We start from the raw sequence: 57,671 nt of genomic DNA on the forward strand, positions 1-57,671 counted from the left end.
TGATCATTGCCTTGGTGGGCCGTTACCCCTCCAACTAGCTAATCAGACGCAATCCCCTCCTTCAGCGATAGCTTATACATAGAGGCCACCTTTCATTCACAAGCGATGCCGCCTGTGAATCGTACGCGGTATTAGCAACGGTTTCCCGTTGTTATCCCCCTCTGAAGGGCAGGTTGATTACGCGTTACTCACCCGTTCGCCACTAACTTCAAGAGAGCAAGCTCTCTGTCTGTCCGTTCGACTTGCATGTGTTAAGCACGCCGCCAGCGTTCGTCCTGAGCCAGGATCAAACTCTCCAAGATATCTTGAAGCTATTTGATAGCTCATTTATTTTCGTTGTTGCCAATTACTTGGCTAGAATTTTTTTGGTTGGTTTCAACTATGTGAAACCCGCACTCTGGCTTATGTTTACTTCTTTCGAAGTAATTACCTTTTATTGTTCAGTTTTCAAAGATCAACTTCGCCTTTACAACACTGTGTTGTGGCGACTAGATTATAATAACAGATTCACAATATCGTGTCAACAGTTATTTTTAATCTTTTTTAATTTTCTTAGTTACTAAGCCGTAAGAAAATTAAAAGTGCTTGTGTCTCAAGCACTAAAAGTATTATATGCTATTTACCAATAATTTGCAACCCTACTTTTTACTATTTTTCATATATGTTTTCTATAGAACTCACCCTATATAATCTAGCCCTACTTAAAACAACTAAATTAAGTATATCTAAGCTAAAGCATAATGTACACCTCCTGCTTCTAATTATAATCGGATTTATAACACCATGTGCCAGCAATACTTATGTTTCTTCTGAGTAACGTAGTTATACATAGAATAGTTTGTGGAGTTCCTTACTACTTAAATTCCCCAAACATCATAAGATCTCAGCATCTCCCACCCTAGAATGCAGTTATGTGTAGAACGCCTTGTGGCAGTGTTATTAACTTAATCATACAAATGTAAGAAGAGCACGGTAAGCCTCCAAATAACCACTCACAAACCTTTCCTAGAGGAACGCAGTTATGTGTAGTAGCTTTGTGGCGTTTTTACTATCTAAATTACACATATACAAGAAGAGCACGGTGTGCTCCGAACAAACATTATGTAATACCGTTTGTGAGGAGTATACCGTGCTCTTCAATTTATCTTATTAAGTTTAATTAGCCACAGGCTACATAGCATTACAAATGACGATACATTATGAAATACCGTTTCTGAGAAGGTGTATTGCGGTCTTTTCTTTCATTACATCGCAAAAACGCCATAAGGCAGAATAGCATTACAAGTGAAACCCTTGAGCTTTTGCAATTTCCACCAAGGCACTGCGCTTCTCATCCTTCATTTGTAATCGCCCCACTACTTGGTCTGTAAATTTAGGCAAAGGATAATTAGGACTACGAAGATCATAGTATTGATTCATTTCTTCATCATAATCTTCTAATAGCTCATGATAATTATCAAACGTACTATATTCATCATCAAATACATTTGCTTCTCTTGGCATGCGTGGTTTCAATGCTGGTTTTTGGTCCGCCATACCCAGTCCAAGTCCTACTACAGGGAATGTTAATTCAGGTAGGTTCAAAATTTCAATCATTTTTTCTGCATCGTTTAAGATACTTCCCAAATATACTGTACCATATCCTGCCAGCTCTGCTGCAGTCACCATATTTTGTGCCGCTAAACAGGCATCTGTCCACCCTTGGAAGAATCGATCTGCATCATTTGCTGTATCAAGATCCAGTCCTTTTTCTTTCATAATTTGTGCATTTCGATATGCATCCACCACAAATACAAACAATTCAGGCATACCTTTCACATACTCTTGTTTGCATACCGCTGCAATGGCTTCTTTAATTTCTGGCTTTACAATACGGATGATACTGAATGTTTGCATCCCCATGCTTGTGGCTGTCCGTTTCGCTACATCTAACAAAATACTTAAATGTTGCGGAGATACTCTCATCGGTTTATATTGTCGAATACTTTTATGATCTAACATAATATCAATAGGGTTCATAGTTTTACTCCTAACCTTCATCATACTTTCACATAGTTTATGTAGTATAATAACAAATACTAGATGTACTGTATATATACCATTGTAGGGTACTTATTTTTTCTTTGTCAACAGGTACATCATATAGAAAGGACGATTTTATGAAACATTCATTTTTTTTGAAAGCTTTCACTATCGGTGCATTTATGGCATCTGCTACCTTGGGAGCTATGGCAGCAGATATGGCACCAGGAGAAATTTCTGTCACAGGCCAAGCTATTCGACAAGTAGCACCCTCCTATGCATTACTCAATTTAGGAGTATCCAACAAAAACACCTCTGTACAGGCTGCCAAAGCACAAAATGATGCTGTTATGTCTAAACTCATCTCTTCTTTACAACATGTAGGAGTTTCTAAAAATAACATACAAACTTCTAACATTACCATCAATCCTAATTACGATTACATTGATGGGAACTCAAAATTAAATGGTTATAATGTAAACAACACTGTTGTTGTAAGGGTGTATGACACATCATCTATTGGAAAAGCCATCGACGCAGCTATTGCTAGTGGCGCTTCTGATATTAATTCCCTTACCTTCCAAACCGATGTATCCCAGGAGATAGAAGATCAATTATCTACATCTGCCATTAGTGATGCACGCCACCAAGCGGAAGTGATTGCAAAATCTCTTGGTCGCGAACTAGGTCCTGTTAAATCCGCAAGCTTAGGAACTACACGCACACAGACTATGGAGGTAAACCCTAGATATGCTATGCTTGCAGTAAAATCTATGGATTTATCTAGCTCTACACCTATAGAGAAGGGAGATATGTCCGCCAACAAAACAGCAAATGTAGTATTCTATCTGCAATAGAATCTATATCTCTTGATACAACTATCTGATTGCCAAAATATATGCATTCACATACACATCTAATGATGCATGTTATACATATTACTTACTATATAAATATCACCCCTACGAGAAACGTCATCCTGTGTATGGCGTTTCTTCATTTTTCTAAAAAAAGCCGTAGCGAAAACAATCCTCAGTCGCTACGGCTTTTTCTTATTTTTTCTTAGGCACAACTTTAAAGCTATCATGCATTTGCTTTTTCATATCATCTGATAATGGACACGGCCATTCATTGATATCATTATGCTTCTTTAATTTTTTTAAATCCTCAGGACTTAATTTTTGCTTTTCTGCATCGTCAAATGTAATCATGATTCCATCACCTCTACTCGGAATACTAGAAAAGGAAAGACCAATTTCTTTCTAATTGTATTATATGATGAAAAGCACCTTCTTGTGAAGATGCTTTTCATATGTATACACAATACTTATATCATCAAAAATCCACTAGGATCCATGTATCAGATTCACGCAAAGTGCCTCCATACTATCCTATTTATTTTAGTGATTATGCACGATCTTTAATTTCTTGTTGGATATTTGCCAAGAATTCTTCCCAAGGAATCGCACCTTGTTCGCCTACGCCACGTTTACGAACAGCTACTTTTCCTTCTTCCACTTCTTTGTCACCTACCACAAGCATGTAGGATACTTTTTCCATTTGTGCTTGACGGATTTTGTAACCAATTTTTTCACTACGATCATCTAGTTCCACACGCACATAGGCATCTTTAAATGCTTTACGTAATTTTTCAGCATATTCTACATGTTTTTCACTGATCGGAAGGATTTTCACTTGTACTGGTGCCATCCAAGTTGGGAATGCCCCTGCAAAGTGTTCAATCAAGATACCAATGAAACGTTCCATAGAACCAAAGCATGCACGGTGAATCATGATTGGACGATGTTTTTGACCATCTTCTGCGATATATTCCAAGTTAAAACGTTCTGGCAAGTTCATATCCAATTGGATAGTACCACATTGCCATGTACGGCCGATAGAATCGCGAATATGGAAATCTAGTTTAGGACCATAGAACGCGCCATCACCTTCGTTGATACGATATGGAATACCTTTTGCTTCGATAGCTTCACGCAATGCTTCTGTTGCTAATTCCCAGATTGCATCGTCGCCAATAGCGCCTTCTGGTTTTGTACTTAACTCTACATGATAGGACAAGCCAAATTGAGAGTAGATACGACCGAATAAGTCGATAACGCTCATTAACTCTTCTTTAATTTGAGATGGAGTCATGAATACATGGGCATCATCTTGTGTAAAGCTACGTACACGGAATAAACCATGTAAAGCACCACTCAATTCATGGCGATGTACTAAACCAAGTTCTGCCATACGAATCGGCAAATCACGATAGGAATGCATATCGTTTGCATACACCAAGATACCGCCTGGGCAGTTCATTGGTTTTATGGCATATTCTGCTCCGTCGATTTGTGTTGTGTACATATTTTCACGGTAATGGAACCAGTGACCAGATGTTTCCCACAAATGTTGGCTTAAGATGATTGGAGTACGAACCTCTTCATAATCATAGTCATGATGTACTTCACGCCAGAAATCTTCTAAGGCATTTCGTACTGCCATACCTTTTGGCAAGAAGAATGGGAATCCTGGTCCTTCTTCTTTGATAACGAACAAGCCAAGCTCTTTACCTAATTTACGATGATCACGACGAGCTGCTTCTTCTAATAAGTGTAAGTATTCTTCTAGTTCTTCTTTCTTTTCAAAGGCAGTACCATAGATACGTTGCAACATTTTATTTTTTTCATCGCCACGCCAGTATGCACCTGCAATACTTTGTAATTTAAAAGCTTTTACTTTACCAGTACTTGCCAAGTGTGGACCTGCGCAAAGGTCAGTAAACTCACCTTGTTTATACGCAGAAATCACTGCATCAGCAGGCAAATCATTGATTAACTCTACTTTATAATTTTCCTGTTTAGCTGCGAAGAAATCTAGTGCTTCTTGACGTTCCATCAATACTTTTTCGATAGGCAAGTTTTCTTTTACAATACGGCTCATTTCCGCTTCGATTTTCGGTAAATCTTCTGGCACTAATTTATGTTCCATATCGATGTCATAGTAGAAACCGTTCTCGATAGCTGGTCCAATGGCCAATTGCGCATCAGGCCACAAACGTTTTACTGCTTGCGCCATCACATGAGATGCTGTATGACGGAATGCATGTTTACCACCATCTTCTGCAAATGTTAAAAAGCTTACCTTAGAACCATCCACCAATACTTCACGAAGGTCTGTTAATTCTCCATTTACATCAGCGGCTAATACTTTTTTTGCTAAGCTGTTTGATAGTTGTTTTACTGCTTCACCCAATGTAGTTCCAGCTGCAAAAGCTTTAGAACTTCCATCAGGTAAAATGATATTTACTTCACTCATAGGTTACCTCCCTAGGTCTAATACTACTATGCCATTGGGGATGGCAATACTTTTTTACCAACAAAAAAAGACCTTCTCCCACACAAGGGACGAAGATCTTCGCGGTTCCACCCTAGTTAGTCCCTATTGATAGGACTCACTCTTACGGACGATAACGGGTCCACACGGATTTGATTACAAGCTAAGCCTTCACCAAACCAGTTTGAAGGTGGTAACGTCTAAGTCTACACTAGATACTCACAGCCAAGGTATCTTTCTCTGAAAGTATAGATGGTTAGGGTCATGTCCTTCGCATCACTGTTCTATATGTATAATACAAATATAGTAACTCCAAACTATATATCTGTCAAGCGATTTTTTTCGATGTAATTAATTCCCTATAAAAAAGTACTACTCTCTGCACCCTGTCCGAGAACTGGCCATTGAGTAGTACTATGTATATGCTCTTAAGACTTGAACAATAGAATCAACTTTTATCCCATGTCTCTTTAGCCGTTTCTAACAAACCTTTGAGCCGGGCTAATCCTTTTCTTCGCAATCGATGAATATAACTATGACTGCACTCCATTGTGTCTGCAATAGATGCTACACTGTGATCTTTGTAATACACTTCTTCCACTACATGTTGCTCCGCTAAAGGCAACTGTTTCATGGCAGAGGTTACCATATCCCCATACATGCGTTCCTCGCAAACAATTTCTGTAGAAGGTCCCTCCGCAGGCAGTTGTTCCCACCAAGTTTCTCCATCTTCTGATTCAGTTTGTAACACAATGCCTTCCTTACCTTCTTTGCGAAGATAGTCTAATATGCGTCCACGAATACGATGCACTGCATAGAGGGAAAAAGCTACTCCTTTTTGGGAGTCATAGCGCTCTACTGCCTCAATTAGGCCAATCGTGCCCTCTTGAATACAATCCATCATATCTATCTTAGAGGATTGATATACATTGGCTTCTTTCAATACTAATGGTTGGTAATGCTCTATGATCGTCATGCGAGCCTGCATATCTTCATGTTCTTCATAGGATTTCCAAAGCTGTTGTTCTTCTTCCCATGACAATAATTCAATTTTATCCACACTGGCAATATAATCATTAAGCATACCTTCACCTCCTTTAGAATCGATAGCGCCACTGCGCCCCTAAATAGCGTTTATTTTCATTATTAAACCATCCTGTAGCACTGACATTACGATTGATATCATACTGAAAACCATATGATACATGATCGTTTTTTAGCCCTCTAGTTAAGGTAATCATCAAATCTGGCACTACATATTTACCTATGGTCACATTAAAGTTATTTTTCTCTTGGAAATCACGAGAGTCTTTTCCATCCAAAGAGCCTGTAGTAATATTTACCAAATCTAAGCCCAATGTATCTTGCAATACATCTTCAATATACCCAAAAGCCAAGGACTGTAAACTAGAGGTAAGCAATGCATTCGCATCATCTGATGTAACACCGCTGGCATTACCTACATTACGTCCAAAAGTCAACAAAGAAATAATTTGACGTTCCGATAAATTAGGTTCCGAAGTCAGCTTTAATCTCATCTGTGTAGCAGGGCCTTCTGCTTGCAAGGATACACGATAGTTCTTTACATTCGCCATACTTCGTACATTCAGCTCAGGAATCACACTACCTGTGACAAACTTGGCTTGCCCTTCAGTAATTTTAAAACGATTTTTCAAATATTTTACATGCCCTTTATTCACAGATAGCTTACCACTTGCCTTTGGTTCTCCTAAGGTACCTTCAAATTTTACCTGCCCTTGTAAGTACATATCATAAAGCAATGGATTATATAATCTCACATTGTTTTTAGCATTGATAGTTACATCTAGCCCCAATGGAATCGATGTCTCTGAACTACTAAAGGATAAAGGTATAGATCCTACCACATCATGAAGGTTGATGACGCCTACTAAGGTTGGCAAATCATTTCTATTGATCATATACAATTCGCCTTCCAATGGGCCGGTATAGAATTCATGACCAATTTCTATACCTTTCATTTGTAATGCACCATCATAAGAAGTAATTCGAGAACCTGTCCATCCTATATTTCCAGATACGCCAGCATTACCTTTCCCCATGGTAGTACTTCCTGTAATATCAACATGATTACCACGGAATAATAGCTGCCCCTTTAACTGCGTCAATGGTTTCTTTAAGGATTTAAGCTGCATAGATCCATTCGCTAATTCGATCGTACCATTAGCTAATACATTCGCAGAGTTTCCTGTTACATGAACAATACCACGAATAGCCCCTTCTCCAGACTGTACCTCTTTAAACATCAACGGAAGTACTGACAAGTTCGCTTCATTCATATCCACATAAACATCAAATTGCTTACTCGCATCATCAGACACATATTCATTGGTTACCAATGCACTCAAAGGTAATTTACCACGCACTTTAATAGAAGAATCCGCTTTCTTGATCATCCCTTGTTGGATCGATACCACTTGGTCTTCCATATTACCTAAGATGCTTAACTGATCCAAGCTTATACCATTGATGACGGCTTGTTCTATTTCACTAGAAAACTCTACCTTTGGAGATTTCGTAGGACCCTGTACATTAATAATAAAGTTCCAGTTTCCTTGTCCATTGACATCTGATGTTACTATAGGCAAGATAGTTCCCACAGGCACTTTTGATGCTACTAACTGAATATCTGTAACCCCATCTAAATCAGCTTTACCTTTACCAGCAATAAGCCCTTCTTTAATAGGTAAATTAAACGTACGGATATCAATGGTACGTCCACCATAGCCCACATCCAGTGTAGCAGTTCCCACTACTTCATCACGAATAGTTGTATTTTCGAGAGATCCTTTTACATCTAACCTTGGGCTGTCACTAGTACCACCTAAATCAATGGTCGCCTGCAACTTGCCATTTACATCTGGTACATTTGCATTACTTAATGCTAATAACTGTTGCAATTCTCCATCTCGTACACGAACATAACCAAATAAGCGTTTCGATTCATCCAGTTGAACTCCACCTTTTACTTCATATTGACTAGTGCCGCTGCCCGTGAAAGTCAGTCCTTGTAGATGTACCACTTTCGGCGTAATGTACACAGCACCCGATATATCATGCAATGTAGTATCCTTCACCTGCATAACATCTGACTGTACCACGCCCTCAAAGATAGGTGCATCCACAGTTCCACCTAGATGTCCTTCTGCGCCTACATAGCCAACCATGTTGAGACCCGCATCCCGAATAAAGGGTTCAATCGGCACCGCATCACCTACAAAATTAATATCTAACTGTTTGTTTTGTATATCCCCATCTACCACAATAGAGGAACCATAGGTAGTAATGTCCAACCTTGGTAAATGTAAGTGCCCATCCTTATATGCATAATATCCTTCAATAGATTCAAACAGTTTTCCATATATAGAACCATCCCAGGCTTTCACATATCCATTTACTTTAGGACGCTGTAAGGTACCTTCTATATGTACATCTGTGTGAATCCATCCCGTCATAGGAATATCTGTAAAGTTTGGCAATATGTCTTCAATACGTACATCCTTCGCAGAGCCTTTGATATCCACATCTTGGTCTCCATCTAAATTGATAGTTCCTCGCACATCATAGATGCTTTTTTTATATTCTAAATCACCGTCAAGGATATGCAGTTTTTTATCCTCTATATTTGCTTTCACAAACATACGGTCAAACTGTGTTACCCCATAAGAAAGTGCATCTCCCGCAATAGTAACAGTCCCTGTAGGGTTCTCTAAGGATCCCTGCAAGTTTGCTTCCATGGATACAGTGCCTCCCAAAGGTTTAGGTGACCATCCATTAAATTGTTCTAGTCCGATATGAGTACCGTATAGGCTAAGTCCAAATGTTCCATTTCCTAAGCGACCACTACCGGTGAATGTCCCCCTACTCCAGTTACCATTCATATAAGGTACTACTAGTTGTGTACCATCCCAAGATACACTAGCATCCAAAGTATCCACTAAAATAGATTGATACCCAATTTGACGTCCCCTTACAGAGCCCACTACATTTGAAATAGCACCTCCCTGTCCTTCCACAGTCAAATCACCGCTGACAGATCCCTGCACAGAGGATTGTCCTCCAAGAGGTAGCCCATATAAAGACACATTTTGTAAGTTTAGCTGTGCCAAGAAATCTTTTGTATCTATATGATACGAGCCAGTACCTTTCACGGTTCCACCTTGCATATTCAGTTCCGCATCCCTCACATGGATGACTTGGTCACCATAGGAAAGGTGTCCTTTCCCACGGTTTACTGTCATCCCTTCATAGGTGATATCTCGTACCTCTACATCTGCACTGGCTTTTACATTAGACACGGGACCTGTTACCAGTGCATCTGCTGTAATATATCCTGTCATTGGCAGTTGAGAAGCAAGATTCCATTCTTTCAATCCTACCGACAATTGCAAGGTAGGGTCTTCATCAAAAATATGATGTATGGTGCCATTCACACGAAGATACTCGTCATTCACATTCGTTTCTATTCCGTCTAAGAATAGAACATCTCCATGGATTTGAAGGCTTCCTTTCCCAGATGTCAATCGATGATCTTGGATGGTCGTCCCTACGTTTTGGAAGGAAAGTCCTCCTTCACCATACCAGAAGCCACCACGTTGTGTTACTGTCAACGCAACATCTGTCAGATCACCCGTCATAGAGCTTACTGCACTTGGCAGAGAAATGCGACTTACTATAGGAGCTATATCTAAATGTGGGGTTTCCACATAAAATGATCGATCACCGCTGCCATCCAGCGCCCATTGTATCTTGGAGTGAATTTGATCCTTTCCAATATGAGCATCAACGACTCCCTCCAGCATATGACCACCATCACCCAAGACAGTACCATTCACATCTGATAGCAATAAAGGCGTTGCCTGTGGCAAAAATAGTGAAATCGTTCCATTTTCTACACGTAGCAATCCACTAAATTGACTAGGTTCTTCTGAGTCCCGTTCTTTTACCAACTGCAGTATATTCCATTGTCCAGTTTCATCTTGTACTACATTCACATGAGGTGAGGAGACAGTAATCGTTCCCACCAAAGCATCTGGTGATATCTGTCCAAAAGGATATTGCAATACCTTTAACCATTGTATAGACACGGTCAAAGCGTCCGCAGTAAGTACAGATTGCCCCTTAGCATCTTCTACACTGAGATCTTTCATTTGAACAGAACCATCCCAACCAATGTGAAATGATGAATAGGAAACAGTTCCATTCAGTGCTGTATGTAATTGTTCTTGCACATAAGGTCCTACATAAGTTTCACTCAATGGTTGTAAGCCGAATCCAACGCCTGCTACACATCCACTTAGTACAATACCTAGTAGCCAGTGTTTCCCCTTCATAATTTACCTCATATTAGTAAGATGACTATCCCTGATTTACGATATTTACCCCAGTACCCACAGCAGAGTCAACCGGAATACCCATCGCTTTTTCTAAAGTAGCAATACTTAAATTGTAGTTATATAGTGCATCTACATAATTATTACGTGCCGTTGCTAAGGAAGTTTCTGCGTCTAATACATCCACATTTGTACCCACTCCAGAACGATATCGTAGTGTCTTAATACGGAAATCTTCCTGTCCTGCTTCTACTGCTGCATGAGTGCTTTGAATTTTTTGCTCTGCCGCTTTTAAATTTAAGTATCCTTCTTGGATTTGCAGTTGTACAGTTTCAATAGTTTGAGCATAGGCTTCTTTCGCTTTTTCTAACTTTGCTTTAGCAGCACTTACATTAGCTTTTGATTGGCCCCCATCCCATACATTCCAAGATAAGGTAGCGCCTACGGACCAGTCTTTGCTATCGTTACCAGCCCAATGTGCACCATTCATGCGTCGGCTAGCATTGGCTTTCACCACTGGAATATCAGAAGCATCTGCAAGGCCTACATTTTCTTCGGCTGCTTTCACTGCCATTGCCGCTTGTACAATGGCACCACGATGTGCTACTCCATAAGATTTTGCAGATTCCAATGAAATACCATATGGTGCATAGCTTAATTCTTTGTCTGCTGTTACGATTGGTGTAGATACAGGCAATCCTACATGATTATTGAACTTTGCCTCTGCTAAATTAGCAGCGTTTTTCGCTTCTACTAAAGCAGTTTTTGCATTCGCTAATCGTGTATTCGTAGCCAGTACATCAGATTTAGATACAATACCTACTTGATATTGTAAGTTAGCATTTTTTAAATGTTCTTCGTAATCACGGACTGTTTGTTCTGCTACATTTACCTTATTACGAGACATGATAAGGGACAAATAATTAGTTGCTGCCGTTAATTTAGCTGTTTGTGCGGCTTCCGTTAATGCTGCGCCACTGCCATCACGACTATATTTAGCTGCTTCAATTTGTGCATCCAAAGCACGATTAAATACAGATACTCCCACACCTAATTGATGCGAAAAGGCATTTCCAGTTTTACTAACACCGTTCACTTCATTTCCTGTATGGTTAGCGCTATAATTATACGTCACTACTGGATTCCTACCGCTAGTCGCAACTCCTACTTGTGCTATTGCCGCTTCATAATCCCATTGAGATTGATGTAAGGTTCTATTATTTTGCAATGCTAATGCAATGGATTGTGGCAATGTAATAGACACAGATTGACTGTTTGTCTGTGCTTGGTTTTTATATGCCTTTGTCATCATTGCTGCTTGCGCAGTTGCTTTTTCTTGAAAATGTACTAATTTTACTGTATCTGTTTGCGGTGCCGCTGCTCCTACTGTACATGCATAGGCTGCTAACATCGCTGCTACTGTCATTATTTTTGTATTCATTGGGTCCTCCTAAAATGTCTTTCTTAGCCCAAAATAATTCACACGGTTATGGTCATGTCCATACCAAGTCCATTGACCGACCGCATAGGTATCTTTCCATAATTGAATATCGGAACGAATCCGATAAGAACTATGTCTCAAGTCAAACAAAGCTGCTGATAAAGAAAAGGGTGTACCAAAATCAATATCAGCTCCGACGCCTAATTTTCCATCAAACAAACCTCCTCGTAACTGTACTTTATCTAGGACTTGCTTTCCATACGTCACATCTAAATTCGATCCATTTCCTACATTAGATAGTCCTAAGGTATATACTGAATCTTTCGTCATAAGGCGCACATCGGCATCAGTACGAACTTTTTTATCTTCTGGATTATACAGTACCTCTGCTCCTATTTGCGTCTTAAAATCCGACTTTTTTCCATCCGAACCTGCTTTCACATCTCCTCCTGTGAGACGATTTAGCTTCGTAGATAACTGTGCCGTATTATGTAAGGTTTCCTTAATATCTGCCGCACTTTTAGGGTCTGTTACAACGCCTTCCATAGCGCCTGCCATTTTTGAAATACTATCTGTAGTAGTTTTCAAATTATTCACAATTTGACGCATTTCTGTTCCTGCTTGACCATCTGCATTAAATTGTTTCATATTCGTATCCATTTGATTTGTCAAGGATTCCATATTTCGTGTAATGCCTACCATATTCGCTGTTAAAGCTGAAATATTGTCACTATTATTCGCTAACATAGCATTCATTTGAGCCGTCAAATTTGCTGTATTTTGAGCAATTAACTCTGTCGATTGTAAGGCATTGCGTAAAGCGCTTTGTGTTTTTTCATCACCAATGATGCCATTCATGGATTGCAATGTAGTGGTGGCCGCTTCCATCAATTTCGTAGCTTGCGCCATGGTTTTATCGATTTCACTTTTTCCATCCCCTGTAATGAAAGCACCATCATCTAAATACAAAGTACTACGGCCTGGCGTAATTTGGATGAATTTATCCCCTAAAATACCATCACTTTCCATGGTAAAAGCAGAGTCTGTCGGAATTTTTACATCCTTGTCGATGTCCATAGCCACCGTAATCCCTTTGTCAGTGACTTGCATAGATTTGACTTTCCCTACTTTCACCCCTGAAAAGCGCACAGTATTGCCTTCTTTCAACCCCGTTACAGATTGAAAATTCCCAGCAATATGCATAGTAGGAGCTGCAAATATATCAAATCGTCCTAAAAATACAATACACACAGCAAATAGGACTACCCCCACTACGGTAAATAGACCTACCTTCGCCTCTGTTGTCCACTTCATGGTATATCTCCTTCTTCTTGTATCTCTGTTTTCACAGATTTACGACCCTCTATAAATTGTTGTACCTTCGGATTCTTAGAATGTCTAAACTCTTCTGTTGGTGATACTTCAATAAACTTTCCTTTATCTAGTAAGGCAATGCGGTCTGCCACAAAAAAGGCTGAGTTCATATCGTGAGTGACCACGATAGAACTACATTGCAAATGAGATTGCATGCTCCGTATTAAACGACTAATGGTGCCCGATGTAATCGGATCCAATCCTGATGTCGGTTCATCATATAGAATGATTTTAGGATCTAAAGCAATAGCACGAGCCAAGCTAATCCGTTTTTTCATCCCCCCTGATAGTTCACTAGGCATGTACTGTTCAGTCTTTGGCAATCCTACCATACGTAGCTTTCTAGCTACAGTACGTTGAATCTCCTCTTCGCTCATCGTCGTATGTTGGCGTAGTCCAAAGGCTACATTCTCTCCTACACTCATAGAATCAAATAACGCAGAGTATTGAAAGACCATCCCCATAGTTTGTCGCAACCGATCGAATTCATTCTCATCGATTTTCGTAATATCTACATCATCTACTAAAATAGTACCACTGGTAGGCCGTAAAAGACCGATAATCAATTTAAGCAAAGTACTTTTGCCCGCTCCAGAGCCTCCTAAAATAGCTAGAGTTTCTCCATCATGGATAGTTAAATCTACATGGTCTAAAATAATTCTATTCTCATAGGCTAGGACCACGTTTTGTAATTCAATCATAGGTCCTCCTAGAATAATAAGACTGATAAAAAGTAATTTAATATAAAGACTAAAATGATACTGGTTACTACAGAGCTAGTAGTAGCATAGCCAACAGCAGTTGCCCCCATATCTGTGTACATGCCTTTATAAGATCCAACTAGGGCAATAACCGCTCCGAACACACAAGATTTAATGAGTCCGTACGTCAAATCAGATAGGATCGCAAAAATTTGAATGGAGTCTAAATAGGTAGAACCGGCTAGTCCTTTCACTATGGTAGCTACCAAGTATCCCCCACCTGTACCGATAAGAACACCATAAAATGTCAAGATTGGCACCATAATCATACATGCTACAACACGAGGTACTACAAGATACCCAATGGGGTTAACCGCCATGACCTTTAAGGCATCGATTTGCTCTGTTACTTTCATAGTTCCTAACTCTGCCGTAATAGCTGCACCCACACGACCTGCTAATACAACGCCAACTAAAACTGGGCCTAATTCGCGCCCCATAGCAATGGCCATAATACCACCCACAGTTCCCTGTGCACCATAGTGTATCAATACATCTGCCATTTGCAATGTCATCACAGCGCCTGCAAAAAACATAGTTAATGATAAAATCGGCAAGGAATACACCCCTAAGTGTGCCATTTGTTCGATTGTGAGTTTCCAATTTATTTTTGGTAATTGTCCTATGGTTCTCCATAGTAACAACATGGCCTCACCTATCTGGGATAGGAAAAAGATCATTTGCTTACCAATCCATGTTAACCAAATCATAGTTCCTCCTGAGTATTTGTATCAATCTTCAGTATATCACAAAACTCTTTGAATGTGCAGTAGTACCATCGGAGTTTTCAAAATAAAAGCAGGAAATGATGCTATATCACTTCCTGCTCTCTTCGGATAAGACTATTTATTTTTCTTTTGGTCTGACTCTTCTGCTTTTACTTTCTCTTTTAAATTTGAAAGTTTTTCTTTGATCCGCTGTTTACGCAAATGGTCTCGATCTTTTTTATCTACCACTTGTACCGTAAACTGTCCATCACCTAAGACAACATAATCTACTACCACTCGTGATGCTTCATTGTTTTCTTTTTCGTCATCATCAGAGGCTTTCAAACCTTTTTTATGTTTGCCTCCATTTGGCAACTCATCATCGTCCACATCTTCCTCGTCTGCTTCTAGGCGTTGCTTTTTCGCCTTGTCCCCAGACTCTTCCACCATACTGATATCATCGGCTAAAAACTCTGCTACAATTTGGTTATTCTGATCATCTTCACTGAGATCTTTGAAATATTCATCAAAGTTTTTATGCACTTTCAATCGCTCTACAATTTCATCTGTCAAATTATATTTTTGTTTTTCAAACAAGTATGGCAATGGAATCACGCCACCACCACGCACTTCAAGTGTATAGGTTCCTAGCTTTTGATCTTCTGGCACTTTAAAGATAATTTCTCGTTGAATCTTTCCTTCGCGGTAGGCTTGTAAATTGGCAGTAATCACAATGTTGTCCCCAGGAGATACAATGACTTGGTCTGCACTAGCATCGATGATCGTAGCTGTACGTTTTGCTTCTTCCACTTGTACATCTACTTGAATATCACGGATTTCATAGTCTTTGAAAGCATTATTCATTAAACTTTCTACAATATCGAATAATTCATCGATAGATTTTTCAGATACTGAGCTACTGGAGTACACCATATTCCGTCGTTCTAAGGTAGGTAATTTAGGATCTACAGGTGTAATCTTAATATTGATCTTAGCTGTACCACCACCTACACGGTCTAGCGTTTTGTTCAGCAGGCTATATACGGAGGTCGCCACCAAGGTCGGCGTTAGTTTAGAAGATTCCACAACCGTGACCGCCGCATTTCGCTCTACCCCACGATCTAAATCACGAAGTTGCATACGCACAGGAACACCTTTTCCAAATACCCCAACGGTACCAGCAATACCTGCCCCGCGATCTTCTGTGATAACACCTACTTCTCGCCCTAAGGACCCCAATTTAAAACCAGAATCTATACTTTTTACTACTGTAAAAATACTGGAGTTATTCATGAAATAACCTGTAGAGCCACGTTTATCAAATGGGTGTCCAAAGGCAACTACTTTATCCTTATCTACATAGGTAACAGTCCCCACGGCGCCCATCTTCAAATCACCTTTTACCAGTAACGCCGCAATAGAGCCACCAGGCACCATTGGTTTCACAATATCATCCGTGCTGTCACTAGCCGTAGCATATCCTTTATAACCAAAGTCCTTAAATTTTGTTCCCAAATATGCTAAGGATGTTTCATCATAACCATCTGCCATCAATGGTGTGCCCAACGGAATCAATTGTGTATCTTTCCATGGATTCGGTAAATCTTTTTGGTATTTCTCATCCCACAGTTTCACCATTTGATCGATAGGTGTTACCATGCCCAAAGTACCGTCTGTAAATCCCCAGCCATAGGCAACAGCACCTACCAATTTTCCATCAATGTATACGGGGCTACCACTCATACCATGAACAATCCCCCCCGATGCATCAATGATGGGACCTGATACTTTCACTAAAATCAAATCCCCCGATGGGCCACGTTGTTTCATAACGCCTAGGACTTCCACTTTGAAAGAATCAATTTTATCCCCTTGTACTACTGTATCCGCATGACCTACCATGCCACGGTGTAAATCCTCTACTTTCATAAATTCTATTGCATGAGCACTTGTAAAAGTAGCCCCACACAATAAGAGCGCCAGCACACCCTTAGTGTACCGACGCCAAAAACGATGTAATTGCATCTATATCGCCTCTTCTTATTGATTATTAATAATTAGTTATTGATCACTGTTATAATTTGACCTCGTTCCACTGTAGCACCTGGCTCCACAGAGACTGTTTGTACCACACCGTTCACAGTGGCACGGGATGCTACCATAGGTCCCCCTAATGTTTGTACTGTTAGCAATGGGTCCCCTTCTTTGACAGAAGTTCCTACACTAACCACAGATACGACTTCACCAGATAACACAGTTTCATGATTTACTGGTGCAGCCTCTGCCGTAGATGTCACTAAAAATGCTGCTAACAATGCCCCCAAACTATATAGAAAAACTTTTTTCATATATATACACCTCCTACAATTTTCTTCCATGTACAGTATATCATATTTTCAAGAGTCAGAACAATCAATTCCTAGTAAAATAGTCTATCTTTTCATACACTATCTTACTTCCCTTATCATAAACTTTGTATATGAAAAAATCATGAAGTCAAGTACCACTTATCGTAGTTCTTCCAAGGTATCGCGCAATTGATTCAACTCTGATAGCGCTTTTCCTGTGCCCAAGATAACAGAATACCTAGGATGTTCCACTACATAAGCAGGACGACCCGTTTTTTCTGTAATCATTCGGTCTAAACCACGAAGCTGAGAGCCTCCACCAGTCAAAATAATACCATGGTGATTAATTTGCGCCAATAATTCTGGAGGTGTTTTTTCTAAAATGCTAATGATTCCTTCAATGATATGTTGCACTGGTCTTTCTAGAGCAAACTTCATATCTTTTGAAGTAATTTCCACCGCCCGTGGCAAGCCTGTCACACTGTGTCGACCTCGCACGATAGCTCGTTCCTCATCCGACCTAGGATCTACAGTTCCCACTTCGATTTTTAAATCTTCCGCAGTGAGTGGCCCTATCAGTAATTTTTTCTTCCGCTTCATATATTGTAGTAATGCTTCATCAAAGGTATCACTACCGATGCGCAAACTCTCACTGACTACCACACCAGAATCACAAATCACAGCAATATCCGTAGTCCCACCACCGATATCAACCACCATAGCACCTACTTGCTCCGCTTTATCCAAACCTGTCCCAATAGCTGCTGCTAACGGTTCTTCCATGAGAACTATTTTACGAGCCCCAGCTTGTAATAATACTTCTAAGACAGCCCGTTTTTCTACTGGCGTAATACTAGATGGCACACAGGCTATGATGCGAGAACGAATGATTCCCGATACAGGTACTACACGGCGGATAAAATGACGCAACATATAAGCCGTTGTATCATAATCGGCAATGACACCACCTTTCAAAGGCTGAATCACTTCGATGCCCTCTGGGGTTCTACCTAAAATCGCTCGTGCTTCATGACCTACGGCAATCACTTCTCTAGTCTTTGTATCGCAAGCCACAAATCCTGGCTCATCTAAGACAATACCTCGACCTTTGACATACATGACTACATTGGTAGTTCCCAAATCGATGCCAATATCTGTAGTCCATAAAAGGCTCATTTTTTCAAGGAATGATACAGGACGACTTTCTCGTTTAAAAGATGTTTGTTTTGTAGTCGTTCCTATTGGTTTTCTACGTACACGACGTTGTTTGCGTCTATCCTCTTTTGTTTGAGGTTCTTTTTGCTTACTCGTCCACCCGAACAATGTTAGCACCTATTCCTTTTAATTTTGTAACTAAATTATCATAGCCACGATCAATATGAGTCAATTGCCCCACTTTGGTCACCCCAGAAGCAGCTAAGCCTGCGCACACAAGAGCCGCACCACAACGTAAATCAGTCGCTTCTACTTCAGCACCTACCAATTGTTCAACACCGGTTACGATAGCTTTACGATCATCTACCTCAATGGAAGCACCCATTTTTTTCAACTCATCCACATGCATAAAACGATTTTCAAAGACTGTTTCCATCACAGTACTTGTACCTTTGGCAATCGTCGTCATAGCCATAAATTGAGCCTGCATATCTGTAGGGAATCCAGGGTATGGCAAGGTTTTAATAGATGTTGCTTTCAACTGTCCATTACTGATAACACGAATACCATCAATATCTTCTTCTACCGTAACACCAGCTTCTTTTAACTTAGCTACCACTGGCTTTAAATGCTCCGAAAGGGCATTTTCTACATATACATCGCCACCAGCCATAGCTGCAGCAATTAAATAAGTACCCGCTTCAATGCGGTCTGGAATCACTGTATGCACAGCACCTTTTAATTCTTTGACGCCTTCAATACGAATCACATCTGTACCAGCACCGCGAATATTAGCACCCATACTATTTAAGAAGGTAGCTAAATCAACAATTTCTGGTTCTTCTGCAGCATTTTCAATGATTGTTTTCCCTTCTGCAAAAGTCGCTGCCATAATTACATTTTCAGTGGCCCCTACACTTGGGAAATCTAAATAAATTAAATTACCTTTTAATCCTTCTGGAGCCTTTGCTTCTACAAAACCTTCTCCCATAGTGATAGTCGCACCTAGTGCTTCAAAGGCTTTTAAATGCAAATCAATAGGACGACTGCCAATAGCACAACCACCTGGTAAGGCAATACGAGCTTCCCCTTTGCGCGCCAATAAAGGTCCCATCACCAAAAAGGATGCACGCATACGACGCACTAAATCATAAGGCGCCTCTGTAGCAGAAATAGTAGACGCATCAAAAGTAATATTTTCTCCATCTTTTGTTACTTTCACACCAAGGGATGCAATCACATCACAAATAGTATGAACATCTTCCAAATCTGGAATTTCAAGCAGGGTGCTTGGAGTAGACGCTAATAAAGTCGCCGCAATAATTGGTAGTACCGCATTTTTTGCACTACTTACACGAATACGACCTTGTAGAGGCGTACCTCCTTGAATAATAAGCTTTTCCAACTGAATTCCTCCTAATCTTATCTATTGTTATCGTTCAATGGTGATACCTCATCACCTTTCAAACATGTTTTGACTGACAAACATTCATACTCTAGTATACTAAATCTTTCCTTTATGCGCAAGAAAAAGACCGTCTTATGACGGCCTTTCCTAGAATAGATGTATACTATTTATTTCACTTTCATAGAAAGCTTCTTATCCAATCGATGGATAGTATCTACAAAACGAACAGTTCCTGTTTTATAGCGCATCACTACGGAGTGAGTACGAGCACCACCTGGGAAGTATTTAAGAGAAGATAATACATTTCCTTCTGTGATGGCTGTAGCGGAGAAGATAACATCATCACCACTTACTAAGTCATCAATGGTCAATACTTTGTTCAAATCAGTGATTCCCATTTCATGACAACGACGAATTTCTTCATCTGTAGCTGGTTTTAAACGAGCTTGCATGTCCCCACCTGTACATTTTAAAGCAGCTGCTGCTAATACCCCTTCTGGAGCTCCACCAGTACCCACAACCATATGAATGCCAGAACCTTCTAACCCACATTCCATAGCTGGGTTCACATCACCGTCCGTGATCAAACGAATCCGAGCCCCTGCAGCACGACATTCATCCATCAAACCTTGATGACGTTCACGATCCAACATAACGACTGTTAAATCATCAATAGCACGTTCCATTTTTGCGGCAACACGGCGCAAATTTTCAGTCATGGATTCATTCAAGTCGATCACACCTTTGGCGCGTGGTCCTACACACAATTTTTCCATATACATATCTGGAGCATGCAATAAACCGCCTTTTGGTGCAATGGCCAATACAGCAATGGCACCATTTTGACCTTTTGCAATTAGATTCGTGCCTTCAATAGGGTCTACGGCGATATCTACTTCTTCTCCGCCTGCCCCAACACGTTCACCAATGTACAACATTGGCGCTTCATCAATTTCACCTTCTCCAATCACAACAGTACCAGAAATTGGTACTGTATCGAAGGTTTGGCGCATACCATCAACAGCTAATTGATCCGCTGCATCTTTGGCTCCACGACCACATAAACGACCACTTTTTAATGCCGCTGCTTCTGTAACACGAACAAACTCTAAGGCTAATGTGCGATCCATTTTGATCCTCCCACTTATGTCTACTATTTATTGGCTGCTTCCCAATCCGCTAGAAAACGTGCTAATCCTGCATCTGTTAATGGATGTTTCAAGGATTGTTGTAACACATTAAACGGCACTGTAGCAATATGTGCACCTGCTTTGGCACATTGTGTCATATGCATTGGCGTACGAACGCTAGCTGCAATGATTTCTGTTGAAATATTATGAATCATAAAAATTTCAGCAATGTCTTCGATTAATTGGATTCCGTCCATAGAAATATCATCTACTCGACCAACGAAAGGACTTACATACGTAGCACCTGCACGGGCTGCCAATAATGCTTGGTTGGCAGAGAAAATTAAAGTTACATTCGTTTTAATCCCCTCTTTAGAAAGCACAGCTACTGCTTTTAAGCCCTCTGCTGTCATTGGCACTTTAATCACTACATTATCACCCAACTTAATTAATTCATGGGCTTCTTTCACCATTTCTGGTGCTGTTGTAGCAATGACCTCTGCACTCACTGGTCCCTCTACAAGATCAGCAATTTGTTGAATCACTTCGTGTAAGTCACGTTTTTCTTTCACGATTAAAGACGGGTTTGTTGTTACCCCTGCAATAAAGCCCATTTCATAGGCTGCTTTAATATCATCAAAATTAGCTGTATCAATGAAGAATTTCATAGCGGACTCCTTTCTAAGCCTCTGGATGAATATGAGTTAAACCACCCATATATGGTTGAAGCGCTGTTGGAATGCGTACAGAGCCATCTGCTTCTTGATTATTTTCCAAAATCGCAGCCACTGTACGACCTACAGCTAAACCAGATCCATTTAATGTATGTACAAATTCTGGTTTACCTTTTTGTTCACGACGGAATTTAATATTACCACGACGTGCTTGAAAATCCGTCATGTTTGAGCAAGAAGAAATTTCACGATATACCCCTTGGCTTGGCATCCAAACTTCGATATCGTACGTTTTAGCAGAACCAAATCCCATATCACCTGTGCACAATGTAATAACACGATGTGGTAATTCTAACACTTGCAAAATACTTTCTGCTTGCGCTGTTAACGTTTCTAATTCTGCAAAAGATTCTTCTGGTTTTGCAAATTTCACTAATTCTACTTTATTAAATTGATGCTGGCGGATTAAGCCACGTGTATCACGGCCAGCAGACCCTGCTTCGGCACGGAAACAAGCTGTAAATGCTGTATAATATTTAGGCAATTCATCAGCTGACAAAATTTCATTGGCATGATAGTTTGTCAATGTAACTTCTGCGGTCGGAATGAGGAAGTAATTTTCCCCTTCCACTTTATACATATCTTCAGCAAATTTTGGCAACTGACCTGTATTCGTCAAAGTTTCACGAGTGACAATGTAAGGCGTCATCATCTCTGTGAAGCCAGCACTACCATGCATATCTAACATAAAGTTAATCAATGCACGTTCTAATCGTGCACCAATCCCTTTGTAAATAGTGAAACGAGCACCACTTTCTTTAGCAGCTCTTTCAAAATCTAAAATTCCTAAGGATTCTCCTAGGTCCCAATGCGCTTTTACGTCAAAGTCAAAAGAGCGAGGCGTACCCCAACGGCGTTGTTCGATATTTTCGTTTTCATCAGCCCCTACTGGTACAGAAGCATCACACATATTAGGTAACATCAAAGCCACTTGTTGTAATTCTGTTTCCACGTCACGCAATTTAGTATCCAATGCACCGATTTCATCACCTACACTTTGCATTTCTGCAATTTTATCATCTGCATTTTCTTTATTGCGTTTTAATTGGCTGATTTCTGCCGTTACTGCATTACGCACTGCTTTCAATTGTTCTACTTCTTGGATGATAGCGCGTCTTTCATCGTAGAACTTCACAAAGCTAGCTAGGTCGCCTGTTGTATGACGACGATCTAAGTTTTCTTGTACCGTTTCAATATTCTCACGGACAAATTTTAAATCCAACATAATCATGACCTCATAGAATTCATTTAAGTACTTAATTAATCTACCTTTAATATTAGCACATTTGCTATTACTTTTCTACCTTAATAGGCATTTACTTGGGCAATTTCCTCTTGCCCTCTCCCTATCTCTCATAGGATAACAAAACAGCGACCAAACTCATTTCTGTTTAGTCGCTGTCCATCTACGCATCCCACAATATCTTGTGACCTACGCATACATATATTATTCTTCTACTGTTTCTTCCTCTTCTACTTTCACCCCTTCTGGTTTCATGAGAGGGAATAACAACACATCACGAATGGATGCAGAGTCCGTTAAGAACATGACTAGACGGTCGATACCGATACCCAAACCTGCAGTTGGCGGCAAACCGTATTCCAAAGCTGTGACAAAGTCTTCATCCATACGATGGGCTTCATCATCACCCGCTTCACGTTCTTTTAATTGATTTTCAAAACGTTGTTTTTGATCGATTGGGTCATTTAACTCGGAATAGCCATTGGCTAATTCACGACCATAAATGAAGATTTCAAAACGTTCTGTAGTCAATGGTTTCTCACGATTTTGTTTTGCTAGTGGAGAAATTTCAACTGGATGTCCATATACTACAGTTGGTTGCATCAAGTTTTCTTCTACATATTCTTCAAAACATAAATTCATGATTTTACCAATACCATCGGCTTCACCATATTCTACATTTAAGCGGTCTGCAATCGCACGCGCTTCGCTCAATGTTTCAATAGCATCAAAATCTTCCCCAGTGTATTGTTTAATACCCTCTTGCATAGTGATGCGATTCCATGGTGGAGTCAAATCAATATCCATGCCTTGGTAGTTAATTTTTGTCGTACCTAGTACTTCTTGTGCACAGTAGGATACCACTCCTTCTGTTAAAGCAATAGCATCTTCAAAGTTGCCATAGGCTTGGTAGGATTCCATCATAGTAAATTCCGGATTATGACGGATAGATACGCCTTCATTACGGAAAGAACGGTTAATTTCATATACGCGCTCTAAACCGCCAACAATCAAACGTTTTAAGTATAATTCAGGGGAAATACGCATATAGATATCAATGTCTAAGGCATTATGATGTGTAATGAATGGGCGTGCTGCCGCACCGCCTGGAATAGCATGCATCATAGGAGTTTCTACTTCCATGAATTGCTTGCTGTTTAAATACTCTCTAATTTTCGCTACGATTTTCGTACGTTTTACAAATGTATCACGAACGCTTGGATTTACGATTAAATCCACATAGCGTTGGCGATAGCGAAGTTCTGTATCTTTCAACCCATGCCATTTTTCTGGTAATGGACGAAGGGATTTAGACAATAAAGTCAATTTGTTGACTTTCACTGTAATTTCGCCTTTTTGTGTTTTAAACACATGGCCCTCGATACCTACAATATCTCCCATATCAAGCATTTTTACATATTTGTAATCCTCTTCTCCCATAACATCTTTACGGAAGTATACTTGAATATCGCCAGATAAATCGCGCAAATTAGCGAAGGCTGTTTTACCATGAGAACGAATTGTCATCAATCGACCAGCAATCACTACTGGTTGACCATCAAAATCACGGAATTCATCCTTAATTTGGAGTGCCTTATGTTGAACAACAAATCGTTGTCCAAATGGATAGATATTATCCTCTTCATATTGCGCCAACTTTTCGCGGCGTACCAACATTTGATCGTTTAAATCCAATTGTTCTGGCACATGTTTTTCTTCGCTCATGAGGGGCCTCCTTATACTTCTTTACCCTTATTGAATGCTTAATATTTTGAAACTCACCATACCATCTGGTGTATTCACTTCTACTTTGTCACCTTTCGCTTTTCCTAAAATCGCCACGCCTACAGGGGATTCATTAGAAATACGATTGTTGAAAGGATCTGCTTCAGAAGAACCTACAATAGTGTAGTCTAATTCTTCATTAAACTCTTCGTCTAACAAAGTTACTTTACTACCTACTGTCACTGTATCGCCTTTTACATTTTCATCAATGATTTTAGCTGTATTAATTTTATTTTCCAATTCAATAATGTGACCTTCGATGAAAGCTTGTTCGTTTTTCGCATCATCATATTCAGAGTTCTCTGAAATATCACCGTAGGAAATAGCAATTTTAATACGCTCTGCCACTTCGATTCGACGTACAGATTTATAATAATTTAATTCTTCTTCCAGCTTCTTCAACCCTTCGGCTGTAAGTAAGGTTTCTTTTACCTCTGCCATGTATGTCTCTCCATTTCTATTCCTCATATACAGAAAACAGTGCCACATGACACTGCCTCCCTTATGAAAAAGTTACTTAAATTTCTTATTAACAATAGCTATAATTATACTGACTTCTCTTGTAAATGTCAATGTGAAAGCCTATACTTGTACGACACACATGGAGTTTACCCTATTTTTTATAGACACTTTCATAGATAGCTAACGCATCCTTAGGTGTAAGATTACTATATGCTGTAGGATAACGAACACAACTATCAGCAATATCCGGTAAGGATCCTTTTGGAATCCCTACTTCTTCCAAAGTAGATGGCGCACCTATTTCTTTGAAATATGTTTCTAAGGCTTCGATACCAGCTAATGCATAGTCTGTATCACTCATAGTGCCTTGTTCAATGCCCCACACTTCCTTAGCAAAACGCATCAACCGCGCTGTAGCATTGGGCAAAATCCAACGCAAATACGCTGGATGCATAATCGCCAGACCTGCGCCATGAGGAATATCATAAAAAGCTGACAGGGCGTGCTCTAAGGCATGCGTCATCCAGTCTTGATCTTTGCCTAATCCTAAGGAACGATTCAAGGCTAAGGTAGCACCCCACATAATGTTAGAACGAGCTTCATAATCTTCTAAGTATTCCATGGATTTCCTGCCATTGCGCACGATATTTTTAAAAATTCCCTCGATGGCAGAATCTGTCACATTATCATCATCAGGTGTAGATACATATTGTTCCAATAAATGGGACAACATATCTACGATGCCATAGGCAACTTGCTCTCGCGGTAACGTGTAGGTATAGGTAGGGTCTAACATAGAAAATTGTGGAAACAAAGCCGGTCCATAACCGCTTAATTTTTTCTGTGTTTCCCAATCTGTAATAACACCGCCATTATTCATTTCACTGCCAGTAGCTGCCATAGTTAATACTACACCAAATGGCAATGCCTCCATCACAGGCTGATGGTCTAAAAAGAAAGTTTGCCAAAAGTCAACCGTATCTGGTAAGGTAGCACCACCTGCAATGAATTTAGTGCAATCAATAACAGAACCACCACCGACGGCTAGAATAAAATCAATATTATGTTCTTTGCATAAAGCAATCCCTTCACGCACTTTCGTAGTTCGTGGATTTGACATAATCCCACTTAACTCAAACACTTCCTTACCAGCTTGTTGTAAGGCTTCTTTTACCGTATGATAAATGCCATTCTTTTTAATACTACCTCCACCATAGGTAAGTAGTACTCGTGTTCCATAGTGACTTAATTCAGCTGCTAGTGATTCCTTCACACAGTCTTTGCCAAACACTATTTTGGTTGGGTTATGGTAAATAAATGATTTCATTCGACCCTTGTCTCCTTACTATTAAATACGCCTATCGATGATAGAATGAATAGACAATTGTTCTTTCATAGACTGTATCTGCTTTAGTCTTGCTTTCACCATTCATATTGATATCATTCGGCACAAATTGTGGCTCAATGGCAATGCCTGCATGACTGCCATAATGACGTTCTCGGCCATCTTCGTCCAACCAATTTCCTGTATATACCTGAAAGTGTGGCGCATCTGTATGGAATACCGCTGTCACATCCTTACCTTGTAACACCGCAAAAGGCACAACAGAATCTACTGTTTTACTTCCCTCTACTGGAGCCGTTACAAAATCATGGTCATATCCCTTATATTGACTTAGGGCATCAGCATAATAGTCCAATGCCTTTTGTAGATCCATACCATTTCTAAAATCAAATGGTGTTCCATCCACTGATGCTGGTTCCAATTGCGGGATTTGATGGTCTCCAAATGGCATATACTGATGGGCTCCTAATTCTAATACATGGTTCGATAAGTCACCTTCTCCATGCAGATTAAAGTATACATGATTCGTTAAGTTCACAAAGGAATCTTCAGAGGTTGTGTACACATACGTGACTACTAACGTCTGCTCTACCAATCTGAATACCGCTTCTACATAGAAATCACCTGGAAATCCATCTTCTTCAGAAGTAATAGAATGAGAGAGATGTACCACTGTATCAGAACAATTTTCCTCCACTGCATCCCATAGATGATGCCCAATATTTCCTTTCCCACTATGCAATAAGTTGGGTCCATTGTTAGCTGTTAGTTGATGAACTGTACCATTCCACGTATAGGCTGCATTGGCAATACGATTCGCCACACGGCCTACGGTAGCACCCAGTTGTCCATGCTTTGTTTCATAGTCTTGTGCAGAATCATAACCCAATGCTAAATGGCGCTGCAACACTTTATCATAGACAGCGACAATGGTGGCACCATAATTACTGATTTGTACTCGTAGTACTTCATTTTCTATTGTATATACATGAGCCTCTTGGCCTGTTTGTAAGTGTCCAAAAGATTCTACTTTCATCATAACTCCTAACCTCCGATACGCCACATAGGACGTTCCACTTTTTCAATGGAATTTCCATCATGACTCGCGTATCGACCTTGTAATGCCTCTTCAATGCAATGCAATATAGTTTGTGGTGTACCGCCATTTTGTATAAGTCCACGCAAGTCTAAATCTTCATCACGCAACAAACATAAGCGTAGCGATCCATCTGCAGTGAAACGAATGCGATTGCAAGAAGAACAATATTGATTGGACAAAGGAAAAATAAAGCCAATTCGTTGTCCATCTGGCAATTGGAAGTATTGAGCTGGTCCAAATCCCAATCGGTCTGTGACTGGAGTTAACTCAGATCCCACAATGCGTTCAATCTGCTCCTTCCACTCTCCAAAGGTTGGCACATGACTTTGTTTCCCTTGGAATGGCATATATTCAATAAATCGCCAGACCACATCCCACTCTTTTCCATAATGCAACAAGGTTTCCACTTCTTTGTCAGAAAATGGCGCTTGCACTACAGTATTAATCTTTATGTTTTGAAAGCCTGCAGTTTTTGCAGCTTCTATACCACGAAGCACACCAGCTAATTGTCCATTGCGACCTACAGCTTTGGCAAAACCCTCTTCTTCCACAGAGTCTAAACTAATATTTAATCGCTGTACCCCTGCTGTAAATAAACGTTTCGCCTGAGTTTCTAATAGACTACCATTGGTAGTCATAGAAATATCGGAAAACCATTGGCTCTCTTGTATACGCTCTAACAACTCATATAAATGTGGATACAATAATGGTTCTCCCCCAGTTAAGCGCAAAGCTTTGATGCCTCCTAAGTGCAATGCCTCTAACAAAGGCAACCAAAAGCTTGGCGGCAACACAGGCGCCATAGCTTCTGTAATCTCCTGAGGCCGACAATAGGCACAACAAAAATTACACGCTTCCGTTAAGGAGATACGTGCATACTCAATGACACGCCCTTGGCTATCACGCATTGACTGGCTCCTCAACAATACGCACTGCATCACCTACTTGAATCTTTCCGCCTTCTAGCACACGGCCAAATATCCCTTGCGTAGGCATAATGCAACTTCCTACTTGTTGCATAATTTCACAACCTTGATGACACTCTTTGCCGATTTGTGTAACCTCTACGATAGTCTTACCTAAGGCTAATTTAGTACCCACTGGCAATTGAAATAAAGTCAAGCCTTCTACAGTAATATTTTCTGCAAAATCACCAGGGTTCACATCAGCACCGCTTTTACGCATTAATTCGATACTTTCAATACCAAGCAAGCTCAATTGACGATGCCATGGGCCTGCATGAGCATCTCCTTCAATACCATGATTTACTACTAACTCCGCTTCAGGGATGTTTGTTTTCTTTTGTCCTTTTGCTCTGCTAATTGAAATAGCAATAATTTTTGCGTCCATTATATCTCCTTAGATTATTATATTTAAAATTACCTATATAGTTTCTATTATATCACGTTTGTATAGTAAATCTATAACAAAAAGCACGCCCTTCCAGAAAGCAATCCATATGTTTGCATTTCTAAAGACGTACTCTTTATTTTATATTCTTTAAACTAATTATTTTTTTATATCCCTTTGACCTAAACCATTAAAAACCATATTTAATACGACCGCTAGAATACTGCCAAAGGTAATACCACTTTCAAAAATAATCTTCGCAGCTGGTGGAAAGTTATGATAAAACTGTGGAGCTCCAATAGGAATCATAGCCACACCAATACTCAATGCTACAATCATCAAATTATGATTATTTTCGTAATCTACCTTTCCCAAAGAACGAATGCCGCTAGCAATAATCATGCCAAACATGGCAATCCCTGCACCTCCAAGCACTGGGCTAGGAATGGATGCCACTACGGCTGCTAATTTAGGAAACAGTCCTAAGACCATCAAAATCATACCAGATGTAGCTACTACGAAACGGCTTTTCACATTAGTCACTGCAATTAATCCAATATTTTGAGCAAAAGCTGTATAAGGAAAACTATTTAAAAAACCACCTATGCATGTAGATAATCCATCCGCTTGTAAACAAGAACTTAATGTTTTCTTATCCACTTTTTTATCTACAATTTCACCTATGGCAATGGCATCTCCTGTAGTCTCTACCATACATACAGACATAACTACAAGCATAGCGATAATGGAGCTTACATCGAAGGTAGGCATACCGAATGCAAGTGGTGTCACTAAGCCTAACCAATCCGACTGAGTCACCTCAATAAAATTCACTTCTCCTAAGGCATAAGCAATCATAGTACCACCTAATAAGCCAATAAGAACTGACAAATTACTTAAAAATCCTGTAGTAAAACGATTTACTAAGACTACAATGAGCAATGTTAATCCTGCCAACCATAAATTTGTGGAACTTGCGTAATTAGGATCTGCTGGAGATACGCCGGCAATCCACATAATCGCTACAGGCATCAAACTAATGCCGATAATCGTAACGATGGTCCCCGTTACCACTGGAGGAAATAATCGAATGAGTCTACTAAAATAAGGAGCGATGAAAAAGGTAAATATCCCTGCCACTATAATAGCTCCATACACAGCTGGTAAGCCATGTTCTGTTCCTATAATAATCATTGGTGCTACAGAGGCAAAGGTAACTCCTTGAATCATCGGAATTCGCGCACCCACTGGTCCTATCCCTATGGTTTGAATCAACGTAGCAATACCACAAGCAAATAGGTCAGCATTTATGAGGCGAATCAAATCTGGAGTAGATAAACCTAAGGCATTCGCCAGAATGATAGGAACGGCTACAGCCCCTGCATACATAGCCAATACATGTTGTAAGCCATAGGAAAACAACTTAGATAGGGGTAAGATTTCATCAACAGGATGCACCTGTTTAGCACTTTCACTCATGCCATTTCTCCATTCTTCAATACATTTTATTAAGAAGTTATGCTAATTATAATACTTTTATATTAAATCATAACTTATATAATTTGTCAAAAAGATAGCCTACTCATCAAGAGTAGGCTATATCTTATTTAGCTTTATATCCTTTTACAGTTGGATTATGGTCTTTCATAGCTTGTTCTAAGCCGAAAATAACCATCTCATTCATATATGTACGCAATTCATCATTTTGTACTTTTTCAGCATGACGTGCCAATATGCCTAAAAACTCAGCTTTATAAGTTTCCACTTGATCACCAGCTACAAAGCGATGTCCATTTAAATAGTTTTGATAATCCATATATAAACTATTCAACACTGTTGTGCCATAGCTATCTTGTTTCCAGCGATGGCTATCGATATAAAAGTTTTTACGTACATTCATATAATACAGAGCATTCTTTACATCCAACTGGCCAGCAGAAACAACTTGGTTTGTTTGTAATTCAAACAATTGTTTACTATGTGCTTGTCCATAGTTTGCAAATGTATTGACTACTTGTTTTACTTCCCAATTTGGACTTTGTACAGAAACACCAGATTGCATATCAGCTATCACAGCTACCCCTTCTTGTGCTGGCAACATCAATGGGTCTTGTGCTGCATACGCAGTTTGCCCCAATGCAATAACACCTAATATGGCAGCTCCTGCTATCCACCGTTTACTTTGTTTTTTCATATAAAAGCTCCTTTCAGTATTTCATTCTATATCCCTATTATACAGATTGTACCTCTTTTATTCAATGAGCAATTGTATATTCATTTAGTCTATTATATTCTATCCATCAAAGTATATGTCTTGACTTTTATCAATCCATCAAGTACCATAAGAGTAACTATGATAATATCTATCATTATCGTTTTACTGTGGAGGTGACCATGAAGTATTTTGAATTAGAAGCACTGCCTTACCCTGACCATACCTTAGAACCGATTATCAGCAGAGAAACACTCACATTTTTGTATACCCAGGTGTACAGCCATGCCATATCTTCACTTAATGAACTAGTTGAAGAGTGTCCTGACCTTCGCTTTGGTCATATTGACTGTCTGTTAGGAGGCCTAAGCCATGTACCACAAGAAATTCGACAAGATATTCAGCGTTATGGTGGAGCCTATAAGAATGTAACCTTATTTTTGCACACGTTGACAAGCCCTAATACAAGTACCATAAACGGACCAATCAAAGATGCTATCAACCGCTCTTTTGGGTCCTTCGAAACATTCCAACAGCAGTTTACGAAGGAGGCTCACGCCCATGTTGGTAATGGTTGGACTTGGCTTGTCATCAACCCAGACAATACCCTTTCTATTACGTCCACAAAAGAACAAAACAATCCAATTATGGATATGCAAACTGCCATTTTAGGCATCAATATGTGGGATTACATGTATTCCTCATCTAACCGTCAAAACTATATTGATACCTTCTTCACCATTGTGAATTGGAAGATCGTGAACCACATATACGAAGAAACATTAAAAAGTCCAAATCGTTTTGGTCACGAATAAAACAAATAAAAAGCTGTCATTACCTCGTTGTGTATGACAGCTTTTTTCTATTCTTCTGGTACGGTGCCCACATGGACTGCTACAATGCCACCTGTAAGTTCAAAATACTTAGCATCTTGTAGTCCCACATCTTTAAAAATTTGAAGAACACCTTCTTGCCCCACATAACGGCGCAATGATTCTGGCAGCCATGCATAAGATGATTGATCTCGGCTCAATTTCCCCAACACAGGCAGAATCTTTTCAAAGTATATATAATAGGCTTGTTTAAACCCAAACATAGTAGGCTTTGCCAATTCCAAAGTAACTACTTTGCCACCCGGTTTAACAACACGTTTCATTTCACGAATCGTTTGTTCAATGCTTGGCACATTGCGCAAAGCAAAACCAGATACAGCACCATCAAAGGTATTGCTATCATAAGGTAAATCCATAGCATCCCCTTGGGTCAAGGTCACTCGATCTGTATATCCTTCTTTCTCTAATCGATTTTGCCCCACCGCTAACATTTCAGGACTAAAATCAAGTCCTTCCACATGTAAAGACGGAATTTCTTGTAATGCTGTTTTTGTTAACATACAAGTACCACAAGCAATATCCGCTAGTCGCATACCTTCCGTTAATTCTAATTGTTCTATAGCAAATCTACGCCACCGTGCATCTTGGTTAAAACTCAATAATGTATTCATCACATCATAATGCTTCGCAATATGAGAGAATACATCTTGCACGTAAGCTTTTTTATCTTCATGTGTTTTAAATTCCACAATATACCTCCAGTTATTTATACTGCTATTCATTATACACGAATGGATGAGGATATTCCATAATTTGTGATTTTTTTCTCTTGCCAAAAGTATATATTCCGTTTATAATGTGCTTATGTCTTTTATGAGTAGATATTTGTACTCGATTTTAAGTATTTATAAGTATAAGGAGTTTTCTATGAGGGCATTATTTCAATTCATCAATAGATTTAGCCTCATCCAGCAAATCTGCGTAGGTCTCTTAATCGGCACTGGTATTGCCGTATGGTCTCCAGAAAATGCTGTGAAGTTATCTTTATTAGGTACCATCTTCGTAGGTGCATTAAAAGGTGTAGCACCTGTATTAGTATTTTTCTTAGTCATCGCAGCAGTCAGCCGTCATCGTTCCGGTCAAAAAACTGGCATGCGTTCCATCATCGTATTGTACTTAATCGGCACATTTGCATCTGCAGCTATCGCCGTAGCAGGTAGTTTCTTATTCCCTACGACTTTGCTATTAACAGCGTCTCCAGCTGATACAGCACCTCCTAGTGGCATTACTGCAGTACTTTCTACTTTATTAACTAATATTGTTGAAAATCCTGTGAAAGCCATTTTAAGTGGTAACTATATTGGCATTCTTGGTTGGGCTTTATTATTTGGTTTTGCTCTTCGTCATGCAGCAAATGAAACGAAAGATGTGATGGCTTCCATCTCTGATGCGATTACATTGGCTGTACAATGGATTATTAAATTTGCTCCTCTTGGTATCATGGGCTTGGTAGCTCAATCTATCGGTGAAAATGGATTAGGCGCTTTACTGACTTACGGTAAATTGTTATTAGTCCTATTAGGATGTATGTTTGCGGTAGCGCTCATCATCAATCCATTGATCGTAGCTATCGTTATGAAACGTAATCCATATCCATTGGTATTCCGCTGTCTTCGTGAATCTGGTGTTACAGCCTTCTTCACTCGTAGTTCCGCTGCGAACATTCCAGTTAATATGGATTTAGCAAAACGTTTAGGCATTACACCTGATACCTACTCCATTTCCATTCCACTAGGCGCTACTATCAATATGGGCGGTGCAGCTATTACCATCACTGTTATGGCATTGGCAGCTGTATCTACATTGGGTATTCAAGTAGATCTAGCGACAGCAATCTTACTTAGCATTATCGCTACCATCTCCGCTTGCGGTGCCTCCGGTGTAGCTGGTGGTTCACTCTTATTGATTCCATTAGCTTGTTCCCTATTCGGTATTTCCAATGATGTAGCTATGCAAGTGGTTGGTGTTGGATTCATCATCGGCGTGATCCAAGACTCTACCGAAACAGCATTAAACTCTTCTACAGATATCTTATTTACAGCAGCTGTAGATTATGCGCGTCACGGCTACCCAACGGACAAAGTATAAACGTATACTTCACACATACTGTTTGAAAGGTCTATTTGTTCTTTGGCATGGGATGCCCAATAGAATTTATAATTACATATGGCTTATGAAAGTAAGCCCTAAAAAGGACTGGTACAATCTGTACCAGTCCTTTCTTATTTGTGTCATCACTTATATTGTAAAGCAAACAGGATGATATGCTTTCTCTTATACCCCAGTGTATCCGTGTACTACATTCGGTTTCACTACGAATGTTGGCAGTACCGCTTCTACTAATTGGCTTAATCTTTGTGAAAGTTCCTCTTTCGTATATTTCACATCATGCGGTACTTGTACGTCAAAACTAATCTTTCTATGTTCCATATCAATTCGAATATCGTATAAAGAAAAACTGTCATCATAGGCTTGAATCACTGCCACTAAACGTTGTTGCAAAGCTAGTGTTTGCTCATTGACAACGATTGGATCCATATGGATGGTCAGTTTTAACTGTAATTCTTTCAAAGCTTGTCGTTCCACACGATCAATCATATTATGGATGGTCATCGCATCTTGTTTCGCATCTACTTCTACGTGGATAGAAGCATACTCGTGGCCTGGACCATAATCATGAATCATTAAATCATGAGTTCCTAAAATACCAGCCTTAGATTCTACAAAATTAATAATCTCTTGTACACGTTCTGTAGTAGGTTCAAATCCTAATAAACGATCTGTTGCTTCTTTCAGCACTTCAAAACCAGCTTTTGCAATGATAAGTGCCACAATTAAGCCTAAATACCCATCAACGCTCAATTGGAATATACCGCCCAACAATAAGCCAATAGCAATCGCTGCAGTGGCCCATACATCGGATAAAGCTTCTTTCCCATTGGCACGCAAGATAGGAGAATCAATACGATTACCAATGGAACGCAAAAAGAAGGATAACCAAATCTTTAAAGCCATAGCACCCAACATTACAGCCAAAGCAGACATGGAAAACTCTACTACCTCGGGATTCATAATGTGCTCTATCGCTTCAATACCTAATTGAGCCGCTACAACAAACAGTAAAATAGAAAAACCAATGGATAATAGATATTCCATTCGACCATGTCCGTATGGATGCTCTGCATCTGCTTTACGGCCAGATAATTTAAAACTCAAAAAGGATACTAAAGATCCCCCTGCATCAGCCACATTATGGATAGCATCACTAATCATAGCAATGGAGCCGATAAGAAAACCAATGATCAATTCCCCTAAACAAACTAACACATTCACCACAATACCGGTGATACTCGCCATAATCCCATATTGTTGACGTACATTAGTATCTTTGACTTCATCTTTATTTTTTACAAATAAACGGATTAATACTTCTGTCATACTACACCTCTTTTATCTATTTAACATATACTTACAATTCTACCCCCTTCTAATCTGCTATATCTCAGAGGTAGCTTTTTATTCTCATTTACTTTCTCATTATATACTATTATCCAACTATTATCAACTATAATTTTAATTGAGAATATTTGATTTCAAAATATTTATAACCTATGTCATATACTCATACAATAAGGTAGAATATATTTCTTTATACTATCTTTATACTATCTTACACCTCTAGCATTACTAGCATATCATACTCATATTTGCCTATACAGAATAGACGCATTCTAATTATAGGTACTGCACAATATACCAATTATCATCATATATTAGTATAAAAAAACTGCAGTGATATCATCCCCATCACTACAGTTTTTACTATATATCTTTTTAATGGATTACCATTTATGTTCGTAGAACACTTGCGTCCACATAGACACTTCTGACAATGTTGGATGTGGAGCCATAGCCTCGCCAATGGAGATAACAGATTGTGGATCCAAGTACCTTGTCAAACCTTGTGCACGTAGTTCTTTCGTTGTATTAGAACCGATTTCTTCATGAACAGGCACTAATTTCACTTCACCACTATTCATTAAATGTACATATGGTTGGAACAAGATCGATGCTTGTGGTCCCACGATATGAGCCCCTAATAGACGATTCGTAGCTTTATCTACCACTACCTTGATAAATCCATCATGCACATCACCTTTGTCAATACCAAGAGCCATACCTTTAGCAGAGTTAGAATAATGGTTGATACCAACTCCTACATCATAACCAGCTTCTTTAGCTTCCGCTTCTGTCATACCAATACGACCTACTTCTGGATACGTGAACGTCACCATAGGAATCAAATCATAGCGTGCCCAACGATAGTCTATTGGAGATGTAGCACGATATAAATTATGAGAGATAATATCCCCTTCATAGTTGGCACGATGACGGAAGGCTGCATTACCATTCACATCACCTAATGCATACACACCTTCTACAGATGTTTCTAAAAATTCATTAGTTTTAATCCAGCCACCTGGTAATTGTTCAATATGAGTATTTTCTAGGTGCAAATCTTCTACAGACGGAGCAATCCCAGTAGCCACCAAAATTTCATCTACACGGATTTCAGATACTTCACCTGTAGTACGGTTTTTCACAGTGATTACTTTATCACCATTATCCACACGTACATTATCACATACAGTATCTGTTAATACGTTCACTCCAATGGCTTTCATTTCTTCTAAAATATGAGCAGAAATAGCTTCATCTTCTTTTGGTAACAAACGCACATTGCGCTGGATTAACGTCACTTCCGCACCTGCTGCGGCAAACACGCCAGCAAATTCTGTACCAATAGGACCACCACCAAATACAGCTAGTCGTTTATATGGTACTTTTGGATATTCACTGCCAAAGAATTTTTCACTTGTAATATAACCAGCTTCTTCTAAGCCATCTACATGGTTCACTTTAGAATGACCGCCTGTACCAATGATAATAGTAGGTGCTGTAATTTCTTCTGTTTTTGTACCATCTTGCAATGTTACATATAATACTTTATCACTTACAAATGTAGCTGCTCCATGGTATACATCAGCATTATCAAAGCTTTCATAAAACTCTTTAACCCCTTTGCTTTTATTGATAGCTTTCCAAACCCGTTCACTCACTACATCCCAGTTAAGAGTCGGTGTGGCAGTTTCTACACCAATTTTTTTCCAACCATGGCTTTCATGTACCACATCCGCTGCAGTAACCATTACTTTTGTTGGAATACAGCCACGTGTTAAACAAGTGCCACCAAAGCCTGTTTTTTCAATAACAGCTACACGTTTACCTGCTTTTAATGCTGCATCAGCTACTAAGCTAGCACCACCAGTACCAATTACGATTACATCATATTGTTTCATTTACGTCATCCTTTCTAAACCAATGGATAATCTTTATTCTTTGTATATAGTATATCATACATCGACTATTTTAGATATGAGAATTTTTACTATTTTCCGCTGGCAATGGAATCTAACAATTCAATATACGTTTCTTTTGTTAAAGGAGCTTCAAAGTTTTCTAGAATCTCTTCCGCTACCTGTGCCTCATCATATAATAAATCTACAATAGTCATAGCTAAGGCTTGAGCCGTTTTAATATAGGCTACATCTGGTACGGTAATATTATATTCCGCACTATGGAGCACCCCTTCAATACATCCCACCCAAGGGTGGATAACAGGCATTAAATGGGATACATCACCCATGTCAGTACTTGCTGTCATATGCACCCGTTGACGTACATTGTCTGTACCAAATAGCGGTTCTGAGTTAGATCGTAATAAACTGTTCATATCTGGATTATCACGCATCGGTAAATAGCCCGGTAGATCATGAATCACACAAGTAGCCCCCACTGCATCTCCGCCAGCTTTCAAGGCACGATTGACACGTTGATTCCCATCTACAATAGCTTGTACATTAGAAGCACGCACATAGCTTTCAACTTGCACATAATCCGGTACACAGTTGACCAAGGTTCCCCCTTGATTAATGATAGGATGGAAACGGAAGTAATCGCTCTCTTTGAAAGTCTCACGAATAGCATGTACTCCCATCACCCCCATCAAAGCTGCATTTAATGCGTTAATCCCTTCATGAGGAGATGCCGCTGCATGGGCAATTTTACCATGGTATTCAATCAGTTTTGCCACAAATCCATTGGAGGTACTACCTAAGTTCATTTCTCCCGTAGGTGTGTCCGCTGTTTCCACATGCATTTGCATAGCCATATGGATATCATCAAAAGCTCCTTCATAAATCAGTTGTTGTTTACCACCTAAGTATTTAATCGTTCCTTTTTCACGCAATGTATTGCGATAATCCACTTCAATCATCTCTTCTGCTGGGACTGCAAATAAAACTACATCCCCACCAAGAGCGTCCATAACGCCTTCCGCTTGTAAGCCCATGGCTACTGCAAATAAATTGGCAATTTGCACATTATGTCCACAACAATGGGCTGCCCCTGTCATAGGATCTGCCTTTGGATGACGGTGACATACGATGGCATCCAATTCACCGATCATGGCGACAGTTTTTTTAGATTTACCACCATGCAAACGACCTTTCACACCTGTAATAGCATGACCAGTGGTAAAAGGAATCCCTAGCTCTGTAAACATATCTTGTACTTTTTGAGATGTTTTATGCTCTTTATAGCCCAATTCTGGTTCATCCATAATGGCGCTAGCTAATGCACGCAATCGACCTTGACCTGCCACAATGGCATCACATACACGTTGTTTTACTTCTTCTTTCGTTAACATAATCGGTCTCCTTTTACATTGTATGAAAATACCTTTTACTAAAAGGTATCTATGTATAACTCTTGAACTCTATTGTACCACGAAATCAAAAAGAGAGTTGATAGGAAATCCTCAACTCTCTTTCATTAGGTTCAACTATAACCTATATGGTTATATTCAAATTTAAATCACACCTTGCATATGTAATACAAAATGAGCTACTGCAGCAGCACAAATAAAGGTACCTGCCGTTACCGCTAAGGCTACTGGAATAATTCTCCAAGATAGACGACGGAATGCTCCTAAGTCTTTTCCCAAGGAGAGACCTGCATAGGCTAATACTGGTGTGGTTGTAGCCAAGAATGTTACTTCTTTTGTTTGTGCAATAATCCATGCTTGCCCTGGCATGATTGGCAAGGATGCAATGACCCCTACTAAAGATACCCAGAAGACCATAGGGAATCGATTAGCTAATGGCAAATAGGAAATAATCGCACCAATAATTGCTAACCCAGCAATCACAAAGACCCCTACAAGGCTTGGGCCCAATAGATGCTTGCCATCAATGATATTACCCAGAGCAGTCATAATAGCTGCAATGCATATAACAATGACAAATTGTGTAATTTTTTCACTCATAGTCATTTTATTGTCCCTCCTCTGCCAAATCTTGTTCACGTGTACGACCTGTAAAGAAATTATATGTTTTTTCCATCACAGGCAAAGATACGAAAATACCAAAGTAAACGCCTAGTACAGTAGTCAGCAAATTAGCTGCCCCTGCTAAAGCTGCAATTTGAGCTTCATATTCAGGATATACTGCAATGATAGGGGCAGTAGAAGCAGCCATCATACTAGCACTACCTACACCCGCACCCATAGCCAAGGCCAGTGGATGGAACCAACCCATTTGAGCAAAAAATCCTGCTAATACAGACGCCCACATAGCACCAATCAATACGCCACAAATATACATGCCCATAACGCCACGGCCTTCAGGAGAGCTAAAGCCAAATTTATCAATAATAATCGCTACATTAGGTTCCCGGTCTACAGAGTAACAAGCACCCACCGCTTCACGGCGCATTCCTACTAATAATGCCACTGGCAAGCCGAATAAAATAGTACCAAAGAAATGACCTAACTCTTGTAACATAAGAGCCAACCCAGCAGTAGAAAGAATTTCTAAATTAGGGCCAATCCCTAAGCCTACTTTAACCATTAAGAGCATCACTGCAATCCCAAGATAATCCGCTGATTTTTCCATGGTTTCTACTGTTAAAATTTTGAATGATGGAATGGATACAAACAAACCCATAATCAACGCGTAGAGAAGCGGTAAGAATACCACAGCTCCAAATCGTTGGATTCCGATCATTTCTGCAATGATGGTAATCACAAGAGCCAATGCATGTAATTTCCAGTTTTGTAATACTTGCATACAATACCTCCTATACTAATAACTATAACTATTTCTTTATTATAGTAAAGTTTAACGTGCACGGTCAATGTGTGAGCGATTCCGAATTAGCAATAGGGTTGCAAAAATAAAATAAGAGGTGAATAGATGTACTATCCACCTCTTATGATTAAGAGCTAGTATATTGAGTTATCATATGCCGTATAATTGGCTTATGCGTTTACTAATGCTTTTCCTAATGCTTCACATTGTTCTTTACCAGAATCATCAGGTTCGCCCATAACTGGTAATTTGTCAACTACAACGCCATTCGCGCCTTCTACGCGACCAGCCCAGTCATCTAACCAAGAGCCACCCCAACCATAGGAGCCAAACAATACTACTTTTTTACCTGCCAATTTAGGTTCTAATGCTTCATAGAATGGTGCAAATTCACCGTCTTCCAATTCTTCAGCACCCATGTCAGCGCAACCTAATGCTAATTTTTCATAATTAGCAGCTTCATCAGCAGTGATTTCAGAAACGGATTTTACTACCACTTCTTGACCAGCATCAGCGATGCCTTTACCTACAGCTTCTGCCATTGCAGCTGTGTTACCTGTTCCAGACCAATAAATTACAGCGATCATAATGTTACCTCCTAGCATGCCGTTACGGCAACCAAAGACTCTAAAGATTTTCCTTTATTCAACTGTGCATGACAATAGTCACGACACATTCGAAAACAATGAAATGCGTGCATAGCTGACGCTTGATTTCCATATACCTTCCAGTCTCCACAGACTTTATAGCCTGCTCCTCGGAATTGGATAAACGCTTTTACATCTTCTAATGGATATCCTAAAAACACACCGATTTCATGAGGAAATACGTCGCTCATTTCAATACGATCACGCAAATGTAATAACCAATCTGCCAAAGTTTCATAGGATTCATATCCATAATTTTGTAAAAATGCTAGCACCTCAGGTTGTCGCAAATAGTCCTCAAGCATACGTTCACGAAATACGAGTAATAATTTTCGTTTATCACAATGGCACAATTCATAAAAGAATAGACCTTTTTGATTAAATTTATCATTATACTCATGTGTTTTTTCTACCATCTTAGCCCCTAAATGCTGAGGTAAAGCAACAAGATTTGCCACTTTAATACCTCGAATCGCGGGCGCACAATGGTAACCGATAATCTGCTCGATGGATTCCATTTGTTGTACCTGCCTTTTTACTTATTTTGGGGAGAACACTTGCTCTCACAGCAAATAGATAATCCGGATATATATCATCTCGAAAGATGAATCAAAATAATGAAAATTATTTCTATTATTATAATACAAATAATCCTACCATATGTCAATAAGCATGAGAAGTTTTTTCATTTAAAACAAAAAAGTTGCACTCTTTGAAAGATAGGTATTTCATACTACTCATAGTCAATACTATTCTTCAAAGTTTGCAACTTTTCTTTATAATAAATACTGTAATTGTTTTCTCAGTGCTGTATCTTGCACATTTGTCATGACATATTTTACTCGTGGGGCTCCTGTACTATCTGACAAGAATGTAATTTGCAGATACATAGGATATTCCACTTGCTTAAACCATGTATTTACAATGATTTCACCTGCATATACATGTTTTCTTACTTCTCGAAATGGGACAATCACTTGGAATGATTCAGGGTGCTCTTTTACATATGAATCATAGTCCTGAATCATAGCGACTGTATATTTAAATCCTACAGGGGCTGATGTAGAATTCCAACCACCTTGCTTAGGACCAAATCCATATAGCAAGGTGCCTTCACCATAACGGGCATAGTAATAATTGTTATTTTGCTTATCCATCAGCATGTAGGACTCACTTGTATCAATACCAATTTGTCGTAGTCCCTCTTCCAATGACTGTGGCATACCACTAGAAATAATACTAGCACTACTCCCTGCTTGCACAAGCATAGTAGCCGGCCATCTATCTGATACCCTATTGGATGCTTCCACACCAATCTTGCTGCCAACTAGCATACATACAAGCGTACATAGCCATACAAAATATGTTATTTTTCTATTCATTATATCCGCCTAACCTTGTTTCTTTTGCATTTTCGCCCAGGTATCACGCATACCTACAGTTCGATTCATCACAATATGGTCTGGCGTGCTATCTTTATCCGTTACAAAATAACCGGTACGCAAGAAATGATAATGATCACCTACTTGTGTATTACGGAATGCTGCTTCACCTTTAGCAGATTTTACTTCTAAGGAGTTTGGATTCAACTGTTGTAAGAAATCCTTATCTGCCGATTCGTCATCTTCTGCAGATAATAAATAATCGTATAAGCGCACTTCCATATCTACCGCTGTAGAGGCTTCTACCCAATGTAAGATACCTTTTACTTTCTTTTGACAGCCTGTTCCAGATTTTGTAGTTGGATCATAGGTACAATGGATTTCAGTGATATTGCCATTGTCATCCTTTACTACAGATTGACATTCAATGATGTAGGCACCTTTTAAGCGTACTTCTTTGCCAGGTGCTAAACGGAAGAATTTTTTCACTGGCTCTTCCATAAAATCACCACGCTCAATGTACACTTCTCGACCAAATGTCACTTCACGTGTGCCCATTGCTTCATTTTCTGTATTGTTCTCGATCACTAATGTCTCCGTTTGCCCTTCTGGATAATTTGTGATGACAACTTTTACTGGGTCTAGTACTGCCATATACCGTGGCGCTTTTAATTTCAAATCTTCACGGATACAGAACTCTAATAGACCTACTTCTACCATGCTATCTGCTTTGGCTACACCAATACGTTCACAGAAATCCCGAATGGACTCTGGGGTATAACCACGACGACGTAAACCAGAAATCGTTGGCATACGAGGATCATCCCAACCACTTACAAGATTTAACTCAACTAATTGACGCAATTTACGTTTACTCATGACCATATTCGTCACATTTAAGCGAGCAAATTCAATCTGTTTTGGTTTTTCTGTATCTTCCCAATCTTCCAACACCCAATTATAGAGTGGTCGATGCACTTCAAATTCTAAGGTACATACAGAATGGGTAATACGTTCAATCGCATCAGATACTGGATGGGCATAGTCATACATAGGGTAAATATTCCATTCAGAACCTGTACGATGATGGTCAGCATGTAAAATACGATACAATACAGGATCTCGCATTACGATATTAGGGTCTGCCATATCAATTTTGGCACGTAATACTTTTTCTCCATCCTTATATTTGCCCGCTTTCATTTCTTCAAAAAGACGTAAGTTTTCTTCCACGCTACGGTCACGATAAGGACTATTCGTGCCAGGAGTTGTAAAATCACCACGAGTAGCACGGATTTCTTCTGGTGTTTGATCATCTACATAGGCTTTACCTTTTTTGATCAATACTTGGGCATATTCATATAATTTACCAAAATAGTCAGATGCATAATGTACATCCCCATACCATTCAAAGCCTAACCATTTTACATCTTCTTCAATGGATTCTACATATTCCACATCTTCTTTCACAGGATTTGTATCATCAAAACGCAAGTTTGTTAAGCCATGATACGATTTGCCAAGACCAAAGTTAAGACAAATAGATTTTGCATGTCCAATATGCAAATACCCATTTGGCTCAGGTGGGAATCGCGTATGAACACGTTTTCCATAGGTATTTTCTTCATTGTCTGTATTAATAATCGCTTCAATAAAATTAACAGTTTGAGGCGTTGTTTCTTCTGTACTCATCATCGTCTCTTTCGATTCCATGTGATTCTTCCTCTCTTAGATTGATTATACACAAGTGCACGTTCTGCACATTCTCTTTATTATACCACAGGAACAGCTATGTTTCACCGTTTTCTTATGAATGAAACCAGCAATTTTCATATCAGCTCTCTCTACCATTTATTTCTCGATGGATTGGTAATTAACGCTTTCATTGACACAGGTCAACAATGGTTTACCATGTACACCAGCAATCAGATTATTAGCTGTCAGCATAGCCATCTCTTTACGAGTGCGATCAGTGAAAGACCCAATATGAGGTACCACTAGGCATTTACCAGTTTTAAGTAATGGATGGTCTGCCCCAATTGGTTCTGGATCTACCACATCTAAAGCCGCGTAATCGATTTGACCCGTTTCTAACGCGTGCACTAATGCGTCTGTATCCACAATCTTTCCACGTCCCACATTAACAAATAAAGCCGTCTCCTTCATCATTTCAAAAGCTTCTGCATCAATTAAATGATGTGTTTCCTCTGTCAATGGAGCCATTACTAAAATAATATCACTAGTAGTGAGCAACTTGCCCAGTGATACATATGTTGTCATGAGTAAACTATCGTCATTGCGACGATTACGGTTATGATACTGTACAGTCATCCCAAAAGCACGAGCTCTACGAGATACAGACACACCAATTTTACCCATACCTATAATGCCTAATGTCATACGGCTTAAATCTTTACCTTTAATATTTGAAGGGCGTTCAACCCATTTACCCTCCTTAACGAACTGAGCATTTTCATAAATTCTACGACTGGCAGCTGCCATCAATGTAAATGCTAACTCAGCTGTGGTTTCTGTTAATACATCAGGTGTATTGCCATAAGGTATATGACGTGCTGTTAACGCATCGATATCGATATTATCATAGCCCACAGAAGCCTGTGCAATTACCTTTAAATTTGGCGCATCTTTAACTAGTTCTTCATCCACAGCAAAATGATTAATACTCCATAATCCATCTGCATCACGAAGCCATTCTTTTAGCAGCTCTTTTGGCATTTTTTCTTTTTCTGTCCACTGACGCACTGTCACATGTTCACTTAAATAAGCGACTACATCTTTACGCACTAGACCCGGTACTACTACTATTGGTTTATTCATTTGTTACCTCACTTTCATGTATCCTATGTATCTACCCTATAAGTATTATGTTATATTATCCACTCTTGACTATTGCTAGTCATCGTTATAAATACCTCTTTTGTAAATTATATCATATCTCCTTTGGACAATAAAAAAGACAGTCCTATTTTCATAGAACTGTGCTTTTTATTTGTAGATACGGTAACTTGCACTCTCAAACGTACCCGAGAGCTTCTACGCTTTCTATACGATGATATGCTATTCCACAAACGTTCCTAGAATAACATGTTTATCCTACCAATTGGATTTTCCTTCATTGAACATTTCAAATGCATGTGCAATTTGGCGTCTCAATTTTAATCGTTGTGAATCACTTAATACATATTCTACACCATTATGTGCGATGCGCCCATTTTTTACAATGCTACTCAAATCGTAAAGAATTTCTCTAGCCATGCTTGCATTGCCTGCTAATTCATCAATTGTTACATCATAATAATTAGCCAATCGCTTTAAGGTTTCCAAATCAGGCTCTCGATATCCTGTTTCGTAATTTGACAGGGCAGCATTACTAATACCAATATCCCGAGCCACATCTAATTGACTCCGCCCAATCCGTTTACGGGCATGTCTTAAATTTTCACCTAATGCCATTGTATCACCCCTTATACTACGTGAATCTATAGTATAAATAACCTATCTCTATTATAGCATGAGATACAATAGATATGCTATAGAAAACCACTATCCCACATCTCACGAATTGTGTATCTCTCTATGTTTTTCAGCATTTTTGAATTGTATTACACGAATTGAATTGTTTATCCCAACTGCGCATGCGTATTTTTGATTATATTTTAATCAAAATTGATAGATTTCATTCTATTTTAATCGTTTTCACTCATAAATTATTTATATTATTCATGTGCATGTTCTGGTGGCGGTAATTGTTCAACTCGGAATACCTCACCTATAGTTTGAATTTTTCCAGGAATGTATTCAACAATCTGTGTCATCAATACATATAACAATCGTGGATCAAAATTAGAATTTGCGCTTTGATTAATACAATCTAAATATACACTATCATCATCTTCTTCAATATAATATTTGAAGCTTTTATATGTACTGTTCTCACGATTGATAAAAGTCAGAATATCTTGACGATTTTCCTTAGTAACAACACCTGCCCCCATCAATAATCGAATTGTAGCATAAATTGTATCATCCAACAATAAAAATACTGGAATATCTCCTAATTCTGTTTGTACATAGGATCTAAATACAACCGTATGATCTTCATCGCCAACTTCACGCTTTTCAAAGCATGTCAATTGTTCATCAATGAGAAATTTTTCAAATAATCTCGCCTTTTCATTCATAGGTATCACCTCGTTAAAAAAAAGGGCATTGCTTGTCACAATGCCCATATAATTTTATTCTATCAGTCTTAATCCTTTTTAGATTTTGTAGTTTTCCGCGGTTTACTTTCTTTTTTAGTAGCCGTTTCTTCTACTGCAGTATTTTCTACTTTAACACTTTCTACTGCTGCAATAATACGAGTTAAGTCTTTTTGTGTATGTGGATACAAGACCTCAAAAATAGTATATGCTACTAACTCTGGCTCAAAATTATCTCCACTCATTAAGCTTACATCTAAAAGAATTGCTTCGTAGCCATCTTCTTCCATTAGATAGTGTTTGAAACATTTAAATTCACTATTCAATTGATTTAGCACTTCCACTGTAGCTTTTCGCTGTTCTGGAGTGAAACGACCACCTGCAATTTCTAAACGCACAAAACCAAATGGCGTATCATCCAATACTACAAACAATGGGAACACAATATCATTATACTCAATACTCGCATCGAATATCGCTGTATTATATTGATCATCTTCAATCTCACGAAGAGTAAAAAGATTTGTTAATTCATTTTGTTCAATAAACTGTTGAAATAATTCTGCTTTTTTGTTCACTGTCTTAACTCCATTCCAAATACGTTTAAAATTAAAACTCATTACCATAATGATAACACACAATGAGATATGATTTCAATGGATTAACAAGATTCATCTTCTTTATAAATACAACGATCATTTTCAAAGCGTGCAATTCGCACTAATGAATGTACTTCATACCCTGCTTTTTCTAAACGCTCACGACCTGGTTGGAATGATTTTTCAATGACAATAGCAATTCCTTCTACCGTATCTCCTGCGCTTTCTACAAGCTTAGCTAATCCCATAGCCGCTTCACCGCTAGCTAAAAAATCATCAATAATTAATACTTTCTCTCCTGCAGGTAAGAATTTTTTGGAGATTGTTACATCATAGTTCTCTTCTTTGGTATAAGAATATACCACAGAGTGATATACATCATCTGTCATCAAAATGGATTTTTTCTTGCGCGCAAATACTAAAGGAACATCTAATTCAATGGCAACTTGTAATGCGATTGCAATACCAGAGGCTTCAATCGTAACAATACGTTCAATACCTCGTCCTTCAAATTGTTTCGCAATTTCTTTACCGATTTGAACAAACAATTTAGGATCAATTTGATGATTTAAAAATCCATCTACTTTTAACACTCGATTGTTTAATACAATACCTTCTGCATCAATACGCTGTTTTAATAATTCCACGATGATCCTCCTTATTGTTTTCTGTCTTTCAATATATTAATAAATTGTGAAACACCTTCTGTTAATGCATCCATTCTTGATCGTACTAATACAATACGACGCTCTGGAATATGTAAGTTTGTTTTTAATTCGATTAAAGAACCTTTTTTTATTTTTTCTCTAGCCACTAATTCTGGCACTAAAGAAATCCCTAAGTTAATTTCAACCAAATCCATAAGTACATCCAAGCTACCTAGCTCAAAAGCTGGGCTCGTACATCGATTATAGGTAACCGTATCAAAAAAAGTACGACTGCTCGCCCCCATCGTAAGCAATAATAATGGCTCTGCCATAATTTCATCAATGGACCAAACCTTCGACTCATCTTTGTATATAGTGCCTCCTACAAATATATCTTGCATAGGCTCTAAATCTAGGATTTCTAAAAGATTATTATCATAGAGTCCATCATAGGCATGAACCACAGCGATTTGAGCCTCTCCCGATTCAAGCATTCCTACGCATTCACGGGATGGTCGATTCGTAACACGTAAACTAATATCTAGCTGTTTTTCTTGCCAACTTTTGAAAGTAGGTAACAAAAAATACTTACTCAATGTATCTGTAGCTGCTAAGTGTAAACTCTTATAATCCCTAGATACACGTTCTTGTAGTTTTACAATCCCATTGTCTAAAATGGAAAATGCTTCTACAGCTGTTTCAAAGAGTTCACGACCTGCTTTTGTAAAAGCTACTGATTTTGTTGTCCTTTCAAATAGAGGAATTCCTAAATCTTTTTCTAATTGCTTAATACTCTGGCTAATGGCCGATTGTGAGACACCATTCGCTTTCGCTGCCTTGGAAAAAGATAAGTGCAATCCTACTCCCACAAAGGCACGCAGTAATTCTGCAGACACAGACATAAATAACCTCAAATTTTCTATGAAAGTAATTCACTTCCACTATTACTTTACTATTATATATACTTATAAGTTTACCTATATTCATTACTATTGTCAAACTGCAAAAATACAAATAGAATTTTATCTATCTATTTGTAATAAAACTATATAAAATGGTTGCGTTCTAGCTTATAAACTAGTAATATATATTTGATAAGAAAATCTGGGGCATAACAATCCCCCCGTATGTATGAAAGGAATTTAACTATGCATTGCGCACAAAAATTGACTGATCATATTTATTGGATTGGTAGCAACGATTGGAGTACAGAACGTTTTGAAAACTTGTTTCCAATTCCAAATGGGGTAAGCTACAATTCCTATTTTATTGACGACGAAAAAACTTGTATTGTTGACTCTGTAGATGATAGCATTCGTCAAGAATTCTTTGACAATGTAGAACATTTGTTAAATGGTCGTGAGTTAGATTATTTAATCGTAAATCACATGGAACCTGATCATTGTGCTACATTAGTAGAATTGCTAGACCGTTACCCAAATGTGAAAATGGTCGGCAATAAAACTACCTTCCGATTCTTTGAGCAGTTCTATGGTCGTCCAGCTCCTGACAACTACTACGAAGTAAAAGAAGGCGACACCATCGATCTTGGTCATCATAAGCTTCACAGCTACACCATGCCAATGGTTCACTGGCCAGAAGTAACCTGTACTTACGAATCAACAACAGGCACTTTATTCTCTGCTGATGCGTTTGGTACATTTGGCACCATCAACGGCAATATCTTCGCTGATCAATTAGATTTTGATCGTGTATACGAAGATGAAGCTCGTCGTTATTACACAAATATCGTAGGCAAATATGGTGCACAAGTACAAAATGCATTGAAAAAAGCATCTTCCTTGAATGTAAATATCATTGCACCTCTTCATGGACCAATTTGGAGAACTCCTGATAGCATTTCTTATATCATCAGTAAATACATGCATTGGAGCACTTACAATGCAGAGAAAAAAGGCGTTGTCATTGCTTTCGGTTCCATGTATGGTAACACTGCTGAAATGGCTCAGCAATTAGCGAAGTTGCTATCTTTACGCGGTGTAACAGATATCCGTATTTATGATGTATCTAAAACTAATCCATCTTACATCATTTCTGATGCATGGAAATATAGCCACTTAGTATGTATGGCACCAACTTACAACTTAGGCTTATACTTGACTATGGAAAACTTATTACATGAGTTACATGCATTAAACTTCCATAACCATAAAGTTTCTATCGTAGGTAACCATTCCTGGGCATCCGGCGCGATGAAACGCATGGTTGATTACTTTACAAATGAATTTAAAAACATGGAAATTGTTGGTACTCCACTAGATATTAAAGGCGCATTACACAATGAACAATTACCATTGTTTGAAGAATTAGCAGATTCCATCGTTGCTTCCTTAGCAGAAACAGATATTAAAACTTTATAATCAATACAAGCGACTCTACTGTGTAGAGTCGCTTTTTATGTATACATCTAAACAATTAATAATACTATTGATGAATCTAGTTTTAGTATAACCCAATATTTAGTATAGAGTGTAACTGTAAATTCCTTGTAACATATACAAAATGAGCTATCATGAAGGGACATTCCCAACTTGATAGCTCATTTTTACAGGTAATATATGCATTACTATATCTGATAGCAAATAAATCTACACAGAGGATGTATAAGTACAATCACATCATTATATCTGGGTATTACCTATCGATTCTACTAACATACTATCGACGATAACGACCTAACATACGCGCCCCTTTTGGTGCTTCTAAAATCATTGACCACACCATTCCATGTCTAGCTGCCAATCGTAAGGCTTCCTTCTTAGACGTACCAGAATAAATAGGTCTGTCTTTCCTTACCTCGTTAACAGATATGTTTGCAGATTTCCTTCGTTTATCCTCTATTCGTTCATGGACTGTAGCACGCATTTCCTCTGCGTCATATCTCGGTGAGTCTACTGGCTTCTCATATCTATCTACATTCACTGGATTGCTTGTATTCACAGTCCCTTCGGAGGTGTTTCCCACCATTACATCAGGATCCATATTCACAGATTCCTTCGGGTCCCGTGAAAGTGTAATACCATAATACTCTTCCATTTCCTCCCAAGTCATATCCTTAGTCGGAACTGGTTTTTGTGACGATTCCTCGTTAGATGTTCCTTTTTTAAATATAAAGGACCCTAAAATAATCAGAATGAGTATCCCTATTTCCATAATCGGATACCTCCTCTACCTTATTCATGTGTACCTTTACCATCGATGGTAGACGCATAATCACCTTCAGAAATGCTTTCACGCATTTTAGTGTCCGCCATAATATTGTTCATCGAATAGTAATCCATAACACCCAAATTACCCTCACGTAACGCTTGAGATAATGCTTTTGGTACTTCCGCTTGAGCTTCTACTACCTTTGCTTGCATTTCTTGGGTATGGGCACGCATTTCTTGTTCTTGTGCCACCGCCATAGCTCGACGTTTTTCTGCTTGAGCTTGGGCAATTTTTTTGTCCGCTTCCGCTTGATCTGTCATCAATTGGGCGCCAATATTACGTCCTACATCTACGTCGGCAATATCAATGGATAAGATTTCAAAAGCTGTCCCTGCATCTAAGCCTTTATTCAATACAGTACGAGAAATATGGTCTGGATTTTCCAACACGTCTGTATGCTCTTCAGAAGAACCTACAGTAGTAACAATACCTTCCCCAACACGGGCAATAATCGTTGCTTCTCCAGCGCCACCAACTAAACGATCAATATTAGCACGCACTGTCACACGAGCACGAACTTTTAGTTCAATACCATTTTTAGCTACTGCAGAAATAATCGGCGTTTCAATCACTTTTGGATTGACCGACATTTGTACTGCTTCTAATACGTCACGACCTGCTAAATCAATGGCTGCAGATCGTTCAAATGTTAACTCCATAGTAGCACGTTCTGCTGCAATCAATGCATCAACCACACGGTCTACATCACCACCCGCTAAATAATGGGCCTCTAATTGATCTACCGTCACATCTAAGCCAGCTTTATTGGCTTTCACCAAAGGAAGTACGATTTGAGATGGAGATACACGACGAAGACGCATACCAATCAAAGTCATAATGCTGACGTTCACGCCTGCTGCTAGAGCAGATACCCATAGCCCTAATGGGACGAAATGTAAAAATAAAGAAATGCCGATAATTAGAATAATCGGAAAAATGATAAATCCTACCGTTCCAATAATTGTTTCCATATGTCCTCCTATCTATTTGTAGTTCTCACTACGATACGACCACCAGTAACAGAAATAATTTCCACTTCTGTGCCTGGTTCATAAAATTCACCATCAGTGACTACATCGAGGAATGTTCCTTCCACAACGATGGTCCCTGCTGGTCGCAACACCGTTTTTGTATATCCAATCTTGCCCAACCAACAATTTGGGTCTGGATGTGTAGCATATCCTTTTTCCTTAGTAGATGTTAGGTGCAATGTCAATCGTTCTCCTAAAGCTGTCTTAGGAAATACAGAGATAATCCACCACAACAATAGTACGCCCACTACTGAAAGCGAGGTGACAGTAACTATTGCCATAGGTCCTCCTCCCATCCAATCATAGATACCCCATAGGAATAGCAACAAGCCTGTTAGACCAAATATACCAAATCCTGGTATCATCATTTCGATGAGGAGCAAAATAATACCACTTACTAAAAGTCCTATCATAGCGTCTCCTTTCTCTTTACTATCTCTTTATCTGTATTATATCACAATCTCTTTATATAAAAGATGAAAAAGCTAGATTTTGTTATCTCTATTCTCCTCTTTAATCTATATATAATAAAATAAGAGGCCTTCTAAAGAAAGCCTCTTAATTGTTTAGTGATTAAACGTCTTCGCGGTATGGAGCTTGACCGATTTCGTAGAAATCGTTTCCTTCGCTATCGATAACAACGATTGCAGGGAAATCTTCTACTGTTAATTCTGCCAAAGCTTCTGGACCTAAGTCAGCATAAGCGATAACATCATATTTTTTAATGGATTTAGCAATTAAAGCTGCTGCACCACCAACGGCTGCAAAGTAAGTTACGCCGTTTTTCTTCATAGATTCGATAACTTCTGGTTTACGGGAACCTTTACCGATCATGCCTTTGATACCTTGATCAAGCATTGTTGGTGTGTAAGCATCCATACGACCAGATGTTGTAGGACCAGCGGAACCGATTGGATCTCCTGGTTTAGCTGGGCTTGGTCCTAAATAGTAAACGATTTTGTCATGCCAATCGATTGGTAATTCTTCGCCACGTGCTAATGCTTCAGTCATTACTTTATGAGCAGCGTCACGAGCACTGTAGATTTTACCAGAAATAAGAACCATATCACCAGCTTTTAATTTACGGGATTGTTCTTCTGTTAAAGGTGTTTGAATACGAATTTGTTCTGCCATGGTTATTCCCCCTCTTAAACTTCACCGTGAGCATGACGGCTAGCGTGGCAGCAGATAGTTACTGCTACAGGAAGACCAGCGATATGTGTTGCTGCCCACTCGATATTAACGGAAACTGCTGTTGTAGAACCACCTAATTGAGGTCCGATACCAGTTTTGTTAACCATTGCATTGATTTCTTCTTCCAATTTTGCATATTCAGGATGTGCATTACGTTCTTCTACAGAGCGAAGAAGAGCTTTTTTGGAAAGGAATGCTGCGTAGTCCATAGTACCACCGATACCAATACCTAGTACCATTGGAGGGCATGGATTAGGGCCAGCTTTTTTAACGATTTCAAGAACTGCTTTTTTTACGCCTTCAACGCCATCAGCAGGAACCAACATTTTTACGCCAGATTTGTTTTCAGAGCCAAAGCCTTTTAACTCTACATTAATGTCAACTTTGTCGCCTGGAACAATTTTAGTGTAAATAACTGCTGGAGTGTTATTTTTAGTGTTTACGCGGTTGAACAAAGGTTCAGCTACTACGGATTTACGAAGATATCCGTCCACATAACCTTTTGCTACACCAGCTTGAACAGCTTCTTCAAGATCTCCACCTTCGAAGTGTACATCTTGACCAACTTCTAAGAATACGATTGTAAGACCAGTATCTTGGCAGATTGGACGATCTTCAGCATCAGCAATTTCCGCATTTTTGATGATTTGATCCAATACACCTTTACCTACTGGAGATTTCTCACACTCATAGCCTTTTTTCAATGCATTATACATATCTTTTGGAAGATGATATGCTGCATTCATACATAATTCTGCTACCTTTTCTGTTACTTTCTCAACGTGAATGTTACGCAAAGTAATCCCTCCTCAACTTAAAACAGAGACCTTTCTCTTGTGTATTATTGTATCACCATTACCTTATCTTTTTCAATTCTTTAAGAATAGGTACTATAACTGTTTATTATGATAGAATTTATTATCATTTAATGGTAAATGCATATAGTTCTCTATTTCTAAGGTATTCTTAAATCCCATGGTTCATTCCTTATATGGACAAATATCCACCCTTTATAAACCATTTAAAATACACATATATTTAATCTTCTCAATACATTATTTCCTACTAAAAACTACTATGTTTACACACAAAATATACCTCTATAAACTGAAAAACTCTCTCATTAAATCATAATAAGAGAGTTTTATTTATGCTATTTTATATATTTTCTTATGGAAATAGTGCTACCTATGATTTATTGATATAGCAAATATAAGTTATTTCCAGCCATATATGTAACATTTATTATAGACAATCATACCCACTATAGGTCAGCTGCTTCTATCCACTCTTGTAAATCGGCTTCTCCTCCGATGATATCTTCATCATAAGCGCCTGCTAACTCTGGGTAGCGACATACTTCAATCGTATAGAGTATCGCTTCATCTCGACCATTACGGAAGGTACCAATCCATACACCACGAATCGTAGACTCATACCATTCTACTGGTTGATCTGTATCTTTTAGGTGTATCGTTACATCGCCACGCCCCAATGTTTCCAATACTTCCACTTGCTCTTCCATAGTGAGACCTGTATTTTCCACATAAATCGTATAGGTTTCTCCTGTTTGACGCAAGTGCTGCATGGCATTTTTCAATTCTTGAAACACCGCTTTTACACGGCCAAATTCATTTTGCATAGAATCTCCTTATCAAATTATTACAGTTTATAGTATGTAGCAGTCTATTCTTCTTTTCCACTCACAGGACTAGCTGTTACATACCAATTAGATAAAACCCTCAGCACTCGTTCTTTCACTTCTGCTACCGCAGCTTGTGTGGAATTACTTAAGGTAAGGCCTAATTCTAAACTTTCAGGTTCTACACCGATGACAACGGCATCTTCTAAAGGATCTTCTTGTAATGCACGAATGCGTAAAATATCTTGCATCCCCACTTCATGCACAGAAATAGCTTCTGTAAAATAACTATTCATTTCCTCATGAGGAAACTCATATACTGTGCCTGGTGCATCACCACCATTGATGGCATCCACTAACAATAGTTTTGTCATACCCCGCATATACGTAAGCAATTCCATGCCCATGGTGCCTCCATCTAGAATGGTAATAGGAGGATTAAATACATAATCCTCCCGTAATTGGTTCACCACATGGACACCGAATCCCTCATCAGTAAGCAAAATATTGCCTACCCCTAATAGCACAATGGGATTACTTTTTATTTCGTCCATATAAGTCCTCTATATCTTCTGGATCTGTAGGGTAAAATTTCATACCTGAAACCATACTAGATACTTCTCCAGATTCTTCCATAACATCTTCGCGGAATGCCATATACACATGTATAATTGTAAATAACAAAAATCCCCAAGCAATATAATGATGGATCATATGCACTTGATATTCCGTAAACAATAAGTTCACTGGATTAAAAATTTGTGCAATCCACGTATTAGGATACACTTGTGCAAACATAGCAAGACCTGTACAAATTTCTAGGAACAACATCACATATACCCCAAAATAACTAGTACGAGCCATAGAATTACGCAAGAAACGATGCTCTCGTTGCTGTGGTAACATTAGATAGTGCTTAATTGTGTCCCACAGACCAATCCAATACGACTTTTTATGAAATCTAGGAAACAATCTATCGCCACGATATCGAATTCCACCATAAATACGGAATATAAGGGCAGCAATTAAGATAAAGGCTGCGATAAAGTGAATTTTACGAATCATCTCCATAGAGAACCAACCGCCCACTGCGATTGTCGGTTCCACACTACCTGGTGTAGCTTGGAAACCTGGATTCCCAATGTATAGGCCCGTCCAGAATAGAGCCGTTACACAGAGAACCATAGTCCAATGGAAAATGCGGAGCCATAAACTAAATACACGATAAGGCTTTTTATTTAATGGTAACATAGACAGCCTCCTCCCTATTTACATAGGGCATCTGTATTGACAGACACTATTTTTTCACCCTTTTTATTGTACAAGTGCGTCGCACATGCTAAGCAAGGATCAAAGGAATGAATCCCTTTTAAAATTTCCAATGGTTTATCTGCAATTTTAACTTTTGTATCCATCATATTTGCTTCATATGCACCATGTTCGCCAGCAATCGTTTTAGGGCATGCATTCCATGTCGTTGGTACGATACATTGATAATTGTCTACACGACCATCTTTTATGACACACCAATGTCCTAAACCACCACGTGGTGCATCTAATAAACCTACACCTTTTGCCTCTTTTGGCCAAGAATTAGGATCGAATTTACGAGTATCCGCCACAACAGTATCACCGGTTTTAATATTTTCAATCAAGCGATTGTAGAAATGTTGGCTCAAGTTTGCTGCCACTTGTGCATCTAATCCGCGAGCTGCCGTACGGCCCACTGTGGAACACATCCACACATGAGCTGGTACACCTAGTACCTTGGACACTGCATCAATTTGGTCGACCATCATTTTTTCAGCCCAAGTAGGCTCTTTGATGATACCTTGTTTTACTTTTACATAGACAACGATGTATTTTGCTAATGGGCCCACTTCGCAAGCTTTACCTTTGAAAGTAGGTGATTTAATCCAAGAATATTTTTTCTCTTCATCCAAGAATTCCCATTTTTTGTTGGTTCCTGTTTTAGGACCTGTAAAAGCTGGTTTCGTTACACCTTCTGTTGGATGTAAGGATGTTTCGCCATTTGGATATTCAAACCAAGAATGATTGATTTCTTCCGACAAGAAGTCAGGATTCATCAAATCTTCCCCTTCTAAAGCTGTAAATGTTGCTTTTTCCCAACCAAGCTCAAAGTTTTCTACTACACCATTCGCACGAACAAGAGCTTTTTTGAAATAATCTCCATTGCTGATGCCACTGAATGTATCATCTGGATAGCCACCGTAGGCTAAGACGCGTTTTTTCGCTAAGCCCCCACCATCAACCATGCCAGCTTTTACATATAGATGACCGATGGCTAGTAAATCTGGTAAATAGAAATAGTTCACCAAATCTTTTGCCAAGGAAATGGATTCATCCACACTTGCCAAACGAGCCGCATTCACAGGGGCATTCATATCATCCATGGAAATAGAGCAAGGCATACCACCTACGATGTAATGAGGATGTGGGTTTTTACCACCGAAAATAACATGCGGCGTCACAATATCACGTTGACGATCCAAGATTGTCAAATAGTGAGAAATAGCCATCAAATGCACTTCTGGAGGTAATAATTGATAATCTGGATGATCCCACCATTGAGCGGAGAAAATGCCTAATTGACCACTTTCTACAATTTTTTTCACTTTTGTTTGAATCGCTGCATAATACGTAGCATTGCCTTTAGGGAATTCCTTAGGG

The 57,671-nt window shown here is 39.0% G+C and carries 53 protein-coding genes and 1 rRNA gene (1 of these 54 running past the window's edge); 4 read left to right on the forward strand and 50 right to left on the reverse strand.

The genetic code is table 11. The features are described 5' to 3' along the window. Both EO113_RS03205 and EO113_RS03210 read right to left on the reverse strand, forming a co-directional pair. Positions 1-302: ribosomal RNA gene (locus EO113_RS03205) — 16S ribosomal RNA — on the reverse strand; the annotation flags it as partial. Positions 303-1,278: 976 nt separating this feature from the next. Continuing rightward, positions 1,279-2,019: an NADPH-dependent oxidoreductase gene (locus tag EO113_RS03210; protein WP_009353812.1), complete on the reverse strand. Its 741-nt coding sequence runs from the start codon at positions 2,017-2,019 to the stop codon at positions 1,279-1,281. Positions 2,020-2,159: 140 nt separating this feature from the next. Here EO113_RS03210 and EO113_RS03215 point away from each other — a divergent pair, with 140 nt between their 5' ends. Further along, on the forward strand, positions 2,160-2,879 hold the full coding sequence (locus EO113_RS03215; RefSeq protein WP_009353799.1) for an SIMPL domain-containing protein: 720 nt from the start codon (positions 2,160-2,162) through the stop codon (positions 2,877-2,879). A gap of 195 nt (positions 2,880-3,074) precedes the next feature. On the opposite strand, the gene EO113_RS08115 is transcribed toward EO113_RS03215, so the two are convergent. The 23 genes from EO113_RS08115 to EO113_RS03325 form a co-directional block, all read right to left on the reverse strand. Continuing rightward, on the reverse strand, positions 3,075-3,233 hold the full coding sequence (locus EO113_RS08115) for a hypothetical protein (RefSeq protein WP_009353813.1): 159 nt from the start codon (positions 3,231-3,233) through the stop codon (positions 3,075-3,077). Positions 3,234-3,429: 196 nt separating this feature from the next. Then, positions 3,430-5,340, reverse strand: coding sequence for a threonine--tRNA ligase (thrS, locus tag EO113_RS03220; RefSeq protein ID WP_127010153.1), 1,911 nt, complete (start codon positions 5,338-5,340; stop codon positions 3,430-3,432). Positions 5,341-5,806: 466 nt separating this feature from the next. Continuing rightward, on the reverse strand, positions 5,807-6,442 hold the full coding sequence (locus EO113_RS03225; protein WP_009353815.1) for a sigma-70 family RNA polymerase sigma factor: 636 nt from the start codon (positions 6,440-6,442) through the stop codon (positions 5,807-5,809). Between the two features lie 13 nt (positions 6,443-6,455). Beyond that, positions 6,456-10,730 (reverse strand): translocation/assembly module TamB domain-containing protein, encoded by a 4,275-nt coding sequence (locus tag EO113_RS03230; RefSeq protein ID WP_127135549.1) that lies wholly within the window; start codon positions 10,728-10,730, stop codon positions 6,456-6,458. 25 nt (positions 10,731-10,755) lie between these two features. Next, positions 10,756-12,171 carry a TolC family protein gene (locus EO113_RS03235; RefSeq protein ID WP_127135550.1) on the reverse strand — a complete coding sequence of 472 codons (1,416 nt, stop codon included), beginning with the start codon at positions 12,169-12,171 and terminating at the stop codon, positions 10,756-10,758. A gap of 9 nt (positions 12,172-12,180) precedes the next feature. Then, complete coding sequence (locus EO113_RS03240) at positions 12,181-13,485, reverse strand: MlaD family protein (RefSeq protein ID WP_127135551.1); 1,305 nt, start codon at positions 13,483-13,485, stop codon at positions 12,181-12,183. Next, positions 13,482-14,246: an ABC transporter ATP-binding protein gene (locus EO113_RS03245; protein ID WP_009353808.1), complete on the reverse strand. Its 765-nt coding sequence runs from the start codon at positions 14,244-14,246 to the stop codon at positions 13,482-13,484. The genes EO113_RS03240 and EO113_RS03245 overlap by 4 nt, the downstream gene beginning before the upstream one ends. Positions 14,247-14,254: 8 nt before the next feature. Beyond that, complete coding sequence (locus tag EO113_RS03250) at positions 14,255-15,016, reverse strand: ABC transporter permease (protein WP_009353821.1); 762 nt, start codon at positions 15,014-15,016, stop codon at positions 14,255-14,257. 132 nt (positions 15,017-15,148) lie between these two features. Further along, positions 15,149-17,038 carry a SpoIVB peptidase S55 domain-containing protein gene (locus EO113_RS03255; protein ID WP_009353807.1) on the reverse strand — a complete coding sequence of 630 codons (1,890 nt, stop codon included), beginning with the start codon at positions 17,036-17,038 and terminating at the stop codon, positions 15,149-15,151. Between the two features lie 32 nt (positions 17,039-17,070). Further along, positions 17,071-17,361 carry a biotin/lipoyl-containing protein gene (locus EO113_RS03260; RefSeq protein ID WP_009353801.1) on the reverse strand — a complete coding sequence of 97 codons (291 nt, stop codon included), beginning with the start codon at positions 17,359-17,361 and terminating at the stop codon, positions 17,071-17,073. Between the two features lie 159 nt (positions 17,362-17,520). After that, the gene (locus tag EO113_RS03265; protein ID WP_127135552.1) at positions 17,521-18,693 is read right to left on the reverse strand and encodes a rod shape-determining protein; all 1,173 of its coding nucleotides are present in this window, start codon (positions 18,691-18,693) and stop codon (positions 17,521-17,523) included. Further along, entirely contained in the window at positions 18,665-19,921 is a 1,257-nt protein-coding gene (gene murA / locus EO113_RS03270; protein WP_009353806.1) for a UDP-N-acetylglucosamine 1-carboxyvinyltransferase, read from the reverse strand. Before murA ends, EO113_RS03265 begins: the two co-directional genes overlap by 29 nt. Positions 19,922-20,091: 170 nt before the next feature. Beyond that, a complete protein-coding gene (gene glpX / locus EO113_RS03275; RefSeq protein ID WP_009353805.1) occupies positions 20,092-21,054 on the reverse strand; it encodes a class II fructose-bisphosphatase in 963 nt (320 codons plus the stop codon). A gap of 23 nt (positions 21,055-21,077) precedes the next feature. Beyond that, positions 21,078-21,722, reverse strand: coding sequence for a fructose-6-phosphate aldolase (gene fsa / locus EO113_RS03280; protein WP_009353803.1), 645 nt, complete (start codon positions 21,720-21,722; stop codon positions 21,078-21,080). Between the two features lie 13 nt (positions 21,723-21,735). Continuing rightward, positions 21,736-23,013 carry a serine--tRNA ligase gene (gene serS, locus EO113_RS03285; protein ID WP_127135553.1) on the reverse strand — a complete coding sequence of 426 codons (1,278 nt, stop codon included), beginning with the start codon at positions 23,011-23,013 and terminating at the stop codon, positions 21,736-21,738. Between the two features lie 222 nt (positions 23,014-23,235). Next, positions 23,236-24,756, reverse strand: coding sequence for a lysine--tRNA ligase (gene lysS, locus EO113_RS03290; RefSeq protein ID WP_127135554.1), 1,521 nt, complete (start codon positions 24,754-24,756; stop codon positions 23,236-23,238). A gap of 27 nt (positions 24,757-24,783) precedes the next feature. Further along, positions 24,784-25,257, reverse strand: a complete 474-nt coding sequence (greA, locus tag EO113_RS03295) for a transcription elongation factor GreA (RefSeq protein ID WP_062401428.1) — start codon at positions 25,255-25,257, stop codon at positions 24,784-24,786. Between the two features lie 172 nt (positions 25,258-25,429). Continuing rightward, on the reverse strand, positions 25,430-26,605 hold the full coding sequence (locus EO113_RS03300; RefSeq protein ID WP_127135555.1) for an iron-containing alcohol dehydrogenase: 1,176 nt from the start codon (positions 26,603-26,605) through the stop codon (positions 25,430-25,432). 31 nt (positions 26,606-26,636) lie between these two features. Beyond that, the gene (locus EO113_RS03305) at positions 26,637-27,662 is read right to left on the reverse strand and encodes an aldose epimerase family protein (RefSeq protein WP_127135556.1); all 1,026 of its coding nucleotides are present in this window, start codon (positions 27,660-27,662) and stop codon (positions 26,637-26,639) included. A 5-nt stretch (positions 27,663-27,667) separates the two neighbouring features. Continuing rightward, positions 27,668-28,630: a GTP 3',8-cyclase MoaA gene (locus EO113_RS03310; protein ID WP_126940703.1), complete on the reverse strand. Its 963-nt coding sequence runs from the start codon at positions 28,628-28,630 to the stop codon at positions 27,668-27,670. After that, the gene (locus tag EO113_RS03315; RefSeq protein WP_038144922.1) at positions 28,623-29,075 is read right to left on the reverse strand and encodes an MOSC domain-containing protein; all 453 of its coding nucleotides are present in this window, start codon (positions 29,073-29,075) and stop codon (positions 28,623-28,625) included. The genes EO113_RS03310 and EO113_RS03315 overlap by 8 nt, the downstream gene beginning before the upstream one ends. A 156-nt stretch (positions 29,076-29,231) precedes the next feature. After that, complete coding sequence (locus EO113_RS03320) at positions 29,232-30,551, reverse strand: nucleobase:cation symporter-2 family protein (RefSeq protein ID WP_127135557.1); 1,320 nt, start codon at positions 30,549-30,551, stop codon at positions 29,232-29,234. A gap of 124 nt (positions 30,552-30,675) precedes the next feature. Next, positions 30,676-31,266, reverse strand: a complete 591-nt coding sequence (locus tag EO113_RS03325) for a hypothetical protein (RefSeq protein ID WP_009354067.1) — start codon at positions 31,264-31,266, stop codon at positions 30,676-30,678. A 200-nt stretch (positions 31,267-31,466) separates the two neighbouring features. Between EO113_RS03325 and EO113_RS03330 the strand changes: the two genes are divergently transcribed. Beyond that, positions 31,467-32,099, forward strand: a complete 633-nt coding sequence (locus EO113_RS03330) for a superoxide dismutase (RefSeq protein WP_127135558.1) — start codon at positions 31,467-31,469, stop codon at positions 32,097-32,099. 47 nt (positions 32,100-32,146) lie between these two features. On the opposite strand, the gene EO113_RS03335 is transcribed toward EO113_RS03330, so the two are convergent. After that, a complete protein-coding gene (locus tag EO113_RS03335; protein WP_240633656.1) occupies positions 32,147-32,866 on the reverse strand; it encodes a class I SAM-dependent methyltransferase in 720 nt (239 codons plus the stop codon). A gap of 178 nt (positions 32,867-33,044) precedes the next feature. On the opposite strand from EO113_RS03335, the gene sstT reads away from it, so the two are divergent. Further along, on the forward strand, positions 33,045-34,265 hold the full coding sequence (sstT, locus tag EO113_RS03340) for a serine/threonine transporter SstT (RefSeq protein ID WP_127135559.1): 1,221 nt from the start codon (positions 33,045-33,047) through the stop codon (positions 34,263-34,265). A 186-nt stretch (positions 34,266-34,451) separates the two neighbouring features. Here the strand turns inward: sstT and EO113_RS03345 are convergent, their stop codons facing one another. From EO113_RS03345 to EO113_RS03415, 15 genes are all read right to left on the reverse strand, one after another. Further along, positions 34,452-35,615, reverse strand: a complete 1,164-nt coding sequence (locus tag EO113_RS03345; RefSeq protein WP_240633657.1) for a cation diffusion facilitator family transporter — start codon at positions 35,613-35,615, stop codon at positions 34,452-34,454. 404 nt (positions 35,616-36,019) lie between these two features. After that, on the reverse strand, positions 36,020-37,537 hold the full coding sequence (locus tag EO113_RS03350) for an NAD(P)/FAD-dependent oxidoreductase (protein WP_127135560.1): 1,518 nt from the start codon (positions 37,535-37,537) through the stop codon (positions 36,020-36,022). An 89-nt stretch (positions 37,538-37,626) separates the two neighbouring features. Next, positions 37,627-38,946 carry an amidohydrolase gene (locus EO113_RS03355; RefSeq protein ID WP_127135561.1) on the reverse strand — a complete coding sequence of 440 codons (1,320 nt, stop codon included), beginning with the start codon at positions 38,944-38,946 and terminating at the stop codon, positions 37,627-37,629. A gap of 162 nt (positions 38,947-39,108) precedes the next feature. Next, positions 39,109-39,564 carry a hypothetical protein gene (locus tag EO113_RS03360; RefSeq protein WP_240633658.1) on the reverse strand — a complete coding sequence of 152 codons (456 nt, stop codon included), beginning with the start codon at positions 39,562-39,564 and terminating at the stop codon, positions 39,109-39,111. A gap of 7 nt (positions 39,565-39,571) precedes the next feature. Then, complete coding sequence (locus EO113_RS03365; RefSeq protein ID WP_009353070.1) at positions 39,572-40,366, reverse strand: DUF3100 domain-containing protein; 795 nt, start codon at positions 40,364-40,366, stop codon at positions 39,572-39,574. Between the two features lie 191 nt (positions 40,367-40,557). After that, the gene (locus EO113_RS03370; protein WP_009353092.1) at positions 40,558-40,974 is read right to left on the reverse strand and encodes a flavodoxin domain-containing protein; all 417 of its coding nucleotides are present in this window, start codon (positions 40,972-40,974) and stop codon (positions 40,558-40,560) included. A gap of 11 nt (positions 40,975-40,985) precedes the next feature. Then, positions 40,986-41,552 (reverse strand): DUF3793 family protein, encoded by a 567-nt coding sequence (locus tag EO113_RS03375; RefSeq protein ID WP_126940710.1) that lies wholly within the window; start codon positions 41,550-41,552, stop codon positions 40,986-40,988. A 258-nt stretch (positions 41,553-41,810) separates the two neighbouring features. Beyond that, positions 41,811-42,416 (reverse strand): hypothetical protein, encoded by a 606-nt coding sequence (locus EO113_RS03380; protein ID WP_009353066.1) that lies wholly within the window; start codon positions 42,414-42,416, stop codon positions 41,811-41,813. Positions 42,417-42,425: 9 nt separating this feature from the next. Beyond that, entirely contained in the window at positions 42,426-44,129 is a 1,704-nt protein-coding gene (locus tag EO113_RS03385; protein ID WP_127135562.1) for a glutamine--tRNA ligase/YqeY domain fusion protein, read from the reverse strand. Positions 44,130-44,267: 138 nt separating this feature from the next. Further along, a complete protein-coding gene (locus tag EO113_RS03390; protein ID WP_127010166.1) occupies positions 44,268-45,254 on the reverse strand; it encodes a D-glycerate dehydrogenase in 987 nt (328 codons plus the stop codon). 276 nt (positions 45,255-45,530) lie between these two features. After that, positions 45,531-45,890 (reverse strand): helix-turn-helix domain-containing protein, encoded by a 360-nt coding sequence (locus EO113_RS03395; RefSeq protein ID WP_009353094.1) that lies wholly within the window; start codon positions 45,888-45,890, stop codon positions 45,531-45,533. 263 nt (positions 45,891-46,153) lie between these two features. Then, entirely contained in the window at positions 46,154-46,618 is a 465-nt protein-coding gene (locus EO113_RS03400) for a hypothetical protein (protein WP_009353098.1), read from the reverse strand. A 68-nt stretch (positions 46,619-46,686) separates the two neighbouring features. Further along, the gene (locus EO113_RS03405) at positions 46,687-47,256 is read right to left on the reverse strand and encodes a hypothetical protein (protein ID WP_164726313.1); all 570 of its coding nucleotides are present in this window, start codon (positions 47,254-47,256) and stop codon (positions 46,687-46,689) included. Between the two features lie 41 nt (positions 47,257-47,297). After that, on the reverse strand, positions 47,298-47,882 hold the full coding sequence (locus EO113_RS03410) for a xanthine phosphoribosyltransferase (RefSeq protein WP_009353068.1): 585 nt from the start codon (positions 47,880-47,882) through the stop codon (positions 47,298-47,300). Positions 47,883-47,893: 11 nt separating this feature from the next. Continuing rightward, positions 47,894-48,784, reverse strand: coding sequence for a LysR family transcriptional regulator (locus tag EO113_RS03415; RefSeq protein ID WP_126940714.1), 891 nt, complete (start codon positions 48,782-48,784; stop codon positions 47,894-47,896). A gap of 246 nt (positions 48,785-49,030) precedes the next feature. Between EO113_RS03415 and EO113_RS03420 the strand changes: the two genes are divergently transcribed. Continuing rightward, a complete protein-coding gene (locus tag EO113_RS03420) occupies positions 49,031-50,263 on the forward strand; it encodes an FprA family A-type flavoprotein (protein ID WP_126940715.1) in 1,233 nt (410 codons plus the stop codon). A gap of 298 nt (positions 50,264-50,561) precedes the next feature. On the opposite strand, the gene EO113_RS03425 is transcribed toward EO113_RS03420, so the two are convergent. The 9 genes from EO113_RS03425 to EO113_RS03465 form a co-directional block, all read right to left on the reverse strand. Next, positions 50,562-51,056: a hypothetical protein gene (locus EO113_RS03425; RefSeq protein WP_126940716.1), complete on the reverse strand. Its 495-nt coding sequence runs from the start codon at positions 51,054-51,056 to the stop codon at positions 50,562-50,564. Positions 51,057-51,076: 20 nt separating this feature from the next. Next, positions 51,077-52,084 (reverse strand): flotillin-like protein FloA, encoded by a 1,008-nt coding sequence (gene floA / locus EO113_RS03430; protein WP_009353112.1) that lies wholly within the window; start codon positions 52,082-52,084, stop codon positions 51,077-51,079. Between the two features lie 8 nt (positions 52,085-52,092). Further along, a complete protein-coding gene (locus EO113_RS03435; RefSeq protein WP_062401404.1) occupies positions 52,093-52,557 on the reverse strand; it encodes an NfeD family protein in 465 nt (154 codons plus the stop codon). A 160-nt stretch (positions 52,558-52,717) separates the two neighbouring features. Next, positions 52,718-53,278 carry a Fe-S-containing hydro-lyase gene (locus tag EO113_RS03440; RefSeq protein ID WP_009353067.1) on the reverse strand — a complete coding sequence of 187 codons (561 nt, stop codon included), beginning with the start codon at positions 53,276-53,278 and terminating at the stop codon, positions 52,718-52,720. Between the two features lie 14 nt (positions 53,279-53,292). Then, positions 53,293-54,135, reverse strand: a complete 843-nt coding sequence (locus EO113_RS03445; protein WP_127135564.1) for a fumarate hydratase — start codon at positions 54,133-54,135, stop codon at positions 53,293-53,295. 467 nt (positions 54,136-54,602) lie between these two features. Then, positions 54,603-54,980, reverse strand: a complete 378-nt coding sequence (locus EO113_RS03450) for a hydrogenase expression/formation C-terminal domain-containing protein (RefSeq protein ID WP_062401403.1) — start codon at positions 54,978-54,980, stop codon at positions 54,603-54,605. A gap of 44 nt (positions 54,981-55,024) precedes the next feature. Next, positions 55,025-55,534, reverse strand: a complete 510-nt coding sequence (locus EO113_RS03455; protein ID WP_127135565.1) for a HyaD/HybD family hydrogenase maturation endopeptidase — start codon at positions 55,532-55,534, stop codon at positions 55,025-55,027. Next, entirely contained in the window at positions 55,515-56,231 is a 717-nt protein-coding gene (cybH, locus tag EO113_RS03460) for a Ni/Fe-hydrogenase, b-type cytochrome subunit (RefSeq protein WP_127135566.1), read from the reverse strand. The genes EO113_RS03455 and cybH overlap by 20 nt, the downstream gene beginning before the upstream one ends. A 14-nt stretch (positions 56,232-56,245) precedes the next feature. Further along, positions 56,246-57,671, reverse strand: partial view of a nickel-dependent hydrogenase large subunit gene (locus EO113_RS03465; RefSeq protein ID WP_127135567.1) — the 3' portion only. It continues 476 nt past the right edge of the window; the window shows 1,426 of its 1,902 coding nt (coding positions 477-1,902); the start codon falls outside the window, past its right edge — the gene reads right to left on this strand; it ends in the stop codon at positions 56,246-56,248.

It is taken from the genome of Veillonella sp. 3913, from assembly GCF_003992235.1.
GTDB lineage: Bacteria > Bacillota > Negativicutes > Veillonellales > Veillonellaceae > F0422.

Excerpts from the sequence above, each read along its gene's own strand:
- sstT (WP_127135559.1), top strand. The coding sequence starts at position 33,045 with ATGAGGGCATTATTTCAATTCATCAATAGATTTAGCCTCATCCAGCAA.
- EO113_RS03435 (WP_062401404.1), bottom strand. The coding sequence starts at position 52,557 with ATGATAGGACTTTTAGTAAGTGGTATTATTTTGCTCCTCATCGAAATG.
- EO113_RS03260 (WP_009353801.1), bottom strand. The coding sequence starts at position 17,361 with ATGAAAAAAGTTTTTCTATATAGTTTGGGGGCATTGTTAGCAGCATTT.
- EO113_RS03440 (WP_009353067.1), bottom strand. The coding sequence starts at position 53,278 with ATGGCAGAACAAATTCGTATTCAAACACCTTTAACAGAAGAACAATCC.
- EO113_RS03375 (WP_126940710.1), bottom strand. The coding sequence starts at position 41,552 with ATGGAATCCATCGAGCAGATTATCGGTTACCATTGTGCGCCCGCGATT.
- EO113_RS03230 (WP_127135549.1), bottom strand. The coding sequence starts at position 10,730 with ATGAAGGGGAAACACTGGCTACTAGGTATTGTACTAAGTGGATGTGTA.
- EO113_RS03250 (WP_009353821.1), bottom strand. The coding sequence starts at position 15,016 with ATGATTTGGTTAACATGGATTGGTAAGCAAATGATCTTTTTCCTATCC.
- EO113_RS03415 (WP_126940714.1), bottom strand. The coding sequence starts at position 48,784 with ATGTCTGTGTCTGCAGAATTACTGCGTGCCTTTGTGGGAGTAGGATTG.
- EO113_RS03245 (WP_009353808.1), bottom strand. The coding sequence starts at position 14,246 with ATGATTGAATTACAAAACGTGGTCCTAGCCTATGAGAATAGAATTATT.
- EO113_RS03450 (WP_062401403.1), bottom strand. The coding sequence starts at position 54,980 with ATGCAAAATGAATTTGGCCGTGTAAAAGCGGTGTTTCAAGAATTGAAA.
- EO113_RS03225 (WP_009353815.1), bottom strand. The coding sequence starts at position 6,442 with ATGCTTAATGATTATATTGCCAGTGTGGATAAAATTGAATTATTGTCA.
- thrS (WP_127010153.1), bottom strand. The coding sequence starts at position 5,340 with ATGAGTGAAGTAAATATCATTTTACCTGATGGAAGTTCTAAAGCTTTT.
- EO113_RS03395 (WP_009353094.1), bottom strand. The coding sequence starts at position 45,890 with ATGGCATTAGGTGAAAATTTAAGACATGCCCGTAAACGGATTGGGCGG.
- EO113_RS03325 (WP_009354067.1), bottom strand. The coding sequence starts at position 31,266 with ATGAAAAAACAAAGTAAACGGTGGATAGCAGGAGCTGCCATATTAGGT.
- EO113_RS03360 (WP_240633658.1), bottom strand. The coding sequence starts at position 39,564 with ATGAGTGAAAAAATTACACAATTTGTCATTGTTATATGCATTGCAGCT.
- EO113_RS03215 (WP_009353799.1), top strand. The coding sequence starts at position 2,160 with ATGAAACATTCATTTTTTTTGAAAGCTTTCACTATCGGTGCATTTATG.
- fsa (WP_009353803.1), bottom strand. The coding sequence starts at position 21,722 with ATGAAATTCTTCATTGATACAGCTAATTTTGATGATATTAAAGCAGCC.
- cybH (WP_127135566.1), bottom strand. The coding sequence starts at position 56,231 with ATGTTACCATTAAATAAAAAGCCTTATCGTGTATTTAGTTTATGGCTC.
- EO113_RS03210 (WP_009353812.1), bottom strand. The coding sequence starts at position 2,019 with ATGAACCCTATTGATATTATGTTAGATCATAAAAGTATTCGACAATAT.
- EO113_RS03255 (WP_009353807.1), bottom strand. The coding sequence starts at position 17,038 with ATGCAATTACATCGTTTTTGGCGTCGGTACACTAAGGGTGTGCTGGCG.
- EO113_RS03345 (WP_240633657.1), bottom strand. The coding sequence starts at position 35,615 with ATGACAGAAGTATTAATCCGTTTATTTGTAAAAAATAAAGATGAAGTC.
- EO113_RS03355 (WP_127135561.1), bottom strand. The coding sequence starts at position 38,946 with ATGTTAACGAAAGAAGAAGTAAAACAACGTGTATGTGATGCCATTGTG.
- EO113_RS03425 (WP_126940716.1), bottom strand. The coding sequence starts at position 51,056 with ATGGAAATAGGGATACTCATTCTGATTATTTTAGGGTCCTTTATATTT.
- EO113_RS03400 (WP_009353098.1), bottom strand. The coding sequence starts at position 46,618 with ATGAATGAAAAGGCGAGATTATTTGAAAAATTTCTCATTGATGAACAA.
- EO113_RS03390 (WP_127010166.1), bottom strand. The coding sequence starts at position 45,254 with ATGAATAAACCAATAGTAGTAGTACCGGGTCTAGTGCGTAAAGATGTA.
- floA (WP_009353112.1), bottom strand. The coding sequence starts at position 52,084 with ATGGAAACAATTATTGGAACGGTAGGATTTATCATTTTTCCGATTATT.
- EO113_RS03420 (WP_126940715.1), top strand. The coding sequence starts at position 49,031 with ATGCATTGCGCACAAAAATTGACTGATCATATTTATTGGATTGGTAGC.
- greA (WP_062401428.1), bottom strand. The coding sequence starts at position 25,257 with ATGGCAGAGGTAAAAGAAACCTTACTTACAGCCGAAGGGTTGAAGAAG.
- EO113_RS03305 (WP_127135556.1), bottom strand. The coding sequence starts at position 27,662 with ATGATGAAAGTAGAATCTTTTGGACACTTACAAACAGGCCAAGAGGCT.
- EO113_RS03300 (WP_127135555.1), bottom strand. The coding sequence starts at position 26,605 with ATGAAATCATTTATTTACCATAACCCAACCAAAATAGTGTTTGGCAAA.
- lysS (WP_127135554.1), bottom strand. The coding sequence starts at position 24,756 with ATGAGCGAAGAAAAACATGTGCCAGAACAATTGGATTTAAACGATCAA.
- EO113_RS08115 (WP_009353813.1), bottom strand. The coding sequence starts at position 3,233 with ATGATTACATTTGACGATGCAGAAAAGCAAAAATTAAGTCCTGAGGAT.
- EO113_RS03350 (WP_127135560.1), bottom strand. The coding sequence starts at position 37,537 with ATGAAACAATATGATGTAATCGTAATTGGTACTGGTGGTGCTAGCTTA.
- EO113_RS03235 (WP_127135550.1), bottom strand. The coding sequence starts at position 12,171 with ATGAATACAAAAATAATGACAGTAGCAGCGATGTTAGCAGCCTATGCA.
- EO113_RS03330 (WP_127135558.1), top strand. The coding sequence starts at position 31,467 with ATGAAGTATTTTGAATTAGAAGCACTGCCTTACCCTGACCATACCTTA.
- glpX (WP_009353805.1), bottom strand. The coding sequence starts at position 21,054 with ATGGATCGCACATTAGCCTTAGAGTTTGTTCGTGTTACAGAAGCAGCG.
- EO113_RS03240 (WP_127135551.1), bottom strand. The coding sequence starts at position 13,485 with ATGAAGTGGACAACAGAGGCGAAGGTAGGTCTATTTACCGTAGTGGGG.
- EO113_RS03310 (WP_126940703.1), bottom strand. The coding sequence starts at position 28,630 with ATGCGTGATAGCCAAGGGCGTGTCATTGAGTATGCACGTATCTCCTTA.
- EO113_RS03320 (WP_127135557.1), bottom strand. The coding sequence starts at position 30,551 with ATGAGTGAAAGTGCTAAACAGGTGCATCCTGTTGATGAAATCTTACCC.
- serS (WP_127135553.1), bottom strand. The coding sequence starts at position 23,013 with ATGTTGGATTTAAAATTTGTCCGTGAGAATATTGAAACGGTACAAGAA.
- EO113_RS03370 (WP_009353092.1), bottom strand. The coding sequence starts at position 40,974 with ATGATCGCTGTAATTTATTGGTCTGGAACAGGTAACACAGCTGCAATG.
- EO113_RS03380 (WP_009353066.1), bottom strand. The coding sequence starts at position 42,416 with ATGAATAGAAAAATAACATATTTTGTATGGCTATGTACGCTTGTATGT.
- EO113_RS03455 (WP_127135565.1), bottom strand. The coding sequence starts at position 55,534 with ATGGACGAAATAAAAAGTAATCCCATTGTGCTATTAGGGGTAGGCAAT.
- EO113_RS03405 (WP_164726313.1), bottom strand. The coding sequence starts at position 47,256 with ATGAGTTTTAATTTTAAACGTATTTGGAATGGAGTTAAGACAGTGAAC.
- EO113_RS03365 (WP_009353070.1), bottom strand. The coding sequence starts at position 40,366 with ATGCAAGTATTACAAAACTGGAAATTACATGCATTGGCTCTTGTGATT.
- EO113_RS03385 (WP_127135562.1), bottom strand. The coding sequence starts at position 44,129 with ATGGAATCGAAAGAGACGATGATGAGTACAGAAGAAACAACGCCTCAA.